Below are 57,671 nucleotides of genomic sequence, written 5' to 3' on the forward strand. Positions count from 1 at the left end.
CTGACGAAACGCAGCGAAAAACCATTCCCTCAATTTACGTATGAGCCAGAAGAAACAAGACGGCATTTTAAAGAGAACGGCTGGAAAACGATTGTGGGTTTCCAAACGAGAAACCCTGTTCACCGTGCCCATGAATATATTCAAAAAACAGCACTGGAAACCGTCGATGGTTTGTTTTTAAATCCACTTGTAGGGGAAACAAAATCCGACGATATTCCGGCAGACGTGAGAATGAAAAGCTATCAAGTGTTATTGAATGGTTATTATCCGAAGGATCGCGTCTTTTTAGGTGTTTTTCCTGCAGCAATGCGTTATGCTGGACCAAAGGAAGCAATCTTTCATGCGCTTGTTCGTAAAAATTACGGCTGTACTCACTTTATTGTGGGGAGAGATCATGCAGGTGTTGGTGATTATTACGGCACATACGAGGCGCAGGAGCTTTTTGAACAATTTACAAGCGAAGAAATTGGCATTACCCCGTTAAAATTTGAACATAGCTTCTACTGTAATACATGTGAAGCAATGGCAACACCAAAAACATGTCCTCACGATAAAAGCGAGCATGTCATTCTTTCAGGTACAAAGGTTCGAACGATGCTGAGAAATGGAGAATTACCGCCAAGCACGTTCAGCCGAAAAGAAGTCATTGAAACATTAATCGAAGGATTAAAAACGACGGTATCTTAATGGGAGGGTATGACATGAGCAACGAACATATCGTGTGGCATGATTCATCTATTACAAAAAAAGAATATCAACAGAAAAACAATCATAAAAGCGGCATTATTTGGCTCACAGGTTTAAGTGGATCAGGTAAATCAACAATTGCAAATGCAGCGGCTAGAGAGCTGTTTGAACAAGGTTATCAAGTGACCGTTCTTGATGGCGATAATGTGCGGCATGGATTGAATAAAGATTTAGGGTTTTCAGATGATGACAGAAAAGAGAACATCCGCCGCATCGGAGAAGTGGCGAAATTGTTTGTTGAGCAAGGAACGATAGTCATCACGGCTTTTATTTCTCCATTTCAAGAAGACCGCCGCATTGTCAGACAGTTAGTGGAAGCAGGGGAATTTCACGAAGTGTTTGTGAAATGTGATTTGAATGTATGCGAAGAGCGTGACCCAAAGGGATTATATAAAAAAGCTAGAAATGGCGAAATTCCATTTTTTACCGGAATTGATTCACCATATGAAGAGCCAGCAGCACCTGAGCTCGTTCTAGATACAGGTGAATTATCGCGTGAAGAGTCCAAACAACGTCTTGTTGATTATGTAAAAGAAAAAGCGAAATAATCGCCTGATGGCAGGGGGAGAAAAGCACGATGGGGAAAGTATACATTGTGGGGGCTGGACCTGGGGATCCAGACTTAATTACATTAAAAGCCCATAAGGCAATACAGCAGGCAGATGTCATATTATATGATCGTCTTGTCAATCAAGAAATACTCGCCCACGCCAAACCCGAGGCGGAATTAATTTATTGCGGAAAGCTGCCGAATCATCATACGATGAGACAGGAAGCCATTAATGAAGCCCTTGTCACCCATGCAAAAGAAGGGAATGTTGTCGTCCGGCTGAAAGGCGGCGATCCCTTTGTATTTGGACGCGGCGGTGAAGAAATCGAATGCTTAGCTGAGCATGGAATTTCATATGAGGTTGTCCCTGGAATTACCTCTGGTATTGCAGCAGCAGCATATGCAGGCATTCCCGTGACCCACCGTGAATTCAGTTCGAATGTTGCGTTTGTCACGGGTCACTATCAAAAAGATGAGCATTTTGAAGAAAAGTGGGAAGCGCTGGCTACGGGGATTGATACACTTGTGATTTACATGGGCGTCAAAAACGTAGAAAGAGTGCAGCAGCTTCTGATAAAAAATGGACGCGATCCTGAAACGCCAGCAGCGTTTATACACTGGGGAACTACGACGAGGCAAAAGACGACTTGCTGCACTGTGGCGACATTGTCTGAAACCGTTGAAAAAGAAGGTATCGAGCATCCAAGTTTAATCGTTGTTGGGGATGTCGTTCATTTTCACCAAAAGCTGAACTGGTTTGAACCAGCCCTCATTGAGAATTGAGAATGATAAAGAAAAGACACGTCATTAATCGTGTCTTTTCGTCTGAACAAAACAAATAAGAAGGAGGAGGAGTCACATGAAACAAGCTGTCCTTTATGTTGGGCATGGAAGCAGGGTAAAAGAAGCACAAGATAAAGCCATTTCTTTTATGAAAAGCTGTATGCCATTAGTAGAAGCCGATATACAAGAAATTTGTTTTTTAGAACTGACAGCCCCTTCTATAGAAGAAGGTTTTGAAGCCTGTGTGAAAAAAGGAGCTACACACATTGCGATTGTCCCGCTCCTCCTTTTAACTGCTATGCATGCTAAATCAGATATTCCAGTTGAGATTGAGAAAGTACAAAAACGATACCCGCAAGTGAAGGTCACATACGGGAAACCAATTGGGGTCAATCAAGAAGTGACAAAAGCTGTTGCTGCAAGAATTGAAGAAGCAGGATATCAAGGCGGGAAAGCACGAATTCTTTTAATTGGCCGAGGAAGCTCTGATCCAGATGTGAAGCGAGATGTGTTTGGCATTGCGGACGATGTCCGGCGCCTGCTGCCTCTTGCAGAAGTCCTGCCATGTTTTATTACAGCATGTGAACCAAATTACCGAGATGTTCTGGCGCAATTAACAGTAGATGATGATGTTCCTGTTTATCTCGTTCCTTATCTGTTGTTTACGGGTATTTTAATGAAAGAGATTGAAAATGAAGCGGCTCAGGCGAGAGAGAGACTGAAAGATGTCCGGGTATGCCGGTATATTGGCTTTCATCCGCATGTGAAAGCAGCTTATATTGAACGTGTGCAAGAAACCATTTTAAACAAAGACGATGAGTTTCAATTCCAAGGAGAAAGCCATGCTTCCAGTCCATCTTGATTTAACCAACCAACAAGTGCTCATTGCCGGCGGTGGGAAAATAGCGACAAGAAGGGCTGAGGCGCTATGTATAGAGGCTTGCCATATCACCATCGTGAGTCCTGACATTTCTAAAGAGATGGCACGTCTCGTTGATACATACAACCTGAATTGGAAAGAAAAGAAAGTGGATGCAGAAGATTTAGAGGATGCTTTTTTCATTGTCGCTGCTACAAACGATCCGGCGGTAAATGAATGGATTGCCCAAACAGCAAGGCCTCATCAGCTTGTGAATTGTGTGAGCCAATCAGAACTTGGCAATGTGATCGTGCCAAAGGTGGTCAAAGCAGGGAAAGTGACGATTTCAGTCTCTACAAGCGGTGCGAGCCCAGCTCGGACAAAACAGCTGGCTGCGGAAATTGAGACATTGCTTGAACAAGAGGATGTAGATGCACTTGACGCTCTCTATATCGAAAGAAAAAAACAACAAAGAAAAAGCCGATAAAATCTCCTTAAAAGATTTTATCGGCTTTTATTATTGTCGCAGCTTTAGAACCACATCTTCGTCAGGGGTGACAAACAATGTTTGCTGTTGATCATATGTCACAAATCCGGGCTTGGCTCCATTTGGTTTTTTCACATGCCGGATTTTTGTGTAATCGACAGGTACGGAGCTCGACTCTTTTGCCTTCGAGAAGTAGGCAGCGATTTGAGCCGCTTCAAGCAGCGTCTGTTCATCAGGCGTTTGATGACGGATGACGACGTGTGATCCAGGAATATCTTTCGTGTGCAGCCAAATGTCGTCACGGGCAGCCGCCTTTGTGGTTAAATATTCGTTTTGTTTGTTGTTTTTTCCGACTAAGATCGGAATCCCTTGAGACGATTCATACGTTTCAAGCTGAATCGCCGTCGTTTTTTTCTTTTTGGCGTTACGCTTTTGTTTGGCGCGTAAATATTTCCCCTCAACAAGCTCTTCTCTCATTTCCTCTAAATCCTTCGGTGAGGCAGAGGACAGCTGCTGAATCAACTCATCAAAATAAGCAATCTCTTCATGCGTCCGCTCAATTTGTTCATTGACCGCTTCTACTGCATTTTTTGCCTTTTGATATTTTGTGAAATATGCTTGTGCATTTTCAGAAGGGGTTTTGTTTGTTTTGAGCGGAATCGTGATCTCTCCGCCATCTTCATCGTAATAATTGATGACAGTCGCCTCTTTATCCCCTTTTTTGATGGCATATAAATTGGCTGTTAGCAATTCGCCATAGAGCTGATATTTATGGGCATTTTGAGATTCTTCAAGGGTTCGGTTCAGTTTTTTGAGCTTGTTTTCATTTTTCTTTTTTTCATTTACGACAAACCGTTCAAGGTCAGACGCTTGTTGTTTCACTCTGTCTCTTTCAGCTTTGCCGAAATAAAAGCGGTCAAGCAGCTGGCTGAGAGAGTCGAATGTTTTCATTTCACCATCGACATGCTGTAGTTCTAATAAATAGAAATACTCCTTCCCATCTTTTCTTGTCAGTTGCGGGGTAAAGGAATGCATGCGAATAAGCTGGAACATGTTGAGCAGTGTATTTGGAATTGTTTCCTGATTGGCAAGACCGGCCCTGTGTACAGCTTCCTTTGCAAACAGCGGAGAAACCCCAGAGAATGTATCGACAATTTGCTTTGCGATCATTCCTTCTTGAAAGCGTAAATGCTTTAAAATATCGTCCTTCGTTACTGCAAACGGATTTAATTTTTGCTGAGCAGGCGGCAGAAGGTATTTGTGACCAGGAAGCACTGTCCGATAGCTGTTTACAGATGGAGAAAGATGCTTCAGGCCATCAATGATCTGCTGCGTATCATCTTCGACAAGAATCAAATTACTATGTCTTCCCATGATTTCGATGTAGAGCTTTCGGGTCTGCTCGTCGCCAATTTCATTACGGCTTCGTACATGAAGTACGATCACTCGGTCAAATCCAATTTGTTCGAAGCGTTCAATGAATCCGCCCTCAAGATGTTTTCTAAGGAGCATACAAAACATTGGAGGTTCGCTTGGATTGTCATATTGCTGCTCTGTGAGCTGTACTCTGGCGTAGCTCGGATGAGCGGATAAAAGGAGCTTATGATTCTTTCCGTTTGCCCGGATATGAAAAATCAACTCGTGCTTATATGGCTGATGAATTTTTGAAATTCTACCGCCAGTTAATGTCTCTTGCAATTCATTTGTCATACCATATGTAAAAATGCCGTCAAATGACATGTTGGATACACCCTCTTCTTTCACACAAATCTACTGAAAGAACCTTCAATTTCTCGTTCTTTAGGCAGTCTTATTATTATAGCATGATTTAGGACGAGTCTGAATAAACTGGCTTATAGAACACTGCATATGAGAGAGAACAAAAGAGGAGTGGACGAGGTCAAATGAATTGGCATGAACTGAACCAAACCGATTTATTAAAAACAATGAATACATCGATAGGTGACGGACTGTCAGAAAAAGATGTACAAAAACGGCTTGAAAAACACGGGCCAAATGAATTGCAAGAAGGGAAAAAGGCGTCGGCTCTGATCATTTTTTTAGCGCAATTTAAAGATTTTATGGTGTTAATCTTGCTTGCAGCAACGATCATTTCTGCTTTTCTAGGTGAATACATTGATGCAGTTGCCATTGTAGCGATTGTTCTCATTAATGGAGTGCTCGGCTTTTATCAAGAGCGCCGGGCGGAAAAATCCCTTCAAGCGCTAAAGGAATTATCAACCCCGCATGTGTATGCAAGGAGAAATAATGAATGGATCAAGATTCCGTCTAAACATCTCGTGCCAGGGGATATTGTGAAATTTTCAAGTGGAGACCGGATTGGCGCAGATATTAGATTACTAGAAACAAAGAGCTTAGAAATTGAGGAGTCTGCTCTCACTGGCGAATCCATCCCAGCAGTCAAACACGCAAGTCCGCTTTCTAGCAATCACGTCTCGCTTGGCGATTTGACGAACATGGCCTTTATGGGGACGCTTGTCACTAGAGGGAGCGGCGTGGGCGTTGTCATTGGGACAGGAATGAATACAGCGATGGGACAAATTGCCGGCATGCTGGATGCAGCTGGAAATATGGAAACGCCGCTGCAAAGACGTCTCGAACAGCTGGGGAAAATCCTCATTGTGGCAGCTTTATTTTTAACGGTGCTCGTTGTCGTTCTTGGCGTTGTGCAAGGACATGATTTGTATCATATGTTCCTGGCGGGAGTATCGCTTGCGGTTGCTGCCATTCCTGAAGGCCTGCCGGCGATTGTCACCGTCGCACTTTCCTTAGGCGTGCAGCGGATGATCAAACAAAAATCGATTGTCAGAAAGCTCCCGGCGGTGGAGACTCTTGGCTGCGCGTCAATCATTTGCTCAGATAAAACAGGAACCATGACGCAAAATAAAATGACTGTGACCCATGTATGGGCAGAGGGCAAAACGTGGAATATTTCTGGTACGGGCTATGAGCCATCTGGTGATTTCACTTTGAACGGAGAACTTGTCCACGTAGACAAACATCCAAGCTTGCAAAAGGTGTTACTATACGGGGCGCTATGTAATACTTCGACCATCGTTGAAAAAGATGGCGAAATGAGGCTTGATGGTGATCCGACAGAGGGGGCACTTCTCACCGCAGCACGTAAAGCGGGTTTTACAGAGCAATTCATCGAAGCTGGATTTCACGTGGTAGAAGAGTTTCCTTTTGATTCAGAAAGAAAGATGATGTCAGTCGTCGTCGAAACGAATCAAAAAGAGCGGTACGTCATTGCAAAAGGTGCACCGGATGTCCTAATGAACCGTTCCAGCCATATCATGCACGGCGGCCGTACAGCTTCATTTTCAACCACTCATAGGCAAGAAACAGAGGCTGCAATTCAAGGCTTAGCAAGACAAGCGCTCAGAACGATCGCCATTGCGTATAAAAAAGTTGGTCTGACTGAAACAATCACCTCTGTTCAGCAGGCTGAAACTGATTTAACATTTATCGGGCTAGAAGGCATGATCGATCCCCCTCGTCCTGAAGTGAGACGAGCGATTAAAGAGTGCAGGGATGCGGGCATAAAAACAGTCATGATTACAGGAGATCACGTGGAAACAGCCAAAGCGATTGCGAAAGACTTGAGCCTTTTACCAAAGCAAGGAAAGGTGCTCGACGGAAAAGCGCTGGATCAGATGAGTGACAAAGAGCTTGAGCAAACGGCTGAAAATGTATACGTCTTTGCACGGGTATCACCGGAACATAAGCTGAGAATTGTGAAGGCCTATCAAAAAAATGGACATATTGTAGCGATGACAGGTGACGGGGTCAATGATGCGCCTGCAATTAAGCAAGCAGATATTGGTATCTCTATGGGCATCACTGGAACAGACGTAGCCAAGGAAGCGTCCTCTCTTATTTTACTTGATGACAACTTTGCGACCATTAAATCGGCCATTAAAGAAGGCCGAAATATTTATGAAAACATCCGTAAGTTTGTTCGTTATTTGCTCGCATCAAATGTGGGGGAAATTTTGGTTATGCTGTTTGCGATGCTTCTAGCGCTTCCGCTTCCTCTCGTTCCTATTCAAATTTTATGGGTCAACCTCGTCACAGATGGTCTCCCGGCGATGGCGCTTGGCATGGATAAGCCAGAAGGCGATGTCATGAAAAGGAAGCCGAGGAATATGAAAGAGGGGATTTTTGCTAGAGGACTCGGTTGGAAGGTTGTATCAAGAGGGTTTCTCATTGGACTTGCGACCCTTTTAGCATTTATGTTTGTGTATCACCGTGATCCAAACAATCTGCCATATGCGCAGACTGTTGCATTTAGTACGCTTGTATTGGCGCAGCTCATTCATGTATTTGACTGCCGCAGTGAACGATCCATCTTTGAGCGGAATCCATTCGGGAATCTCTACTTAATCGGTGCGGTTTTGTCATCACTTTTACTGATGTTTGTGGTCATTTATTATCCACCGCTACAGCCGATTTTCAAAACGGTGGCGATTGCACCAATTGATTGGCTATTGATCATCGGTATGTCTGCGTTGCCAACTTTTTTACTGGCAGGATCACTTTTGACAAGAAAAAAATAATTCGTTATGGTATAATTTTGAGGTAATAGTGTCTGCTATTACCTTTTTCATTTTATTAATATGAAAGAATTGGGTGTTTTGACATGATACGCAGTATGACGGGATTCGGTCAAGCGAGTAAAACGGATGGAGAACTGACAGTGTCAGTTGAGCTAAAATCGGTCAATCACCGTTTTAAAGAGGTTCATGCCCGTTTGCCGAGGCCGCTTTTATATTTCGAAGACACATTAAAAAAAATTATTCTTCGTCACGTGCAGCGCGGTAGAATTGAGCTGTTTGTTACGATTGAAGGCGGTAAACTAGCAAGCCGGTCCTTGCAGATCGACTGGCCGCTGCTTGATGAATACATGAAAGCCGCAAAAGATCTGGAGAAGCGCTATCATATTTCAGGCATTCAGCATGCACATGACTTACTTGGGCTAGAGCATGCCGTTCAAGTAGAAGAATCCGCCAGCCGAAATGAGCCATTAGAGCAATTGCTGATGGAAGCTTGTGAAACGGCTGTCAAGGAGCTTTGCTCCATGAGAGAGCAGGAGGGAACATCACTTCAAAAAGACTGTGAGCTGAGGCTTTCTGAATTAGAGGCCTATACAGAAGAGATCAAAGTCTTTGCCCCAGAGGTTGTGAGTCAGTATAAAGACAGGCTCAATCAGCGTTTGCAAGAGTGGGTTGGAGAGGCGCTTGACGAAAGCAGATTGACAACAGAAGCTGCGATCTTTGCTGACCGCTGTGACATCACAGAAGAGATCACGAGATTGAAAAGCCACTTTCAGCAATTCCAACAAATCTTGATGCAAGGCGGTGCTGCTGGCAGAAAACTTGATTTTCTTGTACAGGAGCTCAACCGTGAAGTGAACACCATTGGTTCAAAAGCGAACCACCATCATTTAACTAAGCTCGTGGTTGAAATGAAAAGTGCTATTGAAAAAATAAAAGAACAAGTGCAAAATATAGAATAGTCATTGTGTATGCTGTTTACAGTACGTCTCTTTCGGCGAGACTAGAGACGTTTATAATACAGGGGGACGTTAGAAGATGACCATAAAGTTGATCAATATCGGATTTGGAAACATCATTTCAGCGAATCGGATGATTTCGATCGTCAGTCCGGAATCAGCACCGATTAAACGAATGATACAAGACGCAAGAGATCGAGGCATGCTCATAGATGCTACATACGGAAGAAGAACCCGTGCTGTTGTCATTATGGACAGTGACCATGTCATCTTATCTGCCGTTCAGCCTGAGACTGTCGCGCAAAGACTTTCTGTAAAAGAAGAAATCATAGATGAAGGGCAGGGGTAATACGCCATTATGAAAGAAAGAGGACTTTTAATCGTTCTCTCTGGACCTTCGGGAGTTGGAAAAGGAACGGTCAGACAGGCCATTTTCTCCCAGGAAGATACGAAATTTGAATACTCAATTTCTGTGACAACACGTAAACCGCGTGAAGGTGAAAGAAATGGTGTCGATTATTTCTTTAAATCCAGGGAAGAATTTGAACATATGATTGAAAACAAAAAGCTGTTAGAATGGGCAGAGTATGTCGGGAATTACTACGGCACACCTGTTGACTATGTAGAACAGACATTAAGCGAAGGAAAAGATGTTTTCCTTGAAATCGAAGTGCAAGGTGCACTTCAAGTAAGAGAAGCATTCCCAGAAGGTCTTTTTATTTTCCTTGCACCGCCTAGTCTTTCAGAACTTCAGAACCGCATCATTACACGTGGTACAGAGTCTGAGGAGCTCATTCGAAATCGAATGGCTGCTGCAAAAGAAGAAATTGAAATGATGGATGCTTACGACTATGTCGTCGAAAACGATGATGTCGAGCTTGCTTGTGAAAGAATCAAAGCGATCGTTCTTGCAGAACACTTGCGCAGAGACAGAGTCGCACCGAGATATAAAAAAATGCTGGGGGTAGAATAAACCATGTTAGATCCTTCAATTGACTCATTGATGAACAAACTTGATTCAAAATATACACTTGTAACAGTATCTGCACGCCGTGCACGTGAAATGCAGATCCACCAAGATCAGCAAATCGAAAATACGAAGTCTTACAAATTTGTAGGCAAAGCACTTGAAGAAATCGATGCCGGTCTTTTGACATTTGAAAAAGAGGATCAAGAATAACACATCGCTTCTGCTATGCAGATACGATACGTTCAAAAAAGTCAAAACTATGATTGGTTTTGACTTTTTTGAATTGTAGACGAATTTGTGAAAAAGGCCGTTAAGGGGGACAAACTAATGTTACAGTCAAAAAATATTTTGCTCGGCGTCAGCGGAGGAATCGCCGTATATAAAGCAGCTGCACTTACTAGTAAACTCGTACAGGCGGGCGCAAATGTAAGAGTCATTATGACGGAATCTGCTCGTGAGTTTGTGTCTCCGCTTACCTTCCAAGCTCTGTCTCGACATGAGGTGTATGTGGATACATTTAAAGAAAACAATCCAAAGGTCATAGCGCATATTGATGTAGCTGACTGGGCCGATCTCATTCTAGTTGCCCCTGCAACAGCACATACGATTGGTAAAATGGCGGCAGGGCTTGCAGATGATATGCTCACGACGACCTTACTTGCTTCAACCGCTCCTGTATGGATCGCACCAGCTATGAATGTGCATATGTATGATCACCCAGCTGTGAAGCGGAACATTCGCACATTATATGAGGATGGCTACCGGTTTATTGAGCCGAGCGAAGGTTATTTAGCGTGTGGCTACATTGGAAAAGGGCGATTAGAGGAGCCTGAAAAAATCGTAGAGCACATCCGTGCATTTTTTGAAGAACCAAAAAGCTTACCACTTTCAGGTAAAAAAGTCGTGGTGACAGCAGGTCCTACTAGAGAAGTCATCGATCCTGTGCGTTTCTTTACAAATCGATCGTCAGGAAAAATGGGCTATGCGATTGCAGAGGCTGCGCAGCAGATGGGGGCAGATGTCACACTCATTTCAGGACCTGTTTCTTTAACAGCACCTGATCATGTACATGTGGTGCACGTTGAATCGGCAGAGGACATGTATCAAGCCGCATTAGCTGTGTACGAGGAAGCGGACCTTGTCATTAAATCAGCTGCAGTGGCTGATTATACCCCCGTGACCTCATATCCTCATAAAATGAAAAAACAGGACGGCGCCTTAGAGATTGAATTCACCCGGACTAAAGATATTTTAAAAGAGCTGGGGAAAAGAAAAGAGCATCAAGTGCTTGTCGGTTTTGCAGCTGAAACGCAGGATGTAGAATATTATGCGAAAAAGAAAATCGAATCCAAGCATTTAGATATGATTGTGGCCAACAACGTCACAAAAGAAGGTGCAGGATTTGCGACAGACACAAATATAGCAGCCATCATCAAAGCAGACGGTACAACAAAAGAACTGCCAATGATGAGCAAAAAAGACCTCGCTTTTGAAATCTTAAAGGAGGCAAAACAGCTGTTGCCAAAAGAGCGTGATCGAGCATGATTGCTGAAGTCATCGTAGATGTCACAACGAAAGCCATTGACCGGCCATTCGATTACCGTGTACCAGATCGATTCAAAGATCTCGTCAAAGCGGGAATGAGGGTGGTCGTTCCCTTTGGCCCGAGGAAGATTCAAGGATTTGTGACAAAAGTCAAAGAAGAAACAGATGTAAAAACAGGAAGTATAAAGGACATTGTCGATTTATTTGATTTATCACCTGTTCTGACAGATGAGCTATTGGAGCTTTCCCACTGGCTGACGGAAAAAACATTGTCCTATCACATTACGGCACTTCAATCGATGTTGCCTGCAGCCATGAAGGCGAAGTATGAAAAAGAAATTCAAGTGCTGTCAGATGAAGAACTTCCGCAGTCATTGAAAGAGCTTTTCGGTCAGCGAGATAGCATTCTTTACGCTGACATCCCAGCCGAACAACTAAAACAGATTCAAAAGCATGTCCAAAAAGGTCATCTAGAGGTAAGGTATCACGTCTCGCAAAAATCTGGAAAGAAAAAAGTGCGCACGCTCCAACTAGCTGCTTCGAAAGATAAGCTTGAAGAAAAGCAGCAGCAGCTGAAGAAAAATGCGGTGAAACAAAAGGCACTGCTCTCCTTTTTGCTTCAAGCGAGTGAGACGACCTTTTTAGCGAAAGACTTGCAGCAACAAACAGGCGCGAGTTCTCAAACGCTTAAAACCTTGATTCAAGAAGGACTGCTAACAGAAAGCTATGAAGAGGTCTACCGGGATCCTTATCGTGACCGGGCGTTTACACCTTCTGCCTCACTAGACCTCATGCCAGAACAAGCAGAAGCGGCAAAACATATTCATCAAGCCGTCAGTGACGACCATCATGAAACCTTTCTGCTGCACGGGGTAACAGGAAGCGGTAAAACGGAAATATACTTGCAGACGATTGATCATGCCCTTCAAAAAGGCAAAGAAGCGATCGTCCTTGTTCCAGAAATCTCGTTAACCCCTCAAATGGTTCAGCGGTTTAAAGAACGGTTCGGTTCAAATGTGGCTGTCCTTCACAGCGGCTTATCGACAGGAGAAAAATATGATGAATGGCGGAAAATCCACCGCAAAGAAGTCAAGCTTGTTGTAGGCGCGAGATCGGCAGTTTTCGCACCATTTGAAAATCTAGGCATGATTATCATAGATGAAGAGCATGAATCTTCTTATAAACAAGAGGAAATGCCTCGTTATCATGCCAAGGACGTCGCCATTGAACGAGCCAAAAGACATCGATGTCCAGTCGTTTTAGGCAGTGCAACCCCTTCACTTGAAACATACGCGCGTGCCCAAAAAGGCGTGTTTACATTGCTGACGCTTAAGCACCGAGTGAACCAGCAAAAGCTGCCGCACGTCTCGTTAATTGATATGAGAGAAGAATTGAGAAATGGTAACAGGTCTATGTTTTCAGAAGAATTAATGCTCAGATTAAAGGGAGTGCTTGAAAGAAAAGAACAAGCCGTCTTATTTCTGAATAAAAGGGGTTATTCATCCTTTGTGATGTGCCGTGATTGCGGATATGTGGAGCAATGCCCCCATTGCGAAATTTCTCTCACCTATCACCGCTATCAAAAACGGCTGAAATGCCATTATTGTGGTCACGAAGCACCGGTGCCAGCTGAATGTCCAGAATGCCATAGTGAGCATATTCGCTATTTTGGAACGGGTACGCAGCGTGTAGAAGAAGAGCTGACAAAAGTACTGCCAGAGGCAAGAGTCATTCGAATGGATGTGGATACAACGTCTCGTAAAGGTGCTCATGAAAAACTCCTTACATCTTTTGGGAATAAAGAAGCGGACATCTTGCTCGGAACGCAGATGATTGCAAAAGGGTTAGATTTCCCAGATGTCACACTTGTTGGAGTTCTAAGTGCGGATACGTCTCTTCATATTCCTGATTTCCGTTCAAGTGAAAAAACATTCCAGCTGCTCACGCAGGTCAGCGGCAGGGCAGGACGACATGAAAAAGCGGGCTCTGTTATCATTCAATCGTATACGCCTTCTCACTATAGTATTGAATTAACGAAGCAGCATGACTACGAAGCCTTTTATGAACAGGAGATGCTGCATCGCCGCCACCAGTCTTATCCGCCGTATTACTTTTTGGCGATGGTGACTGTATCGCATGAGGAAGTGACGAAGGCAGCGCATGTCACGGATCAAATTGTTCAGTTCCTAAAAATGAACTGTGCACCGAATACAAGAATCCTCGGTCCTGCTGCATCACCAATCGCTAAGATCAAAGATAGATATCGATATCAATGCGTGATAAAATACAAAAGGGAAAATGAACTGGCAAGTTTACTACGGAAAATACAAGATCATTATCAAAAGGAAATGGAACAAAAACAATTGATGATTTCAATAGATATGAATCCATATATGATGATGTAAAACGGAGGGCTTTAAGTGGCAGTAAAACCGATAGTCATACATCCGGCAGAAGTACTCGAACAAAAGGCAGTGCCTGTCGATACGTTCGATAAAAAGCTTAAAAAACTGCTTGATGATATGTATGATACAATGCTTGAGCTAGATGGAGTCGGACTAGCAGCACCACAAATTGGTATTTCACAAAGAATTGCTGTTGTTGATATTGGTGAAGAATCTGGCAGAATTGATTTAGTGAATCCCGAGGTTCTTGAAGTAAAAGGAAGTCAAACAGATATTGAAGGCTGTCTGAGCTTTCCATCTTTATACGGCACAGTAGAAAGACCGAGCTATGTGAAGTTAAAAGCCTTTGATAAGAAAGGCAAACCATTTACAATAGAAGCAGAAGGATTTTTAGCAAGAGCATTATTGCACGAAATTGATCATTTAGACGGCATATTATTCACGTCGAAAATCATTCAAACTTATACAGAAAAAGAACTAGCTGAAATGGAAGGGTGAAGAAAATGGCACGTATTGTATTTATGGGAACCCCTGATTTCTCAGTACCTGTGCTGCAAACACTCATAACAGAAGGATACGAAGTTGTCGGGGTCGTCACGCAGCCAGATCGCCCGAAAGGCAGAAAACGAGTTCTCACGCCGCCTCCTGTGAAAGTGGAAGCCTTAAAGCACGGCATTCCGGTCTTGCAACCTGAAAAGGTACGTCTTGATGAAGAAATTGATAAAGTGCTTGCACTGAAGCCAGATTTAATTGTCACGGCGGCATTTGGACAAATTTTACCAAAACGCCTGCTGGATGAACCTCAGTTTGGCTGTATCAATGTACATGCCTCACTGCTTCCAGAACTAAGAGGGGGCGCGCCGATCCATTATGCGATCCTTCAAGGTAAAAAGAAAACAGGCGTCACGATCATGTACATGGTGGAACGACTCGATGCAGGGGACATGATCAGTAAAGTAGAAGTGGAAATCGACGAATTAGACAATGTCGGTACATTGCATGACAAATTAAGTGTAGCAGGCGCTGCACTATTGAAAGATACTGTGCCGAATGTTCTGAGCGGATCTATTTCGCCAATTCCGCAAAATGAAGAAGCGGCAACGTACGCACCTAATATAAAGCGAGAGCAGGAAAGGTTAGACTGGACAAAGACCGGTGAAGAGCTTTACAACCAAGTTCGCGGCTTAAATCCATGGCCAGTTGCCTATACTGAATGGAACGGGGCTCATCTAAAAGTATGGGAAGCGAAAAAAATTCCACTCGAAGCGCAAGAAGAGCCTGGGAAAGTGATTGAGCTTCAAAAAGAAGGTCCAGTCATTGGAACTGGGAATAAACAGGGCCTTTTATTGACAGGTGTACAGCCAGCTGGTAAGAAAAAGATGAGCGGCGAAGACTTCCTAAGAGGCGCAAATATCGAAATTGGACAGAAATTAGGGTTAATGAATGAAGAAAAGTAATGTGAGAGAAGTAGCGCTGGACGCTTTAATCAAACTCGAACAAAACCAAGCTTATAGTAATTTACTGTTGCAGTCAGTCATGAAAGACAAAGACTTGGCAGATCAAGACAAGCCGCTCTTAACAGAGCTTGTGTACGGTACACTGCAAAACAAGCTGGCATTAGATTATATGTTGGCACCATTTGTGAAAAAACCGCAAAAGGTGGCTCCGTGGGTCATGCAGCTTTTGCGGATGTCTCTTTATCAAATGGTCTACCTTGAAAAGATTCCAGATCGTGCAGCCATCCATGAAGCTGTAGAGCTAACGAAAAAGAGAGGGCACAAGGGCATTTCTTCACTTGTGAACGGGGTTCTTCGTTCCGTGCAAAGAGAAGGCGTTCCGGCTTTTGATGACATCAAAGATCCAGTCAAGCGTCTTTCGATTGAGACAAGCCACCCATTATGGCTCGTACAGGAATGGGTTCAGTCGTACGGATTTGAAGCGGCAGAAAGCATGTGCCGCATTCACTTAGTACCGCCAAAGCAAACCCTTCGTGTCAATCGAATGAAAACGGACCGCGCAGCACTGAAGCAAAAACTGCTGGATGCCGGAATTGAAACGGAGCTTGGCGACTTATCGGAAGATGCACTTAAGCTGATGAAAGGGTCCATCGTTTCAACCCCTTCTTTTCAAGAAGGCTATGTGACCATTCAAGATGAAAGCTCAATGCTTGTCGCAAGAGCACTAGACCCTCAGCCGGGAGAAACTGTACTTGATGCCTGTGCGGCTCCAGGCGGAAAATCAACACATATCGCTGAGCGTATGAACGACGAAGGACAAATTGTTTCACTTGATTTGCACGAACATAAAGTGAAACTCATCAAACAAGCAGCAAAACGTCTGAACCTTACTCGGATTGAAGCAAAAGCGCTCGATGCAAGGAAAGCAAAGGGCGATTACAACGAAGCTTCATTTGACCGGATTCTGATTGATGCGCCGTGTTCTGGTTTTGGCGTCATCAGACGAAAACCAGATATGAAATATACAAAGTCTCCAGAAGACTCAGCAAGACTTGCTACAATTCAGCAGGCAATCTTAAATGAAACAGCTCCACTTTTAAAACCTGGCGGAACCCTTGTATATAGTACATGTACAATGGACCCAACAGAAAATCAACAAGTGATTCATGCGTTCTTACAAGAACACCAAGACTTCGAACCCGATCTATCTCTTAATGAACGGCTGCCTGAGCAGGTTGCTCCGTTTGTTCAAAATGGAAGTGTGCAAATTCTTCCTCATTATTTCGGAACAGATGGTTTCTTTATTTGCAGCATGAGAAAGAAGGGATAAAAAATGACAGAACAAAAAGTAAGAAAAGAACTGAAAACAGATATGCCATCGATCTATTCATTTGAGCTTCACGAAATGAAAGAATGGTTAAATGAACAAGACGAAAAGCCTTTCCGTGCAGCTCAAATTTTTGAGTGGCTTTATGAGAAACGTGTGACATCCTTTGATGAAATGTCTAACCTCTCCAAAGAATTAAGAGAAAAATTAAAAGATCAATTTACAATCACAACTTTAAAAACCGTGATCAAACAAACGTCTCAAGATGGAACGATCAAGTTTTTATTTGAACTACACGATGGTTATACAATTGAAACAGTGCTTATGCGTCATGAATATGGTAACTCTGTCTGCGTGACAACACAGGTTGGCTGTAGAATCGGCTGTACATTCTGTGCATCTACACTTGGCGGTTTAAAACGAAACCTTGAAGCCGGGGAAATCGTTGCACAAGTATTAAAAGTGCAACAGGCACTTGATGAAACAGACGAGAGAGTTAGCTCTGTTGTCATCATGGGTATTGGCGAACCGTTTGATAACTTTGAAGAAATGCTTGCCTTCCTTAAAATCATCAACCATGATAATGGCTTAAATATTGGTGCACGCCATATTACGGTTTCGACAAGTGGAATCATTCCAAAGATCTATCAATTCGCTGATGAGCAAATGCAAATCAACTTTGCTGTGTCATTACACGCACCGAACACAGAGATCAGAAGCCGCTTAATGCCGATCAATAAGGCATATAAGCTGCCAAAATTAATGGAAGCCATCGAATACTACATTCAAAAGACGGGTAGACGTGTCAGCTTTGAATACGGCCTGTTTGGCGGAGTAAATGATCAGGTTCACCATGCAGAAGAACTAGCAGACCTATTAAAAGGAATCAAGTGCCACGTGAACCTCATTCCGGTGAACTATGTACCAGAGAGAGATTATGTGAGAACACCTAGAGAACAAATCTTCCTATTTGAAAAAACGCTGAAAGAACGCGGCGTAAACGTAACGATTAGACGAGAGCAAGGCCATGATATTGATGCTGCTTGCGGTCAGCTAAGAGCGAAGGAGCGTCAGGAAGAGACGAGGTGACGAATGTTGATAAGGGCAGCCTTTCTTACCGATACAGGAAAAGTCCGTCAGCATAATGAAGATGATGCAGGTATTTTTGAAGCAAAAGAAGATTCCCTTCTCGCTGTTGTAGCAGACGGCATGGGAGGTCATCTTGCTGGTGATGTCGCCAGCAAGATGGCAGTCTCTTCTTTAAAAGAATACTGGGAAGAAACATCTTCAATTCCAGAAAAGCCAGCCGATCAAGAAAGCTGGTTAATCTCAAAAATCAGTGACATTAATGATCAAGTTTATGAACATGCGCAAAACAATGAGGAATGCCAAGGAATGGGGACGACCATTGTATGCGCACTCGTTCATTTGCAAACGGTCACAATTGCGCATATTGGAGACAGCCGCTGCTACTTGCTAAGAGAAGGAGCGCTGACCCAATTAACAGATGATCATTCACTCGTGAACGAGCTTGTGAAAACAGGTGAAATTTCAAAAGCGGATGCAGAATATCATCCAAGAAAAAATGTGCTCACGAAAGCATTAGGAACAGATAAACGTGTTCAAATTGATGCACGTACTTTTGAGGTGGACCCAGGAGATCAAATCCTGCTTTGCTCAGATGGTCTATCGAATAAAGTAGAAGAAGAGAATCTGATTCATATTTTAACGCAAACAACCGCACCAGAGGAAAAAGTTACAGAGTTAATACAAACAGCGAATGACAACGGCGGTGAAGATAACATTACAGCAGTACTGTTAGAAATCTCCTCCCAGCTAGAGGAGGGTGACAGCAAGTGTTGATCGGAAAAAGGATCAGCGGCCGTTATCAGATTCTTCGCGTCATAGGCGGAGGCGGAATGGCAAACGTCTATTTGGCGGAGGATATGATTTTAGATCGCGAAGTAGCGATTAAAATTTTGCGGTTTGACTTTGCGAGCGATGATGATTTTATTAGACGCTTCCGGAGAGAAGCGCAGTCAGCTGCAAGCTTAGATCATTCGAATATTGTCAGCATCTACGATGTCGGGGAAGAAGATGACATTTATTATATTGTCATGGAATATGTCGAGGGAATGACGCTGAAAGAATACATACACGCCAATGGCCCACTTCATCCAAAAGAAGCCGTTCGTATTATGGAGCAAGTCGTTGCGGCGATGGAAGAAGCCCATGCGAAACAGCTCGTCCACCGAGACATTAAGCCTCACAATATATTAATAGACAACATGGGGAACATCAAAGTCACTGATTTTGGGATTGCCATGGCACTTAGCTCAGCAACCATTACCCATACAAATTCTGTCCTTGGCTCCGTGCACTACTTGTCTCCAGAACAAGCACGCGGGGGTCTTGCAACGAAAAAGTCAGACATCTATTCGCTTGGGATTGTGCTCTATGAACTCATCTCAGGACGCATGCCATTTGAAGGGGAATCGGCTGTTAGTGTTGCACTGAAACATTTGCAATCAGAGCCACCATCTGTGAGAAGATGGAATCCTTCTGTTCCACAAAGCGTGGAAAACATCATTTTAAAGGCGATGGCCAAAGATCCATTTTATCGATATGAAGATGCATCTGAAATGCAAAAGGACTTAAAAACCGCTTTCGATCCAGCCAGATTAAAAGAAAAACGCTTTGTTATTGAAGAAGACCATGAAGCAACGAAAGCGATCCCAATCATTCAAGATCATCAAATTGATCAAGATAATGAAAAAACAGCCGTCCACTCTGCTCAAAAACCGAAGAAAAAAGAGAAACAAAAGCCGAAAAAGAAACGAAAAAAATGGCCATGGATTGTGGCATCCATCTTATTTATATTGACTGCTGCGACAATTTTAGCCATCACTGTGTTTCCAGGGCTACTTTTTCCAAAAGATGTGGAAGTCACAGACGTATCTGGCATGACAGTTGAAAAAGCAGAAGATGCCTTAAAGAAAGCTGGGTTTACCGTCGCTTCGGAGTCAATAGAAATTGCTGATGAGAAAATTGAAAAAGGTCTCGTCGTCAAAACAGACCCGAAAATCGGCACAAAGGTCAAAGAAGGAACAGAGATTCAGCTATATGAAAGTACTGGCAAGGAAAAGACTGAATTACCTGATGTGACAGGTGAAAAGGTCGATAAAGCAAAAGAAATATTAGAGAAAAAAGGGTTTAAACAGGTCGTTGTGGAGGAAGTGAATGATAATGACACCGAATCTGGGCTTGTCATGGAACAGAGTCCTTCAGCGAATACGGAACTTGTAGCAGCAGATGAAGAGGTCACGTTGACTGTCAGCATAGGTCCTGCCGATATTACATTACGTGATTTAACGACGTATAGTAAGCAAGCGGCATCGAATTATTTAGAGGATAATGGCTTAAAGCTTGATGAAAAAGAAGCGCATTCTGACGATGTGCCAAAAGGCGAGGTCATGAAGCAGGAGCCAGGAGCAGGAACAGCTGTTAAACCAGGTGACACGGTCAAGATTACATTCTCACTTGGACCGAAGGAAAAACCAGCCAAAACGGTAACTGAAAAGATTTCGATCCCTTATGAACCAGAAGCGGAAGGGCAGGAGATGAATGTCCAAATTTCCATTGATGATGCGGAGCATAGCATCTCTGATTCTTACGAAAGCTTTAAAATCACTGCGCCGACTGAACGGACCATTAAATTTAAGATTGAACCAGGTCAAAAAGGATATTATCAAGTGACGGTTGATGATAAAGTCGTCAGCTCGAAAACGATCGAATACCCTGATGATGAATAAAGGAGGGACTTTATGCCTGAGGGCAAAATTATAAAAGCATTAAGTGGATTCTATTATGTGCTAGATGAGTCACAAGAGAGTGGAAAAGTGGTTCAGTGCAGAGCGAGAGGTATCTTTCGAAAAAATAAAATTACACCTCTTGTTGGAGATTACGTCGTCTATCAAGCAGACAACGATAAAGAAGGCTACTTATTAGAAGTAAAGGAACGGACAAATGAACTTGTTCGTCCGCCTATTAGTAACGTTGATCAAGCGGTACTTGTTTTCTCAGCGGCAGAACCAACCTTTAGCACATCACTTTTAGACAGATTTTTAGTACTTGTTGAAGCCAATCATATTGAGCCAATTATCTGTATTACTAAAATGGACTTATTGAGGACAGACGAAGAGCGTGAAACGATCATGGCATATGCAGACGACTATCGGCAAATTGGCTATGAGGTTCATTTAACTTCTACGATTGAAGGAGACGGCATTGAGAAGCTGACTCCACACTTTCACAATAAAATCACGGTGTTTGCCGGTCAGTCTGGTGTAGGCAAGTCGTCTCTTTTAAATGCGATGAGTCCTGAATTGGCACTGAAAACAGATGATATCTCATCCCATCTCGGACGAGGAAAACATACGACAAGACATGTCGAGCTCATTCGAACAGCAGACGGGCTCATTGCAGATACTCCGGGCTTTAGCTCGCTCGAATTTACTGGCATCGAAGCAGAAGATCTAGGTCTATACTTTTTAGATATTAGAGACCGAAGTGCAGGCTGTAAATTTCGAGGCTGTCTGCACGTGAAAGAGCCTGGCTGTGCGATAAAAGATGCGGTAGAGCATGATCAAATCAAAGAGTATCGCTATCAGCATTATCTAGAGTTTTTAACTGAAATCAAAGACAGAAAGCCGAGGTACTAAATCATGGTTTATATTGCCCCTTCCATTTTATCAGCAGATTTTTCCAATTTGGAGAAAGATATCCGTGATGTGGAACAAGGCGGTGCAGATTACATTCATATCGATGTCATGGATGGTCATTTTGTTCCGAATATGACATTCGGGCCAAATATCGTCGAAGCGATCAGACCGCATACGCGTCTTCCGCTTGATGTTCACCTCATGATTGAGCAGCCAGATCGGTATATTCCTGCATTCGCAAAAGCTGGCGCTGATATTATTTCTGTTCATGTGGAAGCTTGTCCGCACTTACACCGAACAATACAACATATAAAAGAACAAGGTGTAAAAGCAGGGGTCGTCTTGAATCCTCACACACCTGTGTCTCACATTGAGCATGTATTAGAAGATGTGGACCTAGTGTTATTCATGACTGTGAACCCTGGTTTTGGTGGACAGGCATTTATTCCATCTGTCCTCAAAAAGGTAAAAGAAGTAAAAGCACTGAGTGAACAAAAGGGCTTAACCGATTTACTGATAGAAATAGACGGCGGTGTCAATGTAGAGACTGCAAAGGACTGCAAGGATGCAGGCGCTAATTTACTCGTCGCGGGTTCTGCGGTATACGGTAAAGACAACCGCGCAGCAGCGATCCAAGCAATTAAAGAAGCATAAAGGTAGGAACCAAAGTCATTGTGATCTTTGGTTCTTTTTACATGGAGAGGAGCGTATATCATGCACATACATATCGTAGCCGGCGGTCCTATTGAATACATCCCGCCACTTGAACGTGAAGCATCACAAGAGGATGTTCTCTGGATTGGCGTAGACCGAGGAACCCTCTTCTTACTAGAGCAGGGCATTACCCCTGCCAAAGCATTTGGTGATTTTGACAGTGTGACAGAAGAAGAGCTTCGGGAGCTAAAAGAAAAATTGCCTGCCCTGAATGTCTTTCAAGCTGAAAAGGATGAAACCGATTTAGAGCTTGCACTGAACTGGGCACTAAGTCAGCACCCAGCACATATTTACATTTACGGTATTACAGGAGGAAGGGCGGATCATTTTCTAGGAAATATCCATCTTCTTTACAAAGGGATTCAGTACAAGCAGAATATCACCCTTGTAGACAAACAAAATATCATTCAAATGTTTGAACCTGGTACATACGAAATAAAAGAAGATCAGGATAAAAAATATGTATCGTTTTTACCCTTTGGAACACCTGTTGAAAAGCTGACATTAAAAGGTTTCAAATATCCTCTGAAAAATTGTCATATTGAGCCTGGTTCCACACTATGTATTAGTAACGAACTCATCCACTCAAATGGTACTTTTTCTTTTCATGAAGGCATATTAATAATGGTAAGAAGCAAAGATTGACCAACCTATCAATGTGGATGGCTGATTAAGCTCAATTGTGCTGCAAACGGTACTTTTAGGAGGGGGACAAAATGAAATTTTATACAATCAAACTGCCTAGATTTCTTGGCGGCATTGTCCGTGCGATGCTTGGTTCATTTAAGAAAGATTAATGAGTAATCTCCTTTATTTCCACATAAAAACGCCTGCTACAAGTTATTGTAGCAGGCGTTTACTCTTGCTTATACACGCTCAACTTTACCAGATTTCAAAGCTCGAGCTGATACATATACTCTTTTAGGCTTACCGTCCACTAGAATACGAACTTTTTGAAGGTTCGCGCCCCATGTACGTTTTGTAGAGTTCATTGCGTGAGAACGATTGTTCCCAGCTTTTGTTTTTCTGCCTGTAATAACGCATTTACGTGCCATTTGTTTCCCTCCTAACTGCGAAAACATCATCATATTCTTCATATACGTACTTAGAGATGCCTCAAGATACTTTAATAATTTACCACAGCTTCAAGGGGTTTGCAAGGATTGTTTACTCCTCTTTCAAGAAAAATACCTTGACATCTTGATAAAAAATCAAGGCTATAGTATAAGTAGGATTGGGTCGGATTGAATGATTTCTTTTAAAAAGAAGGGTCTTATAGTAAAATAGTGATAACTCAGGGCAATTTCTCAAAAAGGGGGAACCAATGTGTCCATTGAACTTAGAACGAAATACGGACAAATTGATATATCAAATGAAGTCATTGCAATGGTGGCAGGAGGCGCTGCGATCGATTGCTATGGTATTGTTGGGATGGCGTCCAAAAATCAAATCAAGGACGGCTTGACGGATATTCTCCGCAAAGAGAACTTCAGCCGGGGTGTTCTTGTGCGTCAAAAAGAAGACCGCATTCATATTGATATGTACATCATCGTCAGCTACGGTACAAAAATATCAGAAGTCGCACATAATGTTCAAACGAAAGTCAAATATACAATTTCTCACACAGTTGGACTTTCTGTTGATTCGGTCAACATTTATGTACAAGGAGTAAGAGTTACGAACCCGTAGTAAGGAGGAAATATATTGTCTATTAGAAATCTTGATGGCCGCTCATTTGCAAAAATGATTCTTGCAGGTGCTCACCATCTTTCTCAAAACGCACAAATTGTGGATGCGTTAAATGTTTTTCCAGTGCCAGACGGAGACACGGGGACAAATATGAATTTGTCAATGACTTCAGGGGCAAAAGCAGTTGAAGAAACAAATACCGATCATATTGGGAAGGTCGGCGTGGCCTTGTCAAAAGGGCTATTGATGGGAGCAAGAGGGAACTCAGGCGTTATCCTATCACAGCTCTTTAGAGGTTTCAGTAAACAAATCGAACAAAAAGAAATGATTGATGCAAAAGAATTTGCCCTTGCCTTACAGGCAGGTGTCGATACAGCATATAAAGCCGTGATGAAGCCGATTGAAGGGACCATCTTAACGGTCGCAAAGGATGCAGCAAAGAAAGCGGTTGCTGTTTCAGCAACCGAAAATGACATTGACCGCGTTCTTGAGTTAACGATTGAGGAAGCGAGAGCATCACTTGATCGAACGCCAGATCTGCTTCCTGTGTTAAAAGAAGTAGGCGTTGTCGATAGTGGAGGTAAAGGACTTCTCTGCGTATATGAAGGTTTCCTTGCTTCATTAAGAGGAGAGGAACTTCCTTCAAAGATGGCCTCTTTGCCAACGTTAAAAGAGCTTGTCAGTGCAGAGCATCATAAAAGTGCACAAAGCCATATGAACACTGAAGATATCGAATTTGGTTATTGTACTGAATTTATGGTGAAATTTGAAGAAGACAAACAGTCCTTTGATGAGAATGCTTTCAGAGAAGACTTAAGCGAATTCGGAGATTCACTTCTTGTGGTATCAGATGAAACGCTGGCAAAAGTTCATATTCATGCAGAGCAGCCTGGGGATGTCTTATCCTATGCACAGCGCTACGGCAGCCTGATCAATATGAAAATTGAAAACATGAGAGAGCAGCATAGCTCAATTGTGAACGAAGAAAAAGAACATGCACCTGCTGCTACACCAAAGGCATCTGCTGTTGCTGAAAAACAGCGCTTTGGCGTCGTCAGTGTCGCAATGGGAGAAGGAATTGCTGACTTGTTTAAAAGTATCGGAGCTTCCGTCGTCATTGAAGGCGGACAGACAATGAACCCGAGCACAGAAGACATTGTCACAGCAATTGAAAGCGTACATGCCGAAACCGTCTTTATCTTACCTAATAATTCTAATATTGTCATGGCAGCGAAACAGGCGGCAACTGTCTCAAATCGTGAGGTTGTGGTCATTCCGACAAAGACCGTTCCTCAAGGAATGTCGGCACTTCTTTCTCTTAATGAAGCAGCTTCAAATGAAGACAACGAAGCTGCGATGCTAGAAGCCATTGACCACGTGAAAAGCGGCCAAATCACCTTTGCAGTGAGAGATACCCAAATCGATGGAATCGACATTGCCAAAGGAGATTATATGGGTCTCTATAACGGAAAAATCACCTTAACGGCGAAAAATCAATTAGATGCAGCTAAGGAACTTTTGACCAAAATGGTGACAGAAGATGATGAGATTGTTACGATCATTAAAGGGGAAGATGCATCGTCTGAAGAGATGGACGAGTTAGAAACCTTTATTGAAGAAACATTTGAAGATATAGAAGTTGAAGTCCACGATGGAAAACAGCCGCTTTATTCATATATTTTGGCTGTAGAATAACGAAAGAAGGGCAAATAAAGCCCTTCTTCTTCTTTTGCATTTTTTTACTAACGATTCAACGGTGAAATGAGTTGCGGGAAACGATTGAATCCATTAGTCTAAAGAAAGAACCAAACCAATATGTGAGTGGTTATGAGAGGGGAAGACCTATGAAATTTAGAAGTGTGTTTGATATTATTGGACCCGTCATGATTGGTCCATCAAGTTCGCACACAGCGGGTGCGGCTCGAATAGGAAGAGTGGCTCGCAGCTTATTCGGAAGAGAGCCGAAACGAATTGTCGTTTCATTTTATGGCTCTTTTAAAGATACGTATAAAGGACACGGTACAGATGTCGCCATTATCGGCGGCGTTCTTGACTTTGATACATTTGATGAACGCATCAAAACAGCGATCGATATTGCAAAAAGCAAAGGGATCGATATTGAATTTAAAGAAGAAGATGCAGTGCCAGCGCATCCGAATACAGCAAAAGTAGAGATATCAGATGCAAATGGAAGCCTTGAATTAATCGGGATTTCCATCGGCGGTGGTAAAATTGAAATCACTGAACTGAATGGCTTTGAGCTCAGACTTTCAGGGAATCATCCTGCTATTCTTGTGGTTCATAACGATCGCTATGGCACGATTGCAGCAGTCGCCAACGTGTTAGCGAAATTTGCCATCAACATCGGTCATATGGAAGTGGCGCGTAAAGATGTCGGGCAAGAAGCTCTGATGACCATCGAAGTGGATCAAAATATTGACCCAGCTGTCCTATTAGAGCTTGAAACACTGCCAAACATTATTCAAGTCACACAAATTGCAGAGTAACAACAAGGAGGTTATGAATGATGTTTAAAAACGTCAAAGAACTCGTACAGCTAACAGAAGAACGGAATACCTCCATTTCAGAAATCATGATTACGCAAGAAATGGAAGTGACAGGGAAGTCACGTGAAGATATTTTCTCCCAGATGTACCGCAACCTAGAAGTGATGGAACAGGCCGTAGAAAACGGGCTAAAAGGTGTGAAATCATTATCGGGTTTAACGGGCGGAGATGCGGTCAAACTTCAAGCGTATATCGCATCTGGCAAAACACTGTCTGGTCATACGATATTAGATGCTGTCAGTAAGGCAGTGGCAACAAATGAAGTCAATGCCGCAATGGGGACGATCTGTGCAACGCCTACAGCAGGTTCAGCAGGTGTGGTGCCAGGGACATTATTTGCAGTAAAACAAACATTAAAGCCAACAAAGGAACAAATGGTCAGATTCCTATTCACTTCTGGCGCATTTGGTTTTGTTGTGGCCAATAATGCGAGCATTTCTGGTGCAGCAGGCGGCTGTCAGGCTGAGGTAGGTTCAGCCTCAGGGATGGCGGCAGCAGCCATTGTTGAAATGGCAGGCGGTACACCTCAGCAATCTGCTGAAGCCATGGCGATTACACTGAAAAATATGCTTGGACTTGTTTGTGACCCAGTCGCTGGACTTGTCGAGGTACCTTGCGTAAAACGAAACGCGATGGGTGCATCAAATGCAATGATCGCAGCAGATATGGCACTTGCCGGCATCACAAGTCGAATTCCGTGTGATGAAGTTATTGATGCGATGTATAAAATCGGTCAAACCATGCCAACGGCACTTCGCGAAACAGCACAAGGCGGACTTGCTGCGACACCGACAGCAAGGGAGCTTGAAAAGAAGATTTTCGGAGGTGTGACCTCATCTCGTGATACAGAAACTGCAAGATAACGTCTCAGTCCTCAAGGGGATTGGAGAAGAAACCGAAAAAACACTTAATGAACTTGGGATCCACACAGTAGCCGATTTACTTGGCTACTTTCCTTATCGATATGACGACTATGAGCTTCGTAACTTAGAAGAAGTAAAGCATGACGAACGTGTCACAGTTGAAGGAAAAGTACACAGTGAGCCCGTCCTCACCTATTATGGAAAAAAACGAAGCAGGCTGACATTCAGGCTGCTTGTCGGGCGTTTCCTCATCACAGCCATTTGCTTTAATCGCCCCTATTTAAAAAGAAGCCTTGTGTTAGGTGATACGGTATCCGTCACTGGGAAATGGGATAAAAACCGTCAATCGATCATGGTGCAGGAATTTAAAAAAGGGACGCACGAGCAAGATGGCAGTATAGAGCCTGTTTATTCAGTCAAAGAAAATGTAACCGTGAAGATGATGAGGCGTTTTGTCAAACAAGCCTTGTCACTTTATGTAGATAAAGCTGAAGATCCACTGCCAAAGCAGCTTGTTTCTACCTATAAACTTATGTCCTATCAGGAAGCATTAAAAACCATTCATCTGCCAGAAACAAGAGACTCGCTCAAGCAAGCAAGACGACGCTTTGTGTACGAGGAATTTCTTATTTTCCAGCTGAAGATGCAGGCTATCAGAAAGAAAGAACGAGAAAAAACATCGGGCATCCAGCATCCGTTTTCTAAAGAGGCTGTTTTTGAGTTTGTTCACAGCCTGCCATTTCCGCTGACAAAGGCACAATCAAGAGTGCTTGATGAAATTATGTCTGATATGGCGTCCCCATACCGGATGAACCGACTGCTTCAAGGGGATGTAGGCTCAGGGAAAACAGCTGTTGCAGCAATTGCACTATATGCCGCTCATTTATCCGGCTACCAAGGTGCATTAATGGTTCCAACAGAGATTTTGGCAGAGCAGCATGCTGATTCCCTTTATCAGTTGTTTGAAAAATGGGGACTCAATATCGCTCTACTAACAAGCTCTGTAAAGGGAAAGCGCCGCAGAGAATTGCTGGAACGTTTAAAAGAGGGCGAGATTGATATATTAGTCGGAACGCATGCGCTCATCCAAGACGAAGTCGAATTTCAGCAGCTCGGTCTTGTGATTACAGATGAGCAGCACCGGTTTGGCGTAGAACAACGGAAAAAACTAAGAAGTAAAGGACAGGACCCAGATGTCTTGTTCATGACGGCCACACCTATTCCGCGCACACTTGCGATCACTGTTTTTGGAGAAATGGATGTGTCCGTCATTGATGAATTACCAGCCGGCAGAAAACAGATCGAAACGTATTGGGTCAAGCATGACATGCTTGAGAGGATTCTTGCATTTGTAGATAAAGAGCTGAAAAAAGGAAGACAGGCATACATTATTTGTCCGCTCATAGAAGAATCAGACAAACTCGATGTGCAAAATGCGATTGATGTCCACAGCATGCTGACAGAGGCATACCGCGGTAAGTGGTCGATCGGCTTAATGCATGGGAAACTCACGAGTGATGAAAAGGATCAGGTGATGAGAGACTTTACAGCAAATGAAGTGCAAATTCTCGTTTCAACAACAGTCGTTGAAGTGGGCGTCAACGTACCCAATGCGACCATCATGGTTATTTACGATGCAGACCGCTTCGGACTGTCTCAGCTTCATCAGCTCAGAGGCCGGGTTGGACGCGGAGAGCATCAATCATTTTGTGTTTTAATGGCGGATCCAAAATCAGAAACCGGCAAAGAGCGGATGCGGATTATGTCCGAAACAACCGACGGCTTTGAGCTGTCTGAAAAGGATTTAGAGCTAAGAGGTCCCGGTGATTTCTTCGGTAAAAAACAAAGCGGTATGCCTGAGTTTAAAGTAGCCGATATGGTTCATGACTACAGAGCACTGGAAACCGCTAGAAAAGATGCGGCAGAACTTGTGCAGTCAGATGCATTTTGGGCAGATCCGGAATACAAAGAACTTCGGCAAACGCTGGTAGACAGCGGGGTGCTGGGCGGAGATAAATTAAGCTGATCAAGCGCTGGAGGATTTTTCTTGTCTTTTTGAAACAAGGATTGATTTATCACCTATGAGATTATATACTACTATTAGTACCTAGTCATAAATGTACGGATGGTGTCTGCATATGAAACTAAATAAAAAAGAACGTCAAAAGCTTCTCCAGCAAACGATCAGCTCGACTCCGTTCATTACTGATGAAGAATTGGCAACTAAATTCGGTGTAAGCATTCAAACGGTTCGTCTGGATCGTTTGGAATTGTCAATCCCTGAATTACGCGAAAGAATTAAGCATGTGGCCGAAAAGACATTAGAGGATGAAGTGAAGTCACTTCCACTGGATGAAGTGATTGGAGAAATGATTGATGTAGAGCTTGATGATCAAGCCATTTCCATTTTAGAAGTGAGAAAAGAGCATGTATTTAGCCGAAACCAAATTGCCAGGGGACATCATCTCTTCGCCCAGGCAAATTCGCTTGCAGTAGCGGTCATTGACGATGAACTGGCTTTAACAGCAAAAGCGAATATTAAATTTACAAGGCAGGTTAAACAAGGCGAACGAGTTGTCTCAAAAGCCAAAGTAGCCTCGCATGATAAAGAAAAAGGCAGAACTGTAGTTGAAGTGAACAGCTATGTCGGTGAGGAAGTTGTCTTCTCAGGTGACTTTGTCATGTATCGCTCAAAACAAAAGTAAAAGGTGGCACGTAATATGAGAATTGCAGTCGATGCAATGGGGGGAGACCATGCCCCTAAAGCCATTATTGACGGTGTGCAAAAAAGCTTAACAGCATTTTCAGATATCGAGATTACACTTGTCGGCGATGAAAGTAAAATCAAACCATACATAACAAACAACGAGCGCATCACGATTTTAGATGCAAAAGAAGTCATTGAACCGACAGATGAACCAGTGCGTGCAGTTAGGCGTAAAAAGGATTCATCTATGGTGAAAATGGCGCAAGAAGTATCCGAAGGACGAGCAGATGCTTGTATTTCAGCAGGAAACACTGGCGCACTCATGACAGCAGGACTGTTTATCGTAGGAAGAATTGATGGCATCGATAGACCGGCACTTGCTCCTACACTGCCAACACTTGATGGCAGCGGGTTTTTATTACTAGATGTCGGTGCTAACGTTGATGCCAAACCAGAACACCTTGTGCAATATGCCATAATGGGTTCAATTTACGCAGAGCGTGTTTTTCCAAAGAGCAATCCGCGTGTAGGATTGTTAAATGTAGGAACAGAAGATAAAAAAGGCAACGATCTCACGAAAAAAACCTTTGAATTGTTAAAAGCATCAGACTTGAATTTCGTAGGAAATGTGGAGTCTCGTGATTTATTAGAAGGTGTAGCTGATGTAGTTGTCACAGATGGTTTCACAGGAAATATCGCCCTGAAAACGATTGAAGGCACAGCCCTTTCTGTATTTAAAATGCTGAAAGAAACATTAACATCCAGCTTCACAGCAAAAATAGCGGCTGGCATGATGAAGCCGAAATTAATGCAGATGAAATCTAAAATGGATTACTCCGAATATGGCGGTGCCGCTTTATTTGGTTTAAAGGCACCTGTCATTAAAGCGCACGGTTCCTCTGATGAAAACGCCATTTTTCATGCCATTCGTCAGGCACGTGATATCGTAGAAAAAGACGTTTCAGCCATCATTCATCAAGAAGTCCAAAAAGAAACCACGAACGAGTCTTAATGGAGGTAAAACATCATGACTAAAATTGCATTTTTATTCCCTGGCCAAGGCTCTCAAAAAATTGGCATGGGGAAAGATTTATTTGACCAAGAGGCAGTATCTAAAGCTGTATTTGAAGAAGCAGACAAGACCCTCGGTTTTGACTTATCTTCAATGATTTTTGAAGGAGATGCAGAAGAACTGACGCTCACTTATAACGCGCAGCCAGCTCTTTTAACCACAAGTATCGCCATCTTAAAGAAATTTGAAGAGAGCGGAATCAAAGCAGATTACGCAGCAGGACATAGCCTTGGGGAATATACGGCCCTCGTTGCAGCAGGCGCACTTTCGTTTCAAGATGCTGTCTATGCAGTGAGAAAGCGCGGCGAATTAATGAACGAAGCTGTTCCAGCAGGAGAAGGCGCTATGGCAGCGATCCTAGGCTTAGATCAAACAGCGCTTTTAGAAGTGACAAAAGAAGTGACAGAGAGCGGTCATCTTGTAGAACTCGCTAACTTAAACTGTCCTGGTCAAATTGTGATCTCTGGTACAGCAAAGGGTGTCGAACTTGCTTCAGAGAAAGCGAAAGAAAAGGGTGCAAAACGTGCGATTGCCCTTGAAGTGAGCGGACCTTTCCATTCTGCCTTAATGAAACCAGCCGCTGAAAAATTCACAGATGTTTTGTCAAAGCTAGACATTACAGATGCCAAAACACCAGTGATCTCAAATGTCACAGCAGACATCGTCACATCTCGTGATGCTATTGAAACAAAGCTCATTGAACAATTGTATTCTCCTGTTCGATTTGAAGAAAGCGTAGAACGCCTGATTGATTTAGGCGTGACAACGTTTATTGAAATTGGTCCGGGCAAAGTGCTTTCAGGTCTAGTGAAAAAGGTTAATCGCCGCCTGACAACCATTTCAGTTTCAGATCAGGAAACAATTGAAGCAGCTATTGAAACATTGAAGGAGGATTCTTGATGCTTACAAATAAAACAGCCGTTGTAACAGGCGCATCACGCGGAATTGGCCGTTCTATCGCGATCGATTTAGCAAAGAATGGTGCAAATGTTGTCGTCAACTATTCTGGAAACGAAGCAAAAGCAAACGAAGTCGTAGACGAAATCAAAGCACTTGGCCAGCAGGCATTTGCCGTTAAAGCTGATGTTTCAAATGCTGAAGAAGTACAAGCGCTCATGAAGCAAGCGATTGACACATTTGGTTCAATTGACATCCTTGTTAATAATGCAGGGATTACAAAAGACAACCTGCTTATGAGAATGAAAGAAAATGAATGGGATGACGTCATTAACATAAACTTAAAAGGTGTCTTTAACTGTACAAAAGCCGTGACTCGTCAAATGATGAAACAGCGCAGCGGAAGAATCATCAACTTGGCTTCAGTGGTTGGCGTATGTGGAAACCCTGGACAAGCAAACTATGTTGCAGCAAAAGCTGGTGTCATCGGATTAACGAAAACAACAGCAAAAGAACTGGCAACCCGTCATATTACAGTTAATGCAGTAGCACCAGGCTTTATTTCAACAGATATGACAGACAAACTTGATGAGAATGTACAGGCTGAAATGCTTAAGCAGATTCCGCTTGCCCGCTTTGGTGCACCTGAAGATATTAGTAACGTTGTTGTCTTTTTAGCTTCAGAAGGAGCAGGTTATATTACAGGCCAAACCATCCAAGTAGATGGCGGAATGGTCATGTCCTAAGAAATATCAAAATTTCATTAGGTTTTCTCTAGTTTTTTAAAAACGAATCAACTATAATACTTTGAGGGGAGGTGAAAGGCAATGGCAGACGTATTAGAGCGTGTAACAAAAATTATTGTAGACCGCCTTGGCGTTGATGAGGCTGACGTGAAAATGGAAGCTTCATTTAAAGAAGATTTAGGCGCTGATTCCCTTGATGTAGTTGAGCTAGTTATGGAACTTGAAGATGAGTTCGATATGGAAATTTCTGACGAAGATGCTGAAAAAATTGCAACAGTCGGTGACGCTGTGAACTACATAAATAGCCAGCAATAAGCGTAACAAAGTCCCGTCTATTTTCATGACGGGACTTTCAAAATTTATGTTAGTTTCAACATATTCAGCTGATCAATTGTCAGCCTTTTTCAGATGCTAAGGAGCAATGTTTCCTTGCATGTAGAAAGAGAGACTCCATATAATCAGTATCCTTAAAGGCGATTAAGCCTACCTGGAGGTTGCTATGCCAAAACAATATAAAGACAAACAGAAACAGAGCAAAAAACTAGAGCAATTTAGAGAATTCCAGCAGCGTATTTCTGTACACTTTCAAAATGAAAAACTTCTATATCAAGCGTTTACGCATTCCTCTTATGTGAATGAACACCGGAAAAAACCATACGAGGATAATGAAAGACTTGAATTTTTAGGAGATGCTGTTTTGGAATTGACCATCTCTCAATTCTTATTTGCGAAATACCCTGCGATGAGCGAGGGAGATTTAACAAAACTAAGAGCAGCGATCGTATGTGAACCGTCACTTGTGTCTCTGGCACATGAGCTGTCCTTCGGAGACCTTGTACTTTTAGGAAAAGGCGAAGAAATGACAGGCGGTAGAAAACGTCCAGCGCTTTTAGCAGACGTATTCGAGGCATTTATCGGAGCACTTTATTTAGATCAAGGGCTTGAGCCAGTAGAACGTTTCCTAGAAGCCTATGTTTATCCGAAAATTAATGATGGAGCGTTCTCGCATGTCATGGACTTTAAAAGCCAGCTGCAGGAATTCGTTCAGCGTGATGGAAAAGGTGTACTGGAATACCGCATTTTGCATGAAAAAGGACCAGCACACAACCGGGAATTTGAAGCAAATGTCTCCCTTCGCGGAGAAGTGCTTGGAATTGGAAATGGTCGCAGTAAAAAAGAAGCAGAACAGCATGCTGCACAGGAAGCACTTGCTAAATTGCAGAAACATCATATGAACCAATAAAATCCCCCTCGTGATTCAGGGGGATTTCACTCTGTTTTCCATCATCTTTTTTCACTTCATATGGTAAGATGATAGTACTTTAAATACATAAGGAGGATCACTCTCATGTTCCTCAAACGTTTAGACGTGATAGGATTCAAATCTTTTGCGCAGCGAGTGACCGTGGACTTTGTCAAAGGGGTCACAGCTGTTGTCGGACCAAACGGAAGCGGCAAAAGTAATATTACCGATGCCATCCGCTGGGTACTTGGAGAACAATCAGCGAAAAGCCTCCGCGGAGGAAAAATGGAAGACATCATTTTTGCAGGAAGCGACTCAAGAAAAAGAGTCAATCTAGCAGAAGTGACTTTAACATTAGATAACGAAGATCACTTTTTACCGATCGATTTTCACGAAGTCAGTGTGACAAGAAGAGTCTATCGATCAGGAGAAAGTGAATTTCTCATAAACAATCAATCTGTCCGCTTAAAGGATATCATTGATCTTTTCATGGATTCAGGTCTTGGAAAGGAAGCTTTTTCGATCATCAGCCAAGGAAAAGTAGAAGAAATTCTATCTAGTAAGGCAGAAGAGAGAAGAAGCATATTTGAAGAAGCGGCTGGTGTTTTGAAATATAAAACAAGAAAGAAAAAAGCCGAGAATAAACTGTTTGAAACGCAGGACAACTTAAACCGAGTAGAAGATATTCTGCATGAACTAGAAGATCAAGTAGAACCATTAAGAATGCAGGCATCTATTGCAAAGGACTATTTGCAAAAAAAAGAAGAGCTTGAAAATGTCGAAATCGCCTTAACTGTCCATGACATTGAAGCACTTCATGAAAAATGGACAACACTTTGTGAAGCTGTCGAGCGCTTCAAACAAGATGAAATGAAGCAATCCACAGAGATTCAAGCAAAAGAAGCAAAAATTGAAGAATCAAGAGATCGCATTCAAGCGCTTGACGAATCAATTAATGACCTGCAAGAAGTTCTTCTTTTCACAAGTGAGGAATTAGAAAAGCTTGAAGGCAAAAAAGAAGTACTAAAAGAACGGAAGAAAAATGCTGCCGCAAACCAGGGACAGCTAGAAGAAACGCTCATTCGCTTAACTGAAAAGCAGGCGCAGCTAACCGAAAAGATTCAGCAGCAGAAAATCACGCGGGATCGCCTTCAAAAAGAAGTGCAACAGCTAAAAGATGAAGTGAAAACGAAGCAGCATCAACTGTCGCTTCATAGTGAGGATGTAGAAGGTCAAATTGAACAGCTAAAAAGCGATTATTTTGACCTGCTCAATGAACAGGCTTCCATCCGCAATGAACGCAAATTGTTAGAAGAACAGCAGCGCCAAGCGGCTATGCAACTGGATCGGCTCACACAAAACAACCAAAAACACATTGAAGAGCGTGTGTCTGTCAAAGAGAAAAAAACAGAGGCTGAGCAGCAGCTTTCAGCCCTAGAAGAAGACATTTTGGCTCAGGTCAAGCGGTTTAGAGAAGCGGAACAAAAGCTTGAGCAAATGAAACGTCAATACGAGAAAAAAGAAACGGCTCTTTATCAAGTCTATCAATATGTGCAGCAGGCAAAGTCAAAAAAAGAGATGCTAGAATCCATGCAGGAAGACTTCTCAGGCTTTTTCCAAGGAGTGAAAGAGGTCTTAAAGGCAAAAGAACGGTTAGGCGGTATTCACGGTGCCATTGCAGAGCTGATTCAAACAGATCAGCAGCATGAAACAGCGATTGAAATCGCATTAGGTGCAGCAACGCAGCACGTCGTCACAGAAAATGAAGCCGCAGCGCGACAAGCAATTGCATACTTAAAGCAGCACTCCTTTGGACGAGCAACCTTCTTGCCAATGAATGTGATCAAAGAAAGAACCATTCAGCATAGAGACGTCCAAACAGCCGAGCAACATGCTGCATTTATCGGTGTAGCAAGTCACCTTGTTTCCTTTGACGAAAAGTATCAAAAGGTCATACAGAACTTGCTTGGAACGGTTCTGATCGTTAGAGACTTAAAAGGCGCCAATGAACTCGCAAAAATGCTTGGTCATCGTTATCGCATCGTGACCCTTGATGGCGATGTCGTAAACCCAGGCGGTTCAATGACCGGTGGCGGTGTAAAGAAAAAGAACAACTCCCTTCTTTCAAGAAGCAGGGAGATTGAAACATTAACAAAACAGCTCGTTGAAATGGAAGAAAAAACAACGATCCTTGAAAAGGAAACAAAAGAAACGAAGCAATTGATTGCAGCAAACGAAAGCCAATTAAACGAACTGCGTCAGCGGGGAGAAACGCTTCGAGAACAGCAGCAAGAGCTCAAAGGGAAGCTATACGAACTGCAAGTAGCAGAAAAAAATATTAATGCTCACCTTGAACTTTATGATCAAGAAAAAGAAGAATTGCAGCTACGTTCTACTGAACTTACAGATAAGGACAAAGAGCAGGCAGCTCTTGAAGTTTCGATAGGGGAGAAATTGACCACCCTAGATCAAGAGATCAATACATTAACAAAGCGTAAGCAGACCCAAAGCTCAACGAAAGAAACCATTTCTGCCGAATTAACAGAGCTGAAAATCTCCCTTGCCAAAAAAGAGCAGTCCTTAGCGAATGAACAAGAAAAGCTTTCGAGCTTAATGGCCGAATTAGAAGAGGCTGAACAAACGCTGACGGAAACAAAAGAAGATCTGTCACTCTTAACAAGTGAAATGACGTCTAGCTCAAGCGGGGCAGAACAGCTGGAAGAAGCGGCGAAAGAGAAATTGGAAAACAAAAACAAAACAACCGCACTCATTTCAGAGCGGCGTAAACAGCGTCTTGCTCTTTCTGAAACGTTAGAATTTGCTGAACGTGAACTGAAAGAACAAAAACGCCTTTACAAGCAGCTCACCACAAGCTTAAAAGATGAAGAAATTAAGCTTGGCCGTATGGAAGTTGAGCTCGACAACCTCATCGCTTATTTGAACGAAGAGTATGCACTTTCGTTTGAAGGGGCAAAAGAGATGTATCATCTGACGCTATCGCCAGATGAAGCAAGAAAACGAGTGAAGCTGATCAAATTAGCCATTGAAGAGCTAGGAACAGTAAACTTAGGCAGCATTGATGAGTATGAACGAGTGAATGAACGCTACCTCTTCTTAACAGAACAGCGAAATGATCTGACAGAAGCGAAAAATACATTATTCCAAGTGATCGAAGAAATGGATCAAGAGATGACAAAGCGCTTCTCTGAAACATTCTCGCAAATTCGCGGGCATTTTGAATCAGTTTTCCAAGCATTATTTGGCGGCGGAAGAGCAGACCTTAAGCTAACAGATCCAAACGATTTACTAAACTCTGGCGTTGATATTGTCGCCCAGCCGCCAGGGAAAAAGCTGCAAAACTTAAGCCTGCTTTCAGGCGGAGAGAGAGCCTTAACAGCGATCGCTTTACTATTTTCTATTTTAAAAGTCAGACCAGTTCCATTCTGCGTATTAGATGAGGTAGAAGCGGCGCTTGATGAAGCCAATGTTTTCCGCTTTGCGCAATATTTAAAGAAATACAGCGAGGAAACACAATTCATAGTCATTACGCACCGCAAAGGAACAATGGAAGAAGCGGATGTGCTCTACGGTGTGACAATGCAAGAGTCAGGTGTTTCAAAACTTGTATCCGTCAAACTAGAAGAAACGAAAGAGCTTGTCCAGTAATTAAAGGAGGTTTTTGAACCAAATGAGCTTTTTTAAGAAATTAAAAGAAAAATTTACACAGCAAACCGATTCAGTATCAGAAAAGTTTAAAGATGGACTTGAAAAAACGAGAAACTCCTTTCAAGGAAGAGTAAACGAACTCATTTCACGCTACCGTAAAGTGGATGAAGACTTTTTTGAAGAATTAGAAGAAGTTCTGATCGGAGCAGATGTCGGTTTCACAACGGTGATGGAACTGATTGATGAGCTGAAGAAAGAAGTAAAACTAAGAAACATTCAAGACCCAAGTGAAGTACAATCGGTCATCTCTGAAAAACTAGTTGAAATCTACAATAGCGGAGAGGAACAAATCTCTGCGCTGAATATCGAAGATGGGCGATTAAATATCATTTTATTTGTAGGTGTCAATGGCGTTGGGAAAACAACGACGATCGGCAAACTTGCAAATAAACTGAAAAATGATGGGAAATCTGTCATTTTGGCAGCAGGTGATACATTCCGTGCCGGTGCGATTGAGCAGCTTGAAGTATGGGGAGAGCGTTCAGGTGTCCCTGTTGTCAAACAGACGGCTGGTTCTGACCCAGCAGCGGTCATCTATGATGCTGTTCAATCAGCAAAAGCGAAAAATGCGGATGTCCTTATTTGTGATACAGCAGGAAGACTGCAAAACAAAGTCAACTTGATGAAAGAGCTGGAGAAGGTCAAGAGAGTCATTGAACGCGAGGTTCCAGATGCACCGCATGAAGTGCTACTCGCTCTTGACGCAACAACGGGTCAAAATGCGATGGCGCAAGCGAAGGAATTTTCTAAGGCGACGAATGTGACAGGAATTGCTTTAACAAAGCTTGACGGGACTGCAAAAGGCGGGATTGTCCTTGCCATTCGAAATGAGCTAAACATCCCTGTGAAGCTTGTCGGTTTAGGTGAAAAGGTAGACGATCTGCAAGAATTCGATGCAGAATCGTATGTGTATGGATTATTCTCAGACGTAATTGATCAAGAAGACTAACAAAAATGCCGGCAAAATCTGCTGGCATTTTTATTTATACGCCACTTTATGAAGTGACAAGATAAAAACTTGACACACAGTAGAGAACCGTGTAAACTTAGTTGATGTAAAGGGAATGAACTTAACAAAGGGGAGAGAGCCCATGACGCTTGAAAAAACAACGAGAATGAACTACTTGTTTGACTTCTATCAATCGTTGTTAACCGCAAAGCAAAAGAGCTACATGTCGCTTTACTACCTAGACGATTTTTCCCTCGGTGAAATTGCGGATGAATATGAAGTATCAAGACAGGCTGTTTATGATAATATTAAACGGACTGAAGCGATGCTTGAACAATATGAAGAAAAGCTGCTCTTGTTTAAGAAATTTAAAGAGCGTAAAGAACTTCTCCAAAAAATGAGAGAGCTCGTAGCAGATTCCGCTCAGACGGAAGAAGCAGAAGCTTTAATTGAATCGCTTGAGAAATTAGATTAGGAGGCGGCACAGTATGGCATTTGAAGGATTAGCCGACCGACTGCAGCAGACGATTTCAAAAATCCGCGGCAAAGGAAAAGTGTCAGAACAAGATGTAAAAGAAATGATGCGCGAGGTTCGCCTTGCCCTTCTTGAAGCTGACGTCAATTTTAAAGTAGTCAAAGACTTTGTGAAAAAAGTAAGTGAGCGGGCAGTTGGACAAGAGGTTATGAAAAGCCTTACCCCTGGACAACAGGTCATTAAAGTTGTAAAAGAAGAACTCACTGAATTAATGGGCGGAGAAGAGAGTAAAATCGCTGTAGCGAAAAAATCTCCGACGGTCATTATGATGGTTGGTCTTCAAGGGGCAGGTAAAACCACGACAACTGGTAAGCTTGCTAATTTACTTCGCAAAAAACATAATCGCAAGCCGATGATGGTGGCTGCAGATATTTACAGACCAGCAGCGATCCAGCAGCTTCAAACGCTTGGGAAACAGCTTGATATGCCTGTGTTTTCATTAGGTGATCAAGTCAGTCCTGTCGAAATTGCCAAACAGGCAATCGAAAAAGCGAAAGAAGAACACCATGATTATGTCATTTTAGATACAGCAGGACGCCTTCATATTGATGAAGAATTGATGGATGAACTTCAGAAAGTAAAAGAAGTAGCGAATCCAGAAGAAATTTTCCTTGTTGTTGACTCTATGACAGGTCAAGATGCTGTCAATGTAGCGAAAAGCTTCAATGAACAGCTTGGTTTAACAGGTGTTGTTCTAACGAAACTAGACGGGGATACCCGAGGCGGTGCAGCACTTTCCATTCGAGCTGTCACCAATACGCCGATTAAATTCGCCGCGCTAGGTGAAAAGCTTGACGCGATTGAACCATTCCACCCAGAACGGATGGCATCAAGAATTCTTGGCATGGGAGATGTGCTTACACTGATTGAAAAAGCACAGGCAAACGTGGACCAAGATAAAGCGAAAGAGCTTGAACAAAAAATGCGGACCATGAGCTTTACACTCGATGATTTCCTCGAGCAGCTTGGCCAAGTTCGTAACATGGGTCCACTTGATGAATTGATCCAAATGATGCCGGGAGCCGGTAAAATGAAGGGGCTCAAAAACGTCCAAGTAGACGAAAAGCAGCTCAATCACATCGAAGCGATCATTAAATCAATGACGACCGAGGAAAAAGAACAGCCAGAGGTCATCAATGCAAGCCGAAGAAAACGGATTGCAAAAGGAAGCGGAACATCTGTACAGGAAGTCAATCGCCTTTTAAAGCAATTTGACGAAATGAAAAAGATGATGAAGCAAATGACCAACATGTCCAAAGGAAAGAAAAAAGGCTTTAAATTACCATTTATGTAATTGGTTATACATGATAAAACCGTTGTTAAGAAAAAACACTTTACAAACCCTTTTATCATTGTTAATATACTATCTTGTTGAAATATTTTCGGAGGTGCTAGTAAAATGGCAGTAAAAATTCGTTTAAAACGTATGGGATCAAAAAGATCTCCTTTCTATCGTATTGTTGTAGCAGATTCTCGTTCACCACGTGACGGTCGTTTCATCGAAACAGTTGGAACATACAATCCAGTGTTATCACCAGCTGAGGTGAAAATCAACGAAGAATTAGCTCTTAAATGGCTTCAAAATGGTGCGAAACCATCTGATACAGTTCGTAACCTTTTCTCAAGCCAAGGAATTCTTGAAAAATTTCATAATGCGAAAAACAGCAAATAATGAATGAGCTGTCCTTGGAAGAATTGATTGTGTCCATCGTCGAGCCACTTGTTGATTTCCCTGAAGATATTCACGTATCTTCATTAGAAAAAGATGAGCAAGTGATTTACACACTGTCTGTCAATGCTGAAGATACCGGAAAGGTGATTGGAAAGCAGGGACGTACAGCAAAAGCGATACGAACAGTCATGTTTGCAGCAAGTGCAGAGTCTTCTAAGAAAGTTCAACTTGAGATTGCTGACTAAAAAGGGAGAGGGCTTAGGACCTCCCCTTTTTTTACACGTTTAAATCTATTTTTCGTTATACTGTAGAGGACAAATGCCTTCGGATAGGGGGACAAAAAGGAAGATGCAGATCATTCAACATGTCACCGTCATGCAAGTATTAACTGAAAGCAGTAAGGACAAACTGTTAACGACTTTTTTGGAGAAAAAAGAAAGACTAGAGCGTGAATGCAATCAACTATATTTTCAACTGAAAAAACATGAAAAAGAACCACATCAGCAAGAAGCCATCCCTCAATTTCAAAAAGCCATCGATAAACGGCAGGAGAAAATCCAGCAAATTGACTTTCAAGTAGAGCAGCTGCATATTTTGCCACTTGGAAGTGAAATGAAAGAGACAGAAGTGGATGCGCTGGTTGAAGTGAATATAGGTGATAAATGGGATGACAAGATGCAAGACAATGTCATCGTCGTGAAAGACGGCACCATTGTGGAAATACGTCAGGGGTGATTGAGAACATGGAACAAGAATGGTTGAATGTTGGAAAGATTGTCAATACACACGGAGTACGTGGAGAAGTACGCGTCGTGTCAAAGACAGATTTCCCAGAAGAGCGTTACAAAAAAGGAAGCGTCCTCTATATCTTTAAGCAAGGTCAAGGGGAGCCGCTAAAAGTCACTGTCGCATCACATAGGCAGCATAAACAGTTTGATTTGCTCACATTTGAAGAAATTAGCTCATTAAATGAAGCAGAGCTATTGAAGGAATCAATCTTAAAAGTAGAAAAAGAACATCTCGGCTCTTTAGATGAAGGAGAGTTTTATTTCCACCAAATCATTGGCTGTGAAGTATACGATGAAGAGAATCAGCTGGTCGGTCAAATCAAAGAGATTTTAACACCAGGGGCAAATGATGTCTGGGTCGTCGGAAGAAAAGGTAAAAAAGATGCCTTGATTCCTTATATCCCATCTGTCGTCAAAAAGATCGATATCTCATCCAAAACCATACACATTGAAGTGATGGAAGGACTCATTGACGAATGAAAATAGACTTCTTAACACTTTTTCCTGAAATGTTCGAAGGGGTGCTCCACTCATCGATCTTAAAAAAGGCACAGGAGAAAGAAGCTGTCTCATTCAATGTTGTCAATTTTAGAGAGTATTCGGATCATAAGCATAAAACAGTAGATGACTATCCGTATGGCGGCGGTGCTGGTATGGTACTGAAAGCACAGCCCGTATTCGATGCGGTAGAAGATTTGACGAACAAAGCAAGCAAGAAGCCCCGAATTATTCTTGTCTGTCCTCAAGGAGAAAGATATACGCAAAAGAAGGCAGAGGAACTTGCAAAAGAAGAACACCTTATGTTCATTTGCGGCCATTATGAAGGCTACGATGAGCGCATCAGGGAGCATCTTGTCACAGATGAAATTTCGATCGGAGATTTCGTTCTCACAGGCGGAGAGCTGCCAGCGATGATGATTGCAGACAGTGTGGTCAGGCTTTTGCCTCATGTGCTTGGAAAAGAAGCGTCTCACATTGAAGATTCATTTAGTACAGGTTTGCTAGAGCATCCTCACTATACAAGGCCAGCCGATTATAAAGGACTAAAAGTGCCGGATGTGCTCCTTTCTGGAAATCATGCCAAAATAGAAGAGTGGCGGCGCAAAGAATCTTTGAAGCGAACTTATACAAGACGGCCAGATTTGATCGATTCTTGCAAAACGTTAACAGAAGAAGAAAAAAGATGGCTTTGGCAGCTTCATAATGACTAGATTGTATTGCACACTGCATATAGGTATGGTATGATACTACTTGTGACTTGGACGGCTTGCCGATTCAAGTTTGAAAACGATGTTCCGCTGCAATGAAGAAAGAGGACATGAGCATCTGTTGGAAGGAGTTGAAAACGATGCAACATTTGATTGAAGAAATCACAAAAGAACAATTACGCACTGATCTTCCTGCGTTCCGTCCTGGTGACACTTTACGTGTACACGTTAAAGTTGTCGAGGGTACTCGTGAGCGTATCCAGATCTTTGAAGGTGTTGTAATTAAGCGTCGTGGTGGTGGAATCAGCGAAACTTTCACAGTTCGTAAGATTTCTTACGGTGTAGGCGTTGAGCGTACATTCCCTGTACACACACCAAAAATCGCTAACATCGAAGTTGTACGTCACGGTAAGGTACGTCGTGCGAAACTTTACTACCTACGTGAACTTCGCGGTAAAGCGGCTCGTATCAAAGAAATCAGACGATAATGATATCAAAAGAAAGAGCTTGTTACCTGTAACAGGCTCTTTTTTTGTACAATGTATAGAGATAATCGATATAGAAGAGAAGGTGCACATATGACGATTCAATGGTTTCCAGGCCATATGGCAAAAGCAAGACGTGAAGTTACAGAAAAATTAAAGCTCATCGACATCGTATTTGAATTAACTGATGCTAGAATTCCGATGTCCTCTAGAAACCCAATGATCGAAGAAATCCTTCAGAACAAACCCAAAATCATGCTATTAAACAAAGCAGATAAAGCAGATCCTCGTGTGACAAAGGAGTGGCAGGCGCACTTTGAGCAGCAAGGCGTTCGGTCACTTGCTATTAACTCTGTCGATGGACAAGGGTTAAATCAGATTATCACCACTTCAAAAGAAATCTTAAAAGAAAAATTCGACCGCATGAAAGCAAAAGGTGTCAAACCACGTGCAATTCGGGCGCTGATTATCGGAATTCCCAACGTCGGGAAATCGACCTTAATCAATCGTTTAGCGAAAAAGAACATTGCCAAAACAGGAGACCGTCCTGGTATTACCACCTCACAGCAATGGGTGAAGGTAGGGAAAGAATTGGAACTGCTCGATACACCTGGAATCCTCTGGCCGAAGTTTGAAGATGAGAAAGTAGGACTCAGGCTAGCGGTAACTGGAGCGATCAAAGATTCTATCATTAACTTACAGGATGTCGCTGTGTATGGACTACGCTTTCTAGAAGAAAACTATCCAGAGAGATTAAAAAAGCGCTATGACCTAACGGAGATCCCTGAAGATACGGCTGAGCTGTTTGATGCGATAGGTACAAAACGCGGCTGTCTCATGAGTGGTGGATTTATTAATTACGACAAAACGACCGAAATCATTATTCGGGATATTCGAACAGAAAAATTTGGTCCCCTCACTTTTGAGAAGCCTGAAAGCTAAAAGACACGCAGCTCATGCGGGTCTTTATTTTTTGCGGAAAACTGCCGATATAAAGAAGGAGGCTGACAAAAAGCCTATGTACACAGTGAAACAAATAAAAGAATTGATAGAAAAGCATTCGCAAGACGAGTCATACATTCATGCACTTGTAAAAGATGATACGAGAAAAAGTGTTCAAAAACTGATAGAAAAGTGGCACAAAGAGAAAGAAAAGCAGCAGCAACTTCAAGCAGCATGGAATGAGATGCTTCAATTTGAAAACAATGCGAAGGCGCAGGGATACACATGTATTGCTGGGATAGATGAAGCAGGAAGAGGACCGCTAGCAGGCCCCGTTGTCGCAGCGGCTGTCATATTAAAGGAAGATACAGTCCTGCTCGGTTTAAACGACTCAAAGCAATTATCTGAGAAAAAAAGATTGGCATATTATGACCTGATTCAGAAAGAAGCACTTGATATCGGAATCGGCATTGTTGATGCGGGTACGATTGATGAAATCAATATTTACGAAGCATCAAGACTGGCGATGGTGAGGGCAGTGGAGCAATTAACTCATACACCTGATTATCTACTCATAGATGCCATGACGCTCCCGCTTCCTATTCACCAGGAGAATATCATCAAAGGAGACGCAAAAAGTGCATCTATTGCAGCAGGTGCATGTATCGCAAAGGTGACAAGAGATCAGATGATGGAAGAATACGGGCGTCAGTACCCTGAGTATCAATTAGAAAAACATAAAGGATACGGAACAAAAGAGCATTTGGCTGCCATTCAAACACATGGAGCTACCCCAATCCATCGATTATCGTTTGCGCCGGTGAAATCCGTTATATCATAAATTTTTGACCTAAGGAGGCTGCCTGTAATGACAAGAGTAGAGGACATACATACAGCACTGAATAGCCGGCTGAATACGACAGAATCTGTACCATTAAACACCGAAGGAAAGGAAAATGTGCATCGGTTGATTCTCGGTAAAGTACTGAAAATGCTCGGAGATGATACGGCCCTTGTTCAAATAGGCTCAACAAAAATAAAAGCGCAGCTAGCGGCTCAGCTCAAAGCAGACGCATTTTATTGGTTCCAATTTGAACAAGAGGGTGGAGGCAGCCTCAATAAACTAAGGCCAGTCCAGCAATTTGACCAAGATCCTAAGACATTAAAGGATGCAGCTGCCAAACTATTAGAAGGTCTTTCTCTGAAAAACGGACTTGAAAACATCCTAACAGCTACAGCTTTTTTAAAAGAAAAATCCGTTATCAATGAAGCAGAGCTAAAAACGGCAGTGAAATGGATCGAACAGTTTCAAGGAGCTGATGTAAAAAAAGGTCTCCAGTCACTCCTATTTGCTTTAAAGAAAGACTTGCCGATCCAGGAAGGAGTGCTTCAATCCATTTTAGCCGTGAAATCATCCTCTGCTCTCCATCAGGATATGACAGCGCTGCTAGAACGCTTAACACAGCTCCCGAAGCACTCAGATGCCACACAGGCCCTTACACAAGCCGTTCGATCAGTCATAGGTGCTGAGACAACTGTCCATGCAGAAAAGCTCTTATCGGTCCTTCTATCAGCGAGAGAAGGGATGGCGAAGCAAGGAGGAAATCTACCTGTAACGCCTCAGTTCAATCTGTCTCAACCAAAAGAAACTAGTCAGAATCCAATAGCTCAAGAGCGTCAGACGACCCAAGTTATTCAATCTAACGTGCAGCAATCAACAAGTCCAAAAGAGCTGAAAATCCCGCCTCAGCAAATTGAGCGGATACTTACAAGTTTGATGAAACAAGGTGCAGATGGGCAGCAAGAGCCTAACTTAAAACAGCTCACGTCATTGCTGCAAGGGCTTCAGCAGGCAGGATCTCAGCCGGATGCAAAAGCATCTGTGATCCAAAAAGAATTTCCGTTCCTGTCAAAAACAGAGGCGAAAGCATTGGCTCAGGTCGTGCAGCAGACGGAACCCGTATTAAGCAATAAAACCGATGTGCTCGATTTACTCATGACGATGAAAAAGGCAATAGGTGTACGTGATGAAATCGGTATGCTGAAACTACTCGAAAAAGGCAGTCAGGATGTAAAAAGTCAGGAGCTTCACCAATTAAAGCTCGTCTTAAATGATGTGAGGCAGTCTGATTTACCAGAGCCCGTAAAAAAAGAAGTCGATCAATTGTTTCATAGATTGAACGGGCAGTTATTTGTGCAGCAGGAGAATCAAACCATCAGCCAAATGATGGTCTCTTATCCGCTCTTTTCAAAACATAGTGTTCAAGATTTAACCTTTATTTTAAAAGGACATAAGAAAAAAGATGGTTCCATTGATATTTCTCAGTGTCGCCTTATGTTTTATTTAAACATGGAAAACCTCGAAGAAACATTAATCGACTGTACGATTCAGCAAAAGGTTATGTCAATTACAGTTGAAACTGGTCATGAACTTCAAGGAACCATTAATCCAATGATTCCAGCTGTTCGAGAGAATTTAAATGCCTTAGGATACAACCTTACGGGAATTACAGCAAAGAAGAGACAAGAGCCAGTAGATCCGTCTCAATTTCTAGATGAACACTTTCATAAAATCAGCGAGAAAGGGCTGGACTTACGAGTATGAAGGATTCAAAACCGCTTAGAAGGGCGGTCGCTCTACATTATGATGAAGAAAAACAAAAGGCGCCAAGAGTCGTTGCAACAGGTAGTGGCTATGTAGCCGACCATATTATTGAAGAAGCAAAAAAGTCGGGAGTTCCAATTCAAGAAGACCGTAATTTAGTCGAACTTATGCGCCACTTAACACTGGATGAGGAGATCCCTGAAGCGTTATACGATACTGTAGCAGAAATATTTTCGTTTATCTATAGGTTAGATCAAAAAATGAAAAAATAAGGTAAAATAAGTGATTTGGATGAAAAATTTATATTTTTAATAAAATAAAAGTGTGAATGTTTAGAAGGATTTTACGATTTTACATAGAACCCTAGACATTCTCTTTTTTATTCTTTAAAATGAAAGCGCAGTCTATTTTATATTTTTTGTTTCTACATATGTTGGGAGGATGGGAAATGAATATCCATGAGTACCAAGGAAAAGAAATCCTAAGAAAATATGGGGTTTCAGTTCCAAATGGTAAAGTAGCATTTACACCTGATGAAGCAGTAAAAGCATCAGAAGAGCTAGAAAGCTCTGTATATGTCGTAAAAGCACAGATTCATGCAGGCGGCCGTGGTAAAGCAGGCGGGGTAAAAATTGCAAAAACAAAAGATGAGGTGAAAGGGTTTGCAGAGGAATTGCTCGGCAAAACACTTGTCACACATCAAACTGGTCCTGAGGGGCGCGAAATAAAACGCTTACTTATTGAAGAAGGCTGCGATATCCAAAAGGAGTACTACGTAGGACTCGTTTTGGACAGAGCGACATCAAGAATTGTATTGATGGCTTCTGAAGAAGGCGGTACTGAAATTGAAGAAGTAGCAGAAAAAACGCCAGAAAAAATCGTCAAAGTGGTCATCGACCCAGCGATTGGTTTGCAAGGCTATCAGGCTAGAGAAGTAGCGTTTAAAATTAATATTCCAACAAAATTAGTTGGCCAAGCTGTTAAGTTTATGACAAGTCTTTACAATGCGTTCATTGAAAAAGATTGTTCAATTGCTGAGATTAATCCACTTGTTGTCACAGGCGATGGAAAAGTCATGGCACTTGATGCGAAATTAAACTTTGATAGTAATGCCTTATATAGACAAAAAGATATATTAGAATACCGTGACCTTGATGAAGAGGATCCAAAAGAAATTGAAGCATCTAAATATGATCTAAGTTACATTTCTCTAGATGGAAATATTGGCTGTATGGTCAATGGTGCAGGTCTTGCGATGTCTACAATGGATATCATCAAGCATTACGGCGGGGACCCTGCAAACTTCCTGGATGTTGGCGGCGGTGCAACAGCTGAAAAAGTAACGGAAGCATTTAAAATCATCTTATCTGATCAAAATGTAAAAGGGATTTTCGTGAACATTTTTGGCGGCATCATGAAATGTGATGTCATTGCAGAAGGTGTCGTTGAAGCGACGAAACAAGTCGGCTTAACATTACCACTCGTTGTACGTCTTGAAGGAACAAACGTTGAATTAGGGAAGAAAATCCTGAGCGATTCAGGCTTAAATATCACTTCTGCTGAGTCTATGGCTGACGGGGCAGAAAAGATTGTATCTTTAGTCAAGTAGAGCAGAAAGGCAGGGAACCTAAATGAGTGTATTTATTAATAAAAATACGAGAGTAATTGTTCAGGGGATTACCGGTTCAACCGCATTGTTCCATACAAAACAAATGATTGAGTACGGAACCAATATTGTTGGCGGTGTCACACCTGGAAAAGGTGGAACTGAAGTAGAAGGAGTTCCTGTATTTAATACAGTATCGGAAGCTGTTCAAACAACTGGAGCAAATGCTTCTGTTATCTATGTACCAGCACCATTTGCAGCAGATGCCATTTTAGAGGCTGTTGATGCAGAAGTCGATCTAGTCATTTGTATTACAGAACATATTCCAGTACTTGACATGGTCAAAGTGAAACGGTATATGGAAGGGAAAAAGACAAGACTTGTTGGTCCTAACTGCCCAGGTGTCATTACACCTGAAGAATGTAAGATAGGGATCATGCCAGGCTACATTCATAAAAAAGGTCATGTGGGTGTTGTTTCTCGTTCTGGAACGCTTACATATGAAGCGGTACATCAGCTTTCAGAAGCTGGCGTTGGTCAATCAACAGCTGTAGGAATCGGCGGAGACCCTGTCAATGGGACAAACTTTATTGATGCATTAAAAGCATTCAATGAAGATCCTGATACACATGCTGTCATTATGATCGGTGAAATCGGCGGTACGGCTGAAGAAGAAGCAGCTGAATGGGTAAAAGCAAATATGACAAAGCCTGTTGTTGGCTTTATTGGCGGTAAAACGGCGCCTCCAGGAAAACGTATGGGACATGCTGGTGCCATTATTTCTGGTGGTAAAGGAACAGCTGATGAAAAAGTAAAAACAATGCGTGAATGTGGAATTGAAGTGGCAGAGACACCATCTGTCATGGGAGAAACATTGATTAAAGTACTAAAAGAGAAGAATCTCTTTGAAGCTTGCAAAACGCATTAATGACACAAGAAGACTTGTTCTTTGACAAGTCTTCTTCTTTCTATCTTAAACAGGAGGAATGGTATGTACAACGTGTCCGAAAGAATGATTTTTCACCGCTTAAAAGGCCTCATCTCACCCTCTTTGTTAACAAAATGGTGGAAAGTCGATCCTGAGCTATATATAAATGAAGAAACACATCATTTCAAACAGGATCGATCATTACAAACAATCGACTTCACCCGCCTAAAACAAGCCGAAGAAAAAGAATTCCCCGTTTTTCAACACATCGTTCAAGCCTATTTAAAGCAAAACATTCACATGATTCCCATCACATCACCCATATATCCCAACACACTAAAACATATTTATGATCCTCCCCCTGTGTTATTCCTAAAAGGAAACATATCGTATTTAAATGAAGAAAAGAGTTTAGGTGTAGTAGGCACACGAGTTCCATCGTCTTATGGAGAAGCATGTGTGAAGAAAATTGTTGGTGAACTTGTAAAGGAAAATTGGATGATTGTCAGTGGCTTAGCAAAAGGCATTGATGGACTTGCACATAAAGAGTGCATGAGGAATAAAGGGAAAACGATTGGTATTATAGCAGGCGGATTTCAGCACTTATACCCAAAGGAACATGTGCAAATGGCTGAATACATGGGCGAGCATCATTTGCTTTTGTCTGAGCATCCACCTTATGTCAAACCAGAAAAGTGGCATTTTCCTTTGAGGAATCGTTTAATTAGTGCGCTCACAAGTGGAACCATCGTGATTCAGTGCAAAGAAAAGAGCGGTTCACTCATTACCGCGTATCAAGCACTTGAGCAAGGTAAAGAGGTATTTGCCGTTGCTGGATCAATCTTTGATCCTAATTCCACAGGTCCAGCCAAACTTATACAGCAGGGAGCAAAGCTTGTTCATTCTACGAAGGATATTTTAGAGGAATTCTCCTTCCGCAGTGTTCAATATACTGAACTCTCATAAAAATATCGTTTGACAAAAGACATAGGAATATTTAATAATAGTGAGGATTTAAGTTTACACTTTGTTTTTCGTGTTTATAATGATGTTCATCATAAAGAATTTTTCATGATTGCCTGTTAGATAGGTGCAATTAACATAAATATGAATTGTGAAATGTATAAAGAGAGAACACCTCTTAAGGGGGATTTTGAGTATGGCTGATTATTTAGTCATCGTTGAGTCGCCAGCCAAGGCGAAAACGATTGAGCGTTATTTAGGTAAAAAGTATAAAGTAAAGGCTTCAATGGGACACATAAGAGATTTACCGAAAAGTCAGCTTGGTGTTGACACTGAGCATGACTTCGAACCGAGGTATATTACGATTCGCGGGAAAGGCCCCGTATTAAAAGAATTGAAAACAGCTGCGAAAAAAGCAAAGAAAGTCTATCTCGCAGCTGACCCCGATAGAGAGGGAGAAGCGATTGCTTGGCATTTAGCGCATAGCCTTGACCTTGACCTCTCTTCTGACTGCCGCGTTGTCTTTAATGAGATTACAAAAGATGCTATTAAAGATTCCTTTAAGCATCCACGTATGATCAATATGGATTTAGTTGATGCACAGCAGGCAAGACGGATCTTAGATCGTCTCGTTGGGTATAAAATTAGTCCGATTTTATGGAAGAAAGTGAAAAAGGGCTTGAGTGCTGGTCGTGTTCAATCAGTTGCACTCCGCCTGATCATTGATCGCGAGAATGAAATCAATGAGTTTAAACCAGAAGAATACTGGACAATTGACGGTACATTCCTAAAAGGAAAAGAAAGCTTCGAAGCGAGCTTCTTTGGCGTCAATGGCAAAAAGCATCCACTGAAAACAAAAGAAGATGTAAAAGAAATCCTTTCGAAACTAAAAGGGAGCAAATTCTCCGTAGAGAAAGTGACGAAAAAAGAGCGTAAACGCAACCCAGCTGTTCCGTTTACAACATCTACTTTACAGCAGGAGGCTGCAAGAAAATTAAACTTCCGTGCGAAAAAGACAATGATGATTGCACAGCAATTATATGAAGGAATTGATCTTGGTAAAGAAGGTACAGTCGGACTCATTACATACATGAGAACAGACTCAACTCGTATTTCGAATACGGCGATTGAAGAAGTATCTGCTTTCATTGATCAGACGTACGGTAAGAATTTCTTAAATACAACAAAACGAACCGTTAAAAAGAATGAAAATGCACAAGATGCTCACGAAGCCATCAGACCGACCTCTACGCTAAGAAAACCAGCAGATGTCAAACATGTATTAAGCCGAGATCAGCTTCGTTTGTATAAATTGATTTGGGAACGATTCGTCGCAAGCCAAATGGCGCCGGCTGTTCTTGATACAATGAGTGTGGATCTTGATAATAACGGACTTACATTCCGTGCTAACGGGAGCAAAGTGAAATTCCCTGGATTCATGAAGGTATATGTAGAAGGGAAAGACGACCAGCTAGAAGAAAAGGACAAAATGCTGCCTGATCTAAAAGAAGGTGATACGGTTCTTTCTAAAGATATCGAACCTGAACAGCACTTCACGCAGCCGCCTCCGCGCTACACTGAGGCAAGACTTGTCAAAACTCTTGAAGAGCTAGGTATAGGCCGTCCGTCTACGTATGCACCGACGTTAGATACGATTCAAAAGCGCGGCTATGTCGCACTTGATAATAAACGGTTTATCCCAACAGAGCTTGGGGAAATTGTTCTCAACTTAATCATTGAATTCTTCCCTGAAATCATTAACGTGGAATTCACGGCGAAAATGGAAAAAGAACTTGATAGTGTTGAAGAAGGTACGATCGAATGGGTTCGCATTATCGACAGCTTCTATCAAGACTTTGCAAAACGGGTCGAAAAAGCAGAAGCAGAAATGCAAGAAGTTGAGATTGAGCCTGAATACGCTGGAGTTGACTGTGAAGAGTGTGGACATCCGATGGTGTACAAAATGGGTCGATACGGTAAGTTTATGGCTTGCTCTAACTTTCCTGATTGCCGCAACACAAAACCAATTGTGAAAGACATCGGTGTGAAATGCCCAACATGTCATGAAGGAAACATTGTTGAACGGAAATCTAAGAAGCGCCGCATTTTTTATGGCTGTGATCGTTTTCCAGAGTGCGAATTCGTCTCTTGGGACAAACCGATTGAAAGAAAGTGTCCAAAATGCGAAAATATGCTTGTAGAGAAAAAGCTGAAAAAAGGCATGCAAGTTCAATGTGTGAACTGTGATTATAAAGAGGAACAACAAAAATAGCGGTGGGCAACCTTGTTCACCTGCTTTTTTGTGTCATCAAACAGAACTTACGAAATAGGAGAGTTGTACAATGAGTCAATTTGTAAATGTGATCGGAGCAGGTTTAGCTGGAAGTGAAGCGGCATGGCAAATTGCTAAACGCGGAATTAAAGTCAACTTATATGAAATGAGACCTGTCAAACAAACACCAGCTCACCACACAGATAAATTTGCAGAGCTTGTATGCAGTAATTCACTGCGTGCCAACGCTTTGACAAATGCGGTCGGTGTATTAAAGGAAGAAATGCGTCATTTAGATTCAGCGATTATCGCAGCAGCAGATGAAAGCTCAGTTCCTGCTGGCGGAGCGCTTGCAGTAGATCGTCATGAATTTGCAGCAAACGTTACTGATCGAGTCAAAAATCACCCGAATGTGACAGTCTTTCAAGAAGAAGTACAAAGCATTCCAGAAGGTCCAACAATTATTGCGACAGGTCCACTTACATCTGAAGCACTTTCAAAAGAATTAAAAACGTTAACTGGTGAAGAATATTTGTACTTCTACGATGCAGCGGCGCCTATCCTAGAGAAAGATAGCATTGATATGGATAAGGTGTACTTGAAATCACGTTATGACAAAGGAGAAGCTGCTTATTTAAACTGTCCAATGACAGAAGAAGAATTCGATCGTTTTTACGACGCGCTTATTGCTGCTGAAACTGTGCCATTAAAAGAGTTCGAAAAAGAAATCTTCTTTGAAGGCTGTATGCCAATTGAAGTCATGGCGAAAAGAGGAAAGAAAACGATGTTGTTTGGTCCGATGAAGCCAGTAGGACTTGAAGATCCGAAAACAGGAAAAAGACCTTACGCTGTTGTTCAATTAAGACAAGATGATGCAGCAGGTACTTTATATAACATCGTTGGCTTCCAGACACATCTGAAGTGGGGCGACCAAAAGGAAGTATTCCGCTTGATTCCAGGACTTGAAGAAGCAGAGATTGTTCGTTATGGCGTGATGCACCGCAATACATTTATTAATTCACCAAGTCTTCTAAAACCAACGTATCAGTTTAAAAATAGAGAAGATCTATTCTTTGCCGGACAAATGACAGGTGTTGAAGGCTATGTCGAGTCCGCAGCTTCTGGACTAGTGGCTGGAATTAACGCCGCTCGTTTTGTCAAAGGAGAAGAGCTTGTGACACTTCCGGAGGAAACAGCGATCGGCAGCATGGCTTATTACATCACATCGACTAATAAGAAAAGCTTCCAGCCAATGAATGCGAATTTTGGTTTGTTGAAAGATCTTGGTGTTCGTATAAAAAACAAACAAGAGCGTTATGCAGAGTACGCTAAGCGCGCAATCGAAACTATTCAAACTATTTCGAAATCTCTGTAGTAAAACATTGCACGGAAAGCAAGATATGTGATACCATTTAAAAGCCTTAAAGAGGTGTAAAAATGACGAATAAACAGCGTCTTGTTCACTTATTCATTGAATATCTGCAAATTGAAAAAAATTATTCTGCTTTAACCATCTCAGGATATACAGAAGCGATTGAAGAGTTTGTCAGATTTATGAACGTTCAAGGAATAGACGGTTTTGAAGAGGTATCCTATCAAGATACGAGAATTTATTTAACAGAAGCTTATGAAAAAGGCCTGACAAGAAGAACGATTAGTAAGAAAGTCTCTGCGCTTCGCAGCTTTTATAAATTTCTATTAAGAGAACAGCTTGTGAGAGAAAATCCTTTTTTACTCGTGAGCTTACCAAAGCAGGATAAGCGAATTCCTTCATTTTTGTATGAAGAGGAACTGAAAGAGCTTTTTACAGTTTCTGATGCCAGCACACCGCTTGGGCAAAGAAACCAAGCGATTTTAGAACTTCTTTATGCAACAGGTATGAGGGTCAGTGAGTTATGTTCATTAAAAGAATCTGATCTTGATTTATCGATGGATACAGTGCTTGTTCATGGGAAAGGCAGCAAGCAGCGGTATGTACCTTTTGGTTCCTATGCACATGAAGCGCTCATCACTTATTTAGAGGATGGAAGGCTGAAGCTGAAAGCGAAGGGGAAAGATCGTGCTGATGCGTATGTATTTTTGAATCAGCGCGGGGCGCCTCTTACAGACAGAGGCGTTCGATTCATTCTCACTGAACTAATGAAAAAGGCGTCAGGCACATTACATATCCATCCTCACATGTTAAGGCACACCTTTGCCACTCACCTCTTAAATGAGGGAGCGGATTTGAGAAGTGTTCAAGAACTTCTTGGTCATTCGAATTTATCATCAACTCAGGTGTACACGCATGTATCAAAGGATTCTTTAAAGAAGACGTACATGTCTCATCACCCAAGGGCTTTTAAACGATCCTAAAAGGAGGTTTTTTCATGTCATCATTTCATGCAACAACCATCTTTGCCGTTCAACATAAAGGAAAAAGTGCGATGGCTGGAGACGGTCAAGTCACTTTCGGGCAGGCTGTCGTGATGAAACACACGGCAAAAAAAGTGCGCCGTCTTTTCGGAGGCAAGGTGCTTGCAGGTTTTGCAGGTTCAGTAGCAGATGCATTTACACTCTTTGAAAAGTTTGAAACGAAGCTTGAAGAATATGGTGGTAACTTAAAGCGGGCAGCCGTAGAACTAGCAAAAGAATGGCGTAGTGACAAGATGCTGAGGCAGCTTGAGGCCATGCTGATCGTTATGAACAAAGACACCATCCTACTTGTCTCTGGGACAGGAGAGGTCATCGAACCAGATGACGGCATTTTGGCCATCGGCTCAGGCGGCAATTATGCGCTTAGCGCCGGGAGAGCACTCAAAACACATGCAGGTGATCACCTCACAGCAAGAGATATTGCAAAGGCTGCTCTTGAAACCGCTGGAGAAATCTGTGTCTACACGAACGATCAAATCACTTTAGAAGAGCTTGAATAGAAAGGACATGAGACGTATGGAGAAAAAGCCGTTTACCCCAAGAGAGATAGTTGAAAAGCTTGATCAATACATTATTGGTCAGCTTGATGCTAAAAAAGCAGTGGCGGTGGCTTTAAGAAACCGTTACAGAAGAAGCCTTTTACATGATAAGCTAAAGGATGAAGTCGTTCCGAAAAACATTTTAATGATCGGCCCAACAGGTGTGGGGAAAACAGAGATTGCCCGCAGAATTGCAAAAATTTCTGGTGCGCCTTTTATTAAAGTGGAAGCGACGAAGTTTACTGAAGTTGGTTACGTTGGCCGTGATGTAGAATCGATGGTCAGAGATCTAGTTGAGACAGCGATCAGAATTGTCAAAGAAGACAAGATGAAAGATGTGCAAGAAGAAGCAGAAAAACAAGCAAATAAACGTCTTGTTCATTTACTTGTTCCAGGCAAGAAAAAAAGCCAGTCTGTGAAAAATCCTTTTGAGATGCTGTTTGGTGGTTCTGATGAAGATGACCGTGATCGAGATCAGTCAAGTGAAGAAGTTGAACTTGAATCGACAAGAAAACGAATCGCTCATCAGCTGGCTATGGGCGAACTTGAAGATCATTACGTGACGATCGAAGTCGAAGAGCAGCAGCCATCCATGTTTGATATGCTTCAGGGCTCGGGTATGGAGCAAATGGGCATGAACATGCAGGATGCGCTCGGCAATCTCATGCCGAAAAAGAAAAAACGCAGAAAGCTGACCGTCAGAGAAGCAAGAAAGGCGTTAACAGCTGAGGAAGCTTCCAAACTGATTGACATGGATGAAGTTAGTCAAGAAGCTGTCTATAAAGCAGAGCAGCAAGGGATTATTTTTATCGACGAAATTGACAAAATCGCCAAAAGCGGTGGTGCATCATCTGCAGATGTGTCTCGTGAAGGGGTGCAACGTGATATTTTACCGATTGTGGAAGGTTCAACTGTGATGACGAAATATGGGGCAGTGAAAACAGACCATGTGCTTTTTGTAGCAGCAGGGGCATTTCATATGGCAAAACCATCAGATTTGATTCCAGAGCTTCAAGGACGCTTCCCAATTCGTGTAGAATTAGATAAATTAAGTATCGAAGACTTTGTGAAAATCTTAACGGAACCAGATAATGCATTATTAAAGCAATATAAAGCTTTACTTGAAACAGAAGGTATATCTCTTGAATTTTCTGACGATGCTATTCATAAGATTGCCGAAGTGGCTTATCATGTCAATCAGGAGACAGATAACATCGGTGCAAGAAGGCTTCATACCATACTTGAAAAGCTGCTTGAAGAGCTTTCATTTGAGGCGCCTGATATTACACTAGGGACAGTGACCATTACCCCTCAGTATGTAGAAGAGAAGCTAGGAAAGATTGCAAATAACAAAGACTTAAGTCAATTTATACTTTAACAAATGAATAAAGTAATCTAGGAGGATCATTAATATGGCGTTACTACAAAAAACAAGGATTATTAACTCAATGCTGCAAGATGCAGCGGGGAAACCAGTTAATTTTAAGGAAATGGCAGAAACATTGAGAGATGTCATTGATTCAAACATTTTCGTATTAAGCAGAAGAGGGAAGCTTCTAGGCTACTCGATCAACCAGCAGATTGAAAATCCGCGTATGAAGAAAATGCTTGAAGATCGTCAGTTCCCTGAAGAATATACAAAGAGTCTATTCAACATCCCTGAAACATCTTCAAATCTTGACATTAACAGTGAGTATACAGCTTTTCCGATTGAGAACCGTGATTTATTTGAATCAGGTTTGACAACCGTTGTTCCAATTATCGGCGGAGGAGATCGTTTAGGAACGTTAATCCTGTCTCGTTTGCAAGATACATTTAAAGACGATGATTTAATTCTTGCTGAATACGGAGCAACAGTTGTTGGAATGGAGATCCTTCGTGAGAAAGCAGAGGAAATCGAAGAAGAAGCAAGAAGTAAAGCTGTTGTCCAAATGGCAATTAGTTCTCTATCATATAGTGAGCTTGAAGCCATTGAACACATCTTTGAAGAGCTTGATGGCAACGAAGGGCTTCTAGTGGCAAGTAAAATTGCTGACCGTGTAGGAATTACTCGTTCAGTGATCGTGAACGCCTTACGTAAGTTAGAAAGTGCTGGCGTCATCGAATCACGCTCTCTTGGAATGAAGGGAACATATATCAAAGTGTTAAACAAC

General features: G+C 42.3%; 58 protein-coding genes (2 of these 58 cut by a window edge). 56 read left to right on the forward strand and 2 right to left on the reverse strand.

What is annotated here, in order from left to right; translation table 11 throughout:
- The 5 genes from sat to MHI35_RS07465 form a co-directional block, all read left to right on the forward strand.
- Positions 1–687, forward strand: the 3' portion of a protein-coding gene (gene sat / locus MHI35_RS07445; protein ID WP_144521331.1) for a sulfate adenylyltransferase. It extends 450 nt beyond the left edge of the window; 687 of the gene's 1,137 nt are visible here — the last part of the coding sequence; its start codon lies beyond the left edge, outside the window; the stop codon is at positions 685–687.
- A 14-nt stretch (positions 688–701) separates the two neighbouring features.
- Complete coding sequence (gene cysC / locus MHI35_RS07450) at positions 702–1,295, forward strand: adenylyl-sulfate kinase (RefSeq protein WP_119124825.1); 594 nt, start codon at positions 702–704, stop codon at positions 1,293–1,295.
- 29 nt (positions 1,296–1,324) lie between these two features.
- Positions 1,325–2,080: a uroporphyrinogen-III C-methyltransferase gene (gene cobA, locus MHI35_RS07455; protein WP_180309032.1), complete on the forward strand. Its 756-nt coding sequence runs from the start codon at positions 1,325–1,327 to the stop codon at positions 2,078–2,080.
- Between the two features lie 76 nt (positions 2,081–2,156).
- Positions 2,157–2,942 (forward strand): sirohydrochlorin chelatase, encoded by a 786-nt coding sequence (locus MHI35_RS07460; RefSeq protein ID WP_335349121.1) that lies wholly within the window; start codon positions 2,157–2,159, stop codon positions 2,940–2,942.
- Positions 2,923–3,426: a precorrin-2 dehydrogenase/sirohydrochlorin ferrochelatase family protein gene (locus MHI35_RS07465; RefSeq protein ID WP_144521339.1), complete on the forward strand. Its 504-nt coding sequence runs from the start codon at positions 2,923–2,925 to the stop codon at positions 3,424–3,426. Before MHI35_RS07460 ends, MHI35_RS07465 begins: the two co-directional genes overlap by 20 nt.
- A 30-nt stretch (positions 3,427–3,456) precedes the next feature.
- Here MHI35_RS07465 and MHI35_RS07470 read toward each other — a convergent pair whose 3' ends face one another.
- Positions 3,457–5,166, reverse strand: coding sequence for an Rqc2 family fibronectin-binding protein (locus tag MHI35_RS07470; RefSeq protein WP_144521341.1), 1,710 nt, complete (start codon positions 5,164–5,166; stop codon positions 3,457–3,459).
- Between the two features lie 164 nt (positions 5,167–5,330).
- On the opposite strand from MHI35_RS07470, the gene MHI35_RS07475 reads away from it, so the two are divergent.
- The 17 genes from MHI35_RS07475 to spoVM all read left to right on the forward strand — a co-directional run bounded on the left by MHI35_RS07475 (position 5,331) and on the right by spoVM (position 22,898).
- The gene (locus MHI35_RS07475; protein WP_144521343.1) at positions 5,331–8,006 is read left to right on the forward strand and encodes a calcium-translocating P-type ATPase, SERCA-type; all 2,676 of its coding nucleotides are present in this window, start codon (positions 5,331–5,333) and stop codon (positions 8,004–8,006) included.
- A gap of 83 nt (positions 8,007–8,089) precedes the next feature.
- Positions 8,090–8,965: a YicC/YloC family endoribonuclease gene (locus MHI35_RS07480; RefSeq protein WP_211063858.1), complete on the forward strand. Its 876-nt coding sequence runs from the start codon at positions 8,090–8,092 to the stop codon at positions 8,963–8,965.
- Between the two features lie 76 nt (positions 8,966–9,041).
- Positions 9,042–9,311, forward strand: a complete 270-nt coding sequence (gene remA / locus MHI35_RS07485; RefSeq protein WP_008344898.1) for an extracellular matrix/biofilm regulator RemA — start codon at positions 9,042–9,044, stop codon at positions 9,309–9,311.
- A gap of 9 nt (positions 9,312–9,320) precedes the next feature.
- A complete protein-coding gene (gene gmk, locus MHI35_RS07490) occupies positions 9,321–9,935 on the forward strand; it encodes a guanylate kinase (RefSeq protein WP_003212381.1) in 615 nt (204 codons plus the stop codon).
- 3 nt (positions 9,936–9,938) lie between these two features.
- Positions 9,939–10,142 (forward strand): DNA-directed RNA polymerase subunit omega, encoded by a 204-nt coding sequence (rpoZ, locus tag MHI35_RS07495; RefSeq protein WP_003211647.1) that lies wholly within the window; start codon positions 9,939–9,941, stop codon positions 10,140–10,142.
- 117 nt (positions 10,143–10,259) lie between these two features.
- Complete coding sequence (coaBC, locus tag MHI35_RS07500) at positions 10,260–11,477, forward strand: bifunctional phosphopantothenoylcysteine decarboxylase/phosphopantothenate--cysteine ligase CoaBC (RefSeq protein WP_144521347.1); 1,218 nt, start codon at positions 10,260–10,262, stop codon at positions 11,475–11,477.
- Positions 11,474–13,882, forward strand: a complete 2,409-nt coding sequence (gene priA, locus MHI35_RS07505) for a primosomal protein N' (RefSeq protein ID WP_211063857.1) — start codon at positions 11,474–11,476, stop codon at positions 13,880–13,882. The genes coaBC and priA overlap by 4 nt, the downstream gene beginning before the upstream one ends.
- 15 nt (positions 13,883–13,897) lie before the next feature.
- Positions 13,898–14,380, forward strand: a complete 483-nt coding sequence (def, locus tag MHI35_RS07510; protein ID WP_211063856.1) for a peptide deformylase — start codon at positions 13,898–13,900, stop codon at positions 14,378–14,380.
- A gap of 5 nt (positions 14,381–14,385) precedes the next feature.
- Positions 14,386–15,339, forward strand: coding sequence for a methionyl-tRNA formyltransferase (gene fmt / locus MHI35_RS07515; RefSeq protein ID WP_211063855.1), 954 nt, complete (start codon positions 14,386–14,388; stop codon positions 15,337–15,339).
- A complete protein-coding gene (rsmB, locus tag MHI35_RS07520) occupies positions 15,326–16,669 on the forward strand; it encodes a 16S rRNA (cytosine(967)-C(5))-methyltransferase RsmB (protein WP_211063854.1) in 1,344 nt (447 codons plus the stop codon). The genes fmt and rsmB overlap by 14 nt, the downstream gene beginning before the upstream one ends.
- A 3-nt stretch (positions 16,670–16,672) precedes the next feature.
- The gene (gene rlmN, locus MHI35_RS07525; RefSeq protein WP_211063853.1) at positions 16,673–17,755 is read left to right on the forward strand and encodes a 23S rRNA (adenine(2503)-C(2))-methyltransferase RlmN; all 1,083 of its coding nucleotides are present in this window, start codon (positions 16,673–16,675) and stop codon (positions 17,753–17,755) included.
- A gap of 3 nt (positions 17,756–17,758) precedes the next feature.
- Positions 17,759–18,529, forward strand: a complete 771-nt coding sequence (locus MHI35_RS07530) for a Stp1/IreP family PP2C-type Ser/Thr phosphatase (RefSeq protein ID WP_144521359.1) — start codon at positions 17,759–17,761, stop codon at positions 18,527–18,529.
- Positions 18,523–20,478 (forward strand): Stk1 family PASTA domain-containing Ser/Thr kinase, encoded by a 1,956-nt coding sequence (gene pknB, locus MHI35_RS07535; protein ID WP_211063852.1) that lies wholly within the window; start codon positions 18,523–18,525, stop codon positions 20,476–20,478. Before MHI35_RS07530 ends, pknB begins: the two co-directional genes overlap by 7 nt.
- A 12-nt stretch (positions 20,479–20,490) precedes the next feature.
- Positions 20,491–21,387, forward strand: a complete 897-nt coding sequence (rsgA, locus tag MHI35_RS07540) for a ribosome small subunit-dependent GTPase A (protein ID WP_211063851.1) — start codon at positions 20,491–20,493, stop codon at positions 21,385–21,387.
- 3 nt (positions 21,388–21,390) lie between these two features.
- A complete protein-coding gene (rpe, locus tag MHI35_RS07545) occupies positions 21,391–22,041 on the forward strand; it encodes a ribulose-phosphate 3-epimerase (RefSeq protein WP_211063850.1) in 651 nt (216 codons plus the stop codon).
- Between the two features lie 60 nt (positions 22,042–22,101).
- The gene (locus MHI35_RS07550) at positions 22,102–22,746 is read left to right on the forward strand and encodes a thiamine diphosphokinase (protein ID WP_144521367.1); all 645 of its coding nucleotides are present in this window, start codon (positions 22,102–22,104) and stop codon (positions 22,744–22,746) included.
- Between the two features lie 71 nt (positions 22,747–22,817).
- The gene (gene spoVM / locus MHI35_RS07555) at positions 22,818–22,898 is read left to right on the forward strand and encodes a stage V sporulation protein SpoVM (RefSeq protein WP_008354550.1); all 81 of its coding nucleotides are present in this window, start codon (positions 22,818–22,820) and stop codon (positions 22,896–22,898) included.
- A 69-nt stretch (positions 22,899–22,967) separates the two neighbouring features.
- On the opposite strand, the gene rpmB is transcribed toward spoVM, so the two are convergent.
- Positions 22,968–23,156: a 50S ribosomal protein L28 gene (gene rpmB / locus MHI35_RS07560; RefSeq protein WP_003212514.1), complete on the reverse strand. Its 189-nt coding sequence runs from the start codon at positions 23,154–23,156 to the stop codon at positions 22,968–22,970.
- Between the two features lie 271 nt (positions 23,157–23,427).
- Between rpmB and MHI35_RS07565 the strand changes: the two genes are divergently transcribed.
- The 34 genes from MHI35_RS07565 to codY all read left to right on the forward strand — a co-directional run.
- On the forward strand, positions 23,428–23,790 hold the full coding sequence (locus MHI35_RS07565) for an Asp23/Gls24 family envelope stress response protein (RefSeq protein ID WP_003211680.1): 363 nt from the start codon (positions 23,428–23,430) through the stop codon (positions 23,788–23,790).
- 15 nt (positions 23,791–23,805) lie between these two features.
- Positions 23,806–25,485: a DAK2 domain-containing protein gene (locus tag MHI35_RS07570; protein ID WP_144521369.1), complete on the forward strand. Its 1,680-nt coding sequence runs from the start codon at positions 23,806–23,808 to the stop codon at positions 25,483–25,485.
- Positions 25,486–25,634: 149 nt separating this feature from the next.
- Positions 25,635–26,297, forward strand: a complete 663-nt coding sequence (sdaAB, locus tag MHI35_RS07575; RefSeq protein WP_088001476.1) for an L-serine ammonia-lyase, iron-sulfur-dependent subunit beta — start codon at positions 25,635–25,637, stop codon at positions 26,295–26,297.
- Between the two features lie 20 nt (positions 26,298–26,317).
- A complete protein-coding gene (gene sdaAA / locus MHI35_RS07580) occupies positions 26,318–27,220 on the forward strand; it encodes an L-serine ammonia-lyase, iron-sulfur-dependent, subunit alpha (RefSeq protein WP_012009925.1) in 903 nt (300 codons plus the stop codon).
- Positions 27,198–29,246, forward strand: a complete 2,049-nt coding sequence (recG, locus tag MHI35_RS07585; protein WP_335349122.1) for an ATP-dependent DNA helicase RecG — start codon at positions 27,198–27,200, stop codon at positions 29,244–29,246. The genes sdaAA and recG overlap by 23 nt, the downstream gene beginning before the upstream one ends.
- Before the next feature lie 112 nt (positions 29,247–29,358).
- Positions 29,359–29,925 (forward strand): transcription factor FapR, encoded by a 567-nt coding sequence (fapR, locus tag MHI35_RS07590; RefSeq protein ID WP_012009927.1) that lies wholly within the window; start codon positions 29,359–29,361, stop codon positions 29,923–29,925.
- A gap of 15 nt (positions 29,926–29,940) precedes the next feature.
- Positions 29,941–30,939 (forward strand): phosphate acyltransferase PlsX, encoded by a 999-nt coding sequence (gene plsX / locus MHI35_RS07595; protein WP_144521374.1) that lies wholly within the window; start codon positions 29,941–29,943, stop codon positions 30,937–30,939.
- Between the two features lie 15 nt (positions 30,940–30,954).
- On the forward strand, positions 30,955–31,899 hold the full coding sequence (fabD, locus tag MHI35_RS07600; protein ID WP_144521376.1) for an ACP S-malonyltransferase: 945 nt from the start codon (positions 30,955–30,957) through the stop codon (positions 31,897–31,899).
- A complete protein-coding gene (fabG, locus tag MHI35_RS07605; protein ID WP_211063847.1) occupies positions 31,899–32,642 on the forward strand; it encodes a 3-oxoacyl-[acyl-carrier-protein] reductase in 744 nt (247 codons plus the stop codon). Before fabD ends, fabG begins: the two co-directional genes overlap by 1 nt.
- An 81-nt stretch (positions 32,643–32,723) precedes the next feature.
- Positions 32,724–32,957: an acyl carrier protein gene (gene acpP, locus MHI35_RS07610; protein ID WP_012009931.1), complete on the forward strand. Its 234-nt coding sequence runs from the start codon at positions 32,724–32,726 to the stop codon at positions 32,955–32,957.
- 184 nt (positions 32,958–33,141) lie between these two features.
- Positions 33,142–33,885, forward strand: coding sequence for a ribonuclease III (gene rnc / locus MHI35_RS07615; RefSeq protein ID WP_012009932.1), 744 nt, complete (start codon positions 33,142–33,144; stop codon positions 33,883–33,885).
- Positions 33,886–33,990: 105 nt separating this feature from the next.
- Complete coding sequence (gene smc / locus MHI35_RS07620) at positions 33,991–37,551, forward strand: chromosome segregation protein SMC (protein WP_340991618.1); 3,561 nt, start codon at positions 33,991–33,993, stop codon at positions 37,549–37,551.
- Between the two features lie 22 nt (positions 37,552–37,573).
- Positions 37,574–38,560 carry a signal recognition particle-docking protein FtsY gene (gene ftsY, locus MHI35_RS07625; RefSeq protein ID WP_003211188.1) on the forward strand — a complete coding sequence of 329 codons (987 nt, stop codon included), beginning with the start codon at positions 37,574–37,576 and terminating at the stop codon, positions 38,558–38,560.
- A 142-nt stretch (positions 38,561–38,702) separates the two neighbouring features.
- A complete protein-coding gene (locus tag MHI35_RS07630) occupies positions 38,703–39,035 on the forward strand; it encodes a putative DNA-binding protein (RefSeq protein ID WP_169056507.1) in 333 nt (110 codons plus the stop codon).
- A 13-nt stretch (positions 39,036–39,048) separates the two neighbouring features.
- Entirely contained in the window at positions 39,049–40,389 is a 1,341-nt protein-coding gene (ffh, locus tag MHI35_RS07635; protein WP_041117374.1) for a signal recognition particle protein, read from the forward strand.
- Positions 40,390–40,494: 105 nt separating this feature from the next.
- The gene (gene rpsP, locus MHI35_RS07640; protein WP_003212139.1) at positions 40,495–40,767 is read left to right on the forward strand and encodes a 30S ribosomal protein S16; all 273 of its coding nucleotides are present in this window, start codon (positions 40,495–40,497) and stop codon (positions 40,765–40,767) included.
- A complete protein-coding gene (locus MHI35_RS07645; RefSeq protein ID WP_012009937.1) occupies positions 40,767–41,012 on the forward strand; it encodes a KH domain-containing protein in 246 nt (81 codons plus the stop codon). The genes rpsP and MHI35_RS07645 overlap by 1 nt, the downstream gene beginning before the upstream one ends.
- Before the next feature lie 103 nt (positions 41,013–41,115).
- The gene (locus MHI35_RS07650) at positions 41,116–41,502 is read left to right on the forward strand and encodes a YlqD family protein (RefSeq protein ID WP_003211186.1); all 387 of its coding nucleotides are present in this window, start codon (positions 41,116–41,118) and stop codon (positions 41,500–41,502) included.
- An 8-nt stretch (positions 41,503–41,510) separates the two neighbouring features.
- Entirely contained in the window at positions 41,511–42,035 is a 525-nt protein-coding gene (gene rimM, locus MHI35_RS07655; protein WP_012009938.1) for a ribosome maturation factor RimM, read from the forward strand.
- Positions 42,032–42,766, forward strand: a complete 735-nt coding sequence (gene trmD, locus MHI35_RS07660; protein ID WP_012009939.1) for a tRNA (guanosine(37)-N1)-methyltransferase TrmD — start codon at positions 42,032–42,034, stop codon at positions 42,764–42,766. Before rimM ends, trmD begins: the two co-directional genes overlap by 4 nt.
- A 137-nt stretch (positions 42,767–42,903) precedes the next feature.
- Positions 42,904–43,251 (forward strand): 50S ribosomal protein L19, encoded by a 348-nt coding sequence (gene rplS, locus MHI35_RS07665; protein WP_003212364.1) that lies wholly within the window; start codon positions 42,904–42,906, stop codon positions 43,249–43,251.
- A 90-nt stretch (positions 43,252–43,341) separates the two neighbouring features.
- Positions 43,342–44,190 carry a ribosome biogenesis GTPase YlqF gene (ylqF, locus tag MHI35_RS07670; RefSeq protein ID WP_044141932.1) on the forward strand — a complete coding sequence of 283 codons (849 nt, stop codon included), beginning with the start codon at positions 43,342–43,344 and terminating at the stop codon, positions 44,188–44,190.
- A gap of 76 nt (positions 44,191–44,266) precedes the next feature.
- Positions 44,267–45,031 (forward strand): ribonuclease HII, encoded by a 765-nt coding sequence (locus MHI35_RS07675; RefSeq protein WP_211063845.1) that lies wholly within the window; start codon positions 44,267–44,269, stop codon positions 45,029–45,031.
- 27 nt (positions 45,032–45,058) lie between these two features.
- The gene (locus tag MHI35_RS07680) at positions 45,059–46,795 is read left to right on the forward strand and encodes a glycosyltransferase (RefSeq protein WP_335349783.1); all 1,737 of its coding nucleotides are present in this window, start codon (positions 45,059–45,061) and stop codon (positions 46,793–46,795) included.
- Positions 46,792–47,067, forward strand: a complete 276-nt coding sequence (locus tag MHI35_RS07685; RefSeq protein ID WP_144521394.1) for a FlhB-like flagellar biosynthesis protein — start codon at positions 46,792–46,794, stop codon at positions 47,065–47,067. The genes MHI35_RS07680 and MHI35_RS07685 overlap by 4 nt, the downstream gene beginning before the upstream one ends.
- Positions 47,068–47,243: 176 nt before the next feature.
- Complete coding sequence (gene sucC, locus MHI35_RS07690) at positions 47,244–48,404, forward strand: ADP-forming succinate--CoA ligase subunit beta (protein ID WP_012009945.1); 1,161 nt, start codon at positions 47,244–47,246, stop codon at positions 48,402–48,404.
- Positions 48,405–48,426: 22 nt separating this feature from the next.
- Entirely contained in the window at positions 48,427–49,329 is a 903-nt protein-coding gene (gene sucD, locus MHI35_RS07695) for a succinate--CoA ligase subunit alpha (RefSeq protein WP_211063843.1), read from the forward strand.
- Positions 49,330–49,392: 63 nt separating this feature from the next.
- A complete protein-coding gene (gene dprA, locus MHI35_RS07700; protein WP_335349784.1) occupies positions 49,393–50,295 on the forward strand; it encodes a DNA-processing protein DprA in 903 nt (300 codons plus the stop codon).
- 193 nt (positions 50,296–50,488) lie between these two features.
- The gene (gene topA / locus MHI35_RS07705; RefSeq protein WP_012009947.1) at positions 50,489–52,564 is read left to right on the forward strand and encodes a type I DNA topoisomerase; all 2,076 of its coding nucleotides are present in this window, start codon (positions 50,489–50,491) and stop codon (positions 52,562–52,564) included.
- Between the two features lie 70 nt (positions 52,565–52,634).
- On the forward strand, positions 52,635–53,939 hold the full coding sequence (trmFO, locus tag MHI35_RS07710) for an FADH(2)-oxidizing methylenetetrahydrofolate--tRNA-(uracil(54)-C(5))-methyltransferase TrmFO (protein ID WP_211063841.1): 1,305 nt from the start codon (positions 52,635–52,637) through the stop codon (positions 53,937–53,939).
- 62 nt (positions 53,940–54,001) lie between these two features.
- Entirely contained in the window at positions 54,002–54,919 is a 918-nt protein-coding gene (xerC, locus tag MHI35_RS07715; protein ID WP_144521400.1) for a tyrosine recombinase XerC, read from the forward strand.
- 14 nt (positions 54,920–54,933) lie between these two features.
- Positions 54,934–55,479, forward strand: a complete 546-nt coding sequence (hslV, locus tag MHI35_RS07720) for an ATP-dependent protease subunit HslV (RefSeq protein ID WP_144521402.1) — start codon at positions 54,934–54,936, stop codon at positions 55,477–55,479.
- A gap of 16 nt (positions 55,480–55,495) precedes the next feature.
- Positions 55,496–56,896 carry an HslU--HslV peptidase ATPase subunit gene (gene hslU / locus MHI35_RS07725; RefSeq protein WP_012009950.1) on the forward strand — a complete coding sequence of 467 codons (1,401 nt, stop codon included), beginning with the start codon at positions 55,496–55,498 and terminating at the stop codon, positions 56,894–56,896.
- Positions 56,897–56,930: 34 nt separating this feature from the next.
- A protein-coding gene (codY, locus tag MHI35_RS07730) for a GTP-sensing pleiotropic transcriptional regulator CodY (protein ID WP_144521404.1) crosses the window boundary here: on the forward strand, positions 56,931–57,671 show its 5' portion. The gene runs 39 nt beyond the window's last position; 741 of the gene's 780 nt are visible here — the first part of the coding sequence; it begins with the start codon at positions 56,931–56,933; its stop codon lies beyond the right edge, outside the window.

Origin of the sequence: Bacillus sp. FSL K6-3459, from assembly GCF_038003305.1 — a bacterium.
Classification (GTDB): domain Bacteria; phylum Bacillota; class Bacilli; order Bacillales; family Bacillaceae; genus Bacillus; species Bacillus pumilus_O.

Excerpts from the sequence above, each read along its gene's own strand:
- rpoZ (WP_003211647.1), top strand. The coding sequence starts at position 9,939 with ATGTTAGATCCTTCAATTGACTCATTGATGAACAAACTTGATTCAAAA.
- MHI35_RS07465 (WP_144521339.1), top strand. The coding sequence starts at position 2,923 with ATGCTTCCAGTCCATCTTGATTTAACCAACCAACAAGTGCTCATTGCC.
- cysC (WP_119124825.1), top strand. The coding sequence starts at position 702 with ATGAGCAACGAACATATCGTGTGGCATGATTCATCTATTACAAAAAAA.
- coaBC (WP_144521347.1), top strand. The coding sequence starts at position 10,260 with ATGTTACAGTCAAAAAATATTTTGCTCGGCGTCAGCGGAGGAATCGCC.
- remA (WP_008344898.1), top strand. The coding sequence starts at position 9,042 with ATGACCATAAAGTTGATCAATATCGGATTTGGAAACATCATTTCAGCG.
- gmk (WP_003212381.1), top strand. The coding sequence starts at position 9,321 with ATGAAAGAAAGAGGACTTTTAATCGTTCTCTCTGGACCTTCGGGAGTT.
- acpP (WP_012009931.1), top strand. The coding sequence starts at position 32,724 with ATGGCAGACGTATTAGAGCGTGTAACAAAAATTATTGTAGACCGCCTT.
- sucC (WP_012009945.1), top strand. The coding sequence starts at position 47,244 with ATGAATATCCATGAGTACCAAGGAAAAGAAATCCTAAGAAAATATGGG.
- rpe (WP_211063850.1), top strand. The coding sequence starts at position 21,391 with ATGGTTTATATTGCCCCTTCCATTTTATCAGCAGATTTTTCCAATTTG.
- fabD (WP_144521376.1), top strand. The coding sequence starts at position 30,955 with ATGACTAAAATTGCATTTTTATTCCCTGGCCAAGGCTCTCAAAAAATT.
- MHI35_RS07460 (WP_335349121.1), top strand. The coding sequence starts at position 2,157 with ATGAAACAAGCTGTCCTTTATGTTGGGCATGGAAGCAGGGTAAAAGAA.
- MHI35_RS07630 (WP_169056507.1), top strand. The coding sequence starts at position 38,703 with ATGACGCTTGAAAAAACAACGAGAATGAACTACTTGTTTGACTTCTAT.
- rlmN (WP_211063853.1), top strand. The coding sequence starts at position 16,673 with ATGACAGAACAAAAAGTAAGAAAAGAACTGAAAACAGATATGCCATCG.
- fapR (WP_012009927.1), top strand. The coding sequence starts at position 29,359 with ATGAAACTAAATAAAAAAGAACGTCAAAAGCTTCTCCAGCAAACGATC.
- fmt (WP_211063855.1), top strand. The coding sequence starts at position 14,386 with ATGGCACGTATTGTATTTATGGGAACCCCTGATTTCTCAGTACCTGTG.
- hslV (WP_144521402.1), top strand. The coding sequence starts at position 54,934 with ATGTCATCATTTCATGCAACAACCATCTTTGCCGTTCAACATAAAGGA.
- MHI35_RS07685 (WP_144521394.1), top strand. The coding sequence starts at position 46,792 with ATGAAGGATTCAAAACCGCTTAGAAGGGCGGTCGCTCTACATTATGAT.
- xerC (WP_144521400.1), top strand. The coding sequence starts at position 54,002 with ATGACGAATAAACAGCGTCTTGTTCACTTATTCATTGAATATCTGCAA.
- sdaAB (WP_088001476.1), top strand. The coding sequence starts at position 25,635 with ATGAAATTTAGAAGTGTGTTTGATATTATTGGACCCGTCATGATTGGT.
- spoVM (WP_008354550.1), top strand. The coding sequence starts at position 22,818 with ATGAAATTTTATACAATCAAACTGCCTAGATTTCTTGGCGGCATTGTC.
- priA (WP_211063857.1), top strand. The coding sequence starts at position 11,474 with ATGATTGCTGAAGTCATCGTAGATGTCACAACGAAAGCCATTGACCGG.
- fabG (WP_211063847.1), top strand. The coding sequence starts at position 31,899 with ATGCTTACAAATAAAACAGCCGTTGTAACAGGCGCATCACGCGGAATT.
- cobA (WP_180309032.1), top strand. The coding sequence starts at position 1,325 with ATGGGGAAAGTATACATTGTGGGGGCTGGACCTGGGGATCCAGACTTA.
- rimM (WP_012009938.1), top strand. The coding sequence starts at position 41,511 with ATGGAACAAGAATGGTTGAATGTTGGAAAGATTGTCAATACACACGGA.
- dprA (WP_335349784.1), top strand. The coding sequence starts at position 49,393 with ATGTACAACGTGTCCGAAAGAATGATTTTTCACCGCTTAAAAGGCCTC.
- MHI35_RS07650 (WP_003211186.1), top strand. The coding sequence starts at position 41,116 with ATGCAGATCATTCAACATGTCACCGTCATGCAAGTATTAACTGAAAGC.
- MHI35_RS07475 (WP_144521343.1), top strand. The coding sequence starts at position 5,331 with ATGAATTGGCATGAACTGAACCAAACCGATTTATTAAAAACAATGAAT.
- rpmB (WP_003212514.1), bottom strand. The coding sequence starts at position 23,156 with ATGGCACGTAAATGCGTTATTACAGGCAGAAAAACAAAAGCTGGGAAC.
- topA (WP_012009947.1), top strand. The coding sequence starts at position 50,489 with ATGGCTGATTATTTAGTCATCGTTGAGTCGCCAGCCAAGGCGAAAACG.
- MHI35_RS07480 (WP_211063858.1), top strand. The coding sequence starts at position 8,090 with ATGATACGCAGTATGACGGGATTCGGTCAAGCGAGTAAAACGGATGGA.
- ffh (WP_041117374.1), top strand. The coding sequence starts at position 39,049 with ATGGCATTTGAAGGATTAGCCGACCGACTGCAGCAGACGATTTCAAAA.
- MHI35_RS07470 (WP_144521341.1), bottom strand. The coding sequence starts at position 5,166 with ATGTCATTTGACGGCATTTTTACATATGGTATGACAAATGAATTGCAA.
- hslU (WP_012009950.1), top strand. The coding sequence starts at position 55,496 with ATGGAGAAAAAGCCGTTTACCCCAAGAGAGATAGTTGAAAAGCTTGAT.
- trmFO (WP_211063841.1), top strand. The coding sequence starts at position 52,635 with ATGAGTCAATTTGTAAATGTGATCGGAGCAGGTTTAGCTGGAAGTGAA.
- rpsP (WP_003212139.1), top strand. The coding sequence starts at position 40,495 with ATGGCAGTAAAAATTCGTTTAAAACGTATGGGATCAAAAAGATCTCCT.
- rplS (WP_003212364.1), top strand. The coding sequence starts at position 42,904 with ATGCAACATTTGATTGAAGAAATCACAAAAGAACAATTACGCACTGAT.
- sdaAA (WP_012009925.1), top strand. The coding sequence starts at position 26,318 with ATGTTTAAAAACGTCAAAGAACTCGTACAGCTAACAGAAGAACGGAAT.
- MHI35_RS07550 (WP_144521367.1), top strand. The coding sequence starts at position 22,102 with ATGCACATACATATCGTAGCCGGCGGTCCTATTGAATACATCCCGCCA.
- MHI35_RS07675 (WP_211063845.1), top strand. The coding sequence starts at position 44,267 with ATGTACACAGTGAAACAAATAAAAGAATTGATAGAAAAGCATTCGCAA.
- MHI35_RS07680 (WP_335349783.1), top strand. The coding sequence starts at position 45,059 with ATGACAAGAGTAGAGGACATACATACAGCACTGAATAGCCGGCTGAAT.
- sucD (WP_211063843.1), top strand. The coding sequence starts at position 48,427 with ATGAGTGTATTTATTAATAAAAATACGAGAGTAATTGTTCAGGGGATT.
- ylqF (WP_044141932.1), top strand. The coding sequence starts at position 43,342 with ATGACGATTCAATGGTTTCCAGGCCATATGGCAAAAGCAAGACGTGAA.
- rsgA (WP_211063851.1), top strand. The coding sequence starts at position 20,491 with ATGCCTGAGGGCAAAATTATAAAAGCATTAAGTGGATTCTATTATGTG.
- trmD (WP_012009939.1), top strand. The coding sequence starts at position 42,032 with ATGAAAATAGACTTCTTAACACTTTTTCCTGAAATGTTCGAAGGGGTG.
- smc (WP_340991618.1), top strand. The coding sequence starts at position 33,991 with ATGTTCCTCAAACGTTTAGACGTGATAGGATTCAAATCTTTTGCGCAG.
- MHI35_RS07645 (WP_012009937.1), top strand. The coding sequence starts at position 40,767 with ATGAATGAGCTGTCCTTGGAAGAATTGATTGTGTCCATCGTCGAGCCA.
- plsX (WP_144521374.1), top strand. The coding sequence starts at position 29,941 with ATGAGAATTGCAGTCGATGCAATGGGGGGAGACCATGCCCCTAAAGCC.
- ftsY (WP_003211188.1), top strand. The coding sequence starts at position 37,574 with ATGAGCTTTTTTAAGAAATTAAAAGAAAAATTTACACAGCAAACCGAT.
- rnc (WP_012009932.1), top strand. The coding sequence starts at position 33,142 with ATGCCAAAACAATATAAAGACAAACAGAAACAGAGCAAAAAACTAGAG.
- rsmB (WP_211063854.1), top strand. The coding sequence starts at position 15,326 with ATGAAGAAAAGTAATGTGAGAGAAGTAGCGCTGGACGCTTTAATCAAA.
- MHI35_RS07530 (WP_144521359.1), top strand. The coding sequence starts at position 17,759 with ATGTTGATAAGGGCAGCCTTTCTTACCGATACAGGAAAAGTCCGTCAG.